The organism is Flammeovirga pacifica, assembly GCF_000807855.2.
GTDB lineage: Bacteria > Bacteroidota > Bacteroidia > Cytophagales > Flammeovirgaceae > Flammeovirga > Flammeovirga pacifica.
Genome location: NZ_JRYR02000001.1, coordinates 4,627,563 through 4,685,233 on the forward strand (window position 1 = coordinate 4,627,563; position 57,671 = coordinate 4,685,233).

At 32.9% G+C, this 57,671-nt stretch carries 44 protein-coding genes (2 of these 44 cut by a window edge); 19 read left to right on the top strand and 25 right to left on the bottom strand.

The genetic code is table 11. The features are described 5' to 3' along the window. From NH26_RS18390 to NH26_RS18405, 4 genes are all read right to left on the bottom strand, one after another. Positions 1 to 466, bottom strand: partial view of a beta-mannosidase gene (locus tag NH26_RS18390; RefSeq protein ID WP_044223381.1) — the 5' portion only. Its footprint begins 2,063 nt before the window's first position; 466 of the gene's 2,529 nt are visible here — the first part of the coding sequence; it begins with the start codon at positions 464 to 466; its stop codon lies off the left edge, out of view. Between the two features lie 255 nt (positions 467 to 721). After that, positions 722 to 1,411, bottom strand: coding sequence for a hypothetical protein (locus NH26_RS18395; RefSeq protein WP_044223382.1), 690 nt, complete (start codon positions 1,409 to 1,411; stop codon positions 722 to 724). 317 nt (positions 1,412 to 1,728) lie between these two features. Beyond that, positions 1,729 to 2,442 carry a phosphoadenylyl-sulfate reductase gene (locus NH26_RS18400; RefSeq protein ID WP_044223384.1) on the bottom strand — a complete coding sequence of 238 codons (714 nt, stop codon included), beginning with the start codon at positions 2,440 to 2,442 and terminating at the stop codon, positions 1,729 to 1,731. 144 nt (positions 2,443 to 2,586) lie between these two features. Beyond that, positions 2,587 to 3,771 carry a hypothetical protein gene (locus tag NH26_RS18405; protein WP_139263163.1) on the bottom strand — a complete coding sequence of 395 codons (1,185 nt, stop codon included), beginning with the start codon at positions 3,769 to 3,771 and terminating at the stop codon, positions 2,587 to 2,589. Positions 3,772 to 4,094: 323 nt separating this feature from the next. Here NH26_RS18405 and NH26_RS18410 point away from each other — a divergent pair, with 323 nt between their 5' ends. The 4 genes from NH26_RS18410 to NH26_RS18425 all read left to right on the top strand — a co-directional run bounded on the left by NH26_RS18410 (position 4,095) and on the right by NH26_RS18425 (position 7,822). Next, complete coding sequence (locus tag NH26_RS18410; protein ID WP_044223387.1) at positions 4,095 to 5,207, top strand: SPOR domain-containing protein; 1,113 nt, start codon at positions 4,095 to 4,097, stop codon at positions 5,205 to 5,207. Positions 5,208 to 5,329: 122 nt separating this feature from the next. After that, complete coding sequence (locus NH26_RS18415) at positions 5,330 to 6,670, top strand: tetratricopeptide repeat protein (RefSeq protein ID WP_084812236.1); 1,341 nt, start codon at positions 5,330 to 5,332, stop codon at positions 6,668 to 6,670. Between the two features lie 132 nt (positions 6,671 to 6,802). Then, on the top strand, positions 6,803 to 7,174 hold the full coding sequence (locus NH26_RS18420; RefSeq protein WP_044223391.1) for a hypothetical protein: 372 nt from the start codon (positions 6,803 to 6,805) through the stop codon (positions 7,172 to 7,174). 177 nt (positions 7,175 to 7,351) lie between these two features. Next, the gene (locus tag NH26_RS18425) at positions 7,352 to 7,822 is read left to right on the top strand and encodes a hypothetical protein (protein ID WP_044223394.1); all 471 of its coding nucleotides are present in this window, start codon (positions 7,352 to 7,354) and stop codon (positions 7,820 to 7,822) included. A 92-nt stretch (positions 7,823 to 7,914) separates the two neighbouring features. On the opposite strand, the gene NH26_RS18430 is transcribed toward NH26_RS18425, so the two are convergent. Further along, positions 7,915 to 11,283 carry a methylmalonyl-CoA mutase family protein gene (locus NH26_RS18430; RefSeq protein ID WP_242427339.1) on the bottom strand — a complete coding sequence of 1,123 codons (3,369 nt, stop codon included), beginning with the start codon at positions 11,281 to 11,283 and terminating at the stop codon, positions 7,915 to 7,917. 102 nt (positions 11,284 to 11,385) lie between these two features. Beyond that, a complete protein-coding gene (locus NH26_RS18435; protein ID WP_052431997.1) occupies positions 11,386 to 12,561 on the bottom strand; it encodes a sensor histidine kinase in 1,176 nt (391 codons plus the stop codon). Between the two features lie 363 nt (positions 12,562 to 12,924). On the opposite strand from NH26_RS18435, the gene NH26_RS18440 reads away from it, so the two are divergent. From NH26_RS18440 to NH26_RS18465, 6 genes are all read left to right on the top strand, one after another. After that, positions 12,925 to 15,144, top strand: coding sequence for an NADP-dependent isocitrate dehydrogenase (locus tag NH26_RS18440; protein WP_044223395.1), 2,220 nt, complete (start codon positions 12,925 to 12,927; stop codon positions 15,142 to 15,144). Between the two features lie 278 nt (positions 15,145 to 15,422). Next, positions 15,423 to 16,064 (top strand): class I SAM-dependent methyltransferase, encoded by a 642-nt coding sequence (locus tag NH26_RS18445; protein WP_044223397.1) that lies wholly within the window; start codon positions 15,423 to 15,425, stop codon positions 16,062 to 16,064. A gap of 39 nt (positions 16,065 to 16,103) precedes the next feature. Continuing rightward, on the top strand, positions 16,104 to 16,637 hold the full coding sequence (locus NH26_RS18450; protein WP_044223399.1) for an OmpH family outer membrane protein: 534 nt from the start codon (positions 16,104 to 16,106) through the stop codon (positions 16,635 to 16,637). 70 nt (positions 16,638 to 16,707) lie between these two features. After that, entirely contained in the window at positions 16,708 to 17,220 is a 513-nt protein-coding gene (locus NH26_RS18455) for an OmpH family outer membrane protein (RefSeq protein ID WP_139263164.1), read from the top strand. Positions 17,221 to 17,258: 38 nt separating this feature from the next. Further along, positions 17,259 to 17,759, top strand: coding sequence for an OmpH family outer membrane protein (locus tag NH26_RS18460; protein WP_044223404.1), 501 nt, complete (start codon positions 17,259 to 17,261; stop codon positions 17,757 to 17,759). Positions 17,760 to 17,963: 204 nt separating this feature from the next. Further along, positions 17,964 to 20,375: a TonB-dependent receptor gene (locus NH26_RS18465; RefSeq protein WP_044223406.1), complete on the top strand. Its 2,412-nt coding sequence runs from the start codon at positions 17,964 to 17,966 to the stop codon at positions 20,373 to 20,375. Between the two features lie 80 nt (positions 20,376 to 20,455). On the opposite strand, the gene rsmH is transcribed toward NH26_RS18465, so the two are convergent. Together rsmH and NH26_RS18475 are read right to left on the bottom strand one after the other, a co-directional pair. Next, positions 20,456 to 21,391, bottom strand: coding sequence for a 16S rRNA (cytosine(1402)-N(4))-methyltransferase RsmH (gene rsmH, locus NH26_RS18470; RefSeq protein ID WP_044223408.1), 936 nt, complete (start codon positions 21,389 to 21,391; stop codon positions 20,456 to 20,458). Between the two features lie 4 nt (positions 21,392 to 21,395). Further along, the gene (locus NH26_RS18475; RefSeq protein ID WP_052431998.1) at positions 21,396 to 23,702 is read right to left on the bottom strand and encodes a sensor histidine kinase; all 2,307 of its coding nucleotides are present in this window, start codon (positions 23,700 to 23,702) and stop codon (positions 21,396 to 21,398) included. Between the two features lie 324 nt (positions 23,703 to 24,026). On the opposite strand from NH26_RS18475, the gene rimO reads away from it, so the two are divergent. After that, positions 24,027 to 25,343 carry a 30S ribosomal protein S12 methylthiotransferase RimO gene (rimO, locus tag NH26_RS18480; protein WP_044223611.1) on the top strand — a complete coding sequence of 439 codons (1,317 nt, stop codon included), beginning with the start codon at positions 24,027 to 24,029 and terminating at the stop codon, positions 25,341 to 25,343. Positions 25,344 to 25,478: 135 nt separating this feature from the next. Next, positions 25,479 to 26,333, top strand: a complete 855-nt coding sequence (locus tag NH26_RS18485) for a tetratricopeptide repeat protein (RefSeq protein ID WP_139263165.1) — start codon at positions 25,479 to 25,481, stop codon at positions 26,331 to 26,333. Between the two features lie 100 nt (positions 26,334 to 26,433). Here NH26_RS18485 and NH26_RS18490 read toward each other — a convergent pair whose 3' ends face one another. Further along, positions 26,434 to 27,696, bottom strand: a complete 1,263-nt coding sequence (locus NH26_RS18490) for a hypothetical protein (RefSeq protein ID WP_044223412.1) — start codon at positions 27,694 to 27,696, stop codon at positions 26,434 to 26,436. 233 nt (positions 27,697 to 27,929) lie between these two features. On the opposite strand from NH26_RS18490, the gene NH26_RS18495 reads away from it, so the two are divergent. Then, positions 27,930 to 29,162 carry an ABC transporter permease gene (locus tag NH26_RS18495; RefSeq protein ID WP_044223414.1) on the top strand — a complete coding sequence of 411 codons (1,233 nt, stop codon included), beginning with the start codon at positions 27,930 to 27,932 and terminating at the stop codon, positions 29,160 to 29,162. Positions 29,163 to 29,625: 463 nt separating this feature from the next. Here the strand turns inward: NH26_RS18495 and ndk are convergent, their stop codons facing one another. The 6 genes from ndk to NH26_RS18525 form a co-directional block, all read right to left on the bottom strand. Next, positions 29,626 to 30,099, bottom strand: a complete 474-nt coding sequence (gene ndk, locus NH26_RS18500; RefSeq protein ID WP_044223416.1) for a nucleoside-diphosphate kinase — start codon at positions 30,097 to 30,099, stop codon at positions 29,626 to 29,628. 264 nt (positions 30,100 to 30,363) lie between these two features. Beyond that, entirely contained in the window at positions 30,364 to 32,145 is a 1,782-nt protein-coding gene (locus NH26_RS18505; protein ID WP_044223418.1) for an ABC transporter ATP-binding protein, read from the bottom strand. 172 nt (positions 32,146 to 32,317) lie between these two features. Beyond that, a complete protein-coding gene (locus NH26_RS18510) occupies positions 32,318 to 33,718 on the bottom strand; it encodes a SpoVR family protein (protein ID WP_044223420.1) in 1,401 nt (466 codons plus the stop codon). Between the two features lie 46 nt (positions 33,719 to 33,764). After that, positions 33,765 to 34,946, bottom strand: coding sequence for a YeaH/YhbH family protein (locus NH26_RS18515; RefSeq protein WP_044223422.1), 1,182 nt, complete (start codon positions 34,944 to 34,946; stop codon positions 33,765 to 33,767). A 69-nt stretch (positions 34,947 to 35,015) separates the two neighbouring features. Beyond that, positions 35,016 to 36,956 (bottom strand): serine protein kinase, encoded by a 1,941-nt coding sequence (locus tag NH26_RS18520; protein ID WP_044223423.1) that lies wholly within the window; start codon positions 36,954 to 36,956, stop codon positions 35,016 to 35,018. A gap of 173 nt (positions 36,957 to 37,129) precedes the next feature. Beyond that, positions 37,130 to 39,022: a WG repeat-containing protein gene (locus NH26_RS18525; protein WP_044223425.1), complete on the bottom strand. Its 1,893-nt coding sequence runs from the start codon at positions 39,020 to 39,022 to the stop codon at positions 37,130 to 37,132. A 373-nt stretch (positions 39,023 to 39,395) separates the two neighbouring features. Here NH26_RS18525 and NH26_RS18530 point away from each other — a divergent pair, with 373 nt between their 5' ends. From NH26_RS18530 to NH26_RS18550, 5 genes are all read left to right on the top strand, one after another. Continuing rightward, a complete protein-coding gene (locus NH26_RS18530; RefSeq protein ID WP_044223426.1) occupies positions 39,396 to 40,097 on the top strand; it encodes a helix-turn-helix transcriptional regulator in 702 nt (233 codons plus the stop codon). Between the two features lies 1 nt (position 40,098). Continuing rightward, on the top strand, positions 40,099 to 40,908 hold the full coding sequence (locus tag NH26_RS18535; protein ID WP_044223428.1) for a response regulator transcription factor: 810 nt from the start codon (positions 40,099 to 40,101) through the stop codon (positions 40,906 to 40,908). Between the two features lie 367 nt (positions 40,909 to 41,275). Further along, on the top strand, positions 41,276 to 42,142 hold the full coding sequence (locus NH26_RS18540; RefSeq protein WP_044223430.1) for a YncE family protein: 867 nt from the start codon (positions 41,276 to 41,278) through the stop codon (positions 42,140 to 42,142). Between the two features lie 190 nt (positions 42,143 to 42,332). Beyond that, positions 42,333 to 42,803, top strand: a complete 471-nt coding sequence (locus NH26_RS18545; RefSeq protein WP_044223431.1) for a hypothetical protein — start codon at positions 42,333 to 42,335, stop codon at positions 42,801 to 42,803. 139 nt (positions 42,804 to 42,942) lie between these two features. Continuing rightward, entirely contained in the window at positions 42,943 to 44,055 is a 1,113-nt protein-coding gene (locus tag NH26_RS18550) for a DEAD/DEAH box helicase (RefSeq protein WP_044223433.1), read from the top strand. An 84-nt stretch (positions 44,056 to 44,139) separates the two neighbouring features. On the opposite strand, the gene NH26_RS18555 is transcribed toward NH26_RS18550, so the two are convergent. From NH26_RS18555 to NH26_RS18585, 7 genes are all read right to left on the bottom strand, one after another. Continuing rightward, entirely contained in the window at positions 44,140 to 44,799 is a 660-nt protein-coding gene (locus NH26_RS18555; protein ID WP_044223435.1) for a hypothetical protein, read from the bottom strand. Between the two features lie 69 nt (positions 44,800 to 44,868). Next, entirely contained in the window at positions 44,869 to 45,276 is a 408-nt protein-coding gene (locus tag NH26_RS18560) for a hypothetical protein (protein WP_044223438.1), read from the bottom strand. A gap of 178 nt (positions 45,277 to 45,454) precedes the next feature. After that, positions 45,455 to 48,415, bottom strand: coding sequence for a protein translocase subunit SecDF (secDF, locus tag NH26_RS18565; protein WP_044223440.1), 2,961 nt, complete (start codon positions 48,413 to 48,415; stop codon positions 45,455 to 45,457). A 135-nt stretch (positions 48,416 to 48,550) separates the two neighbouring features. Then, positions 48,551 to 48,937 (bottom strand): hypothetical protein, encoded by a 387-nt coding sequence (locus NH26_RS18570; protein WP_139263166.1) that lies wholly within the window; start codon positions 48,935 to 48,937, stop codon positions 48,551 to 48,553. A gap of 211 nt (positions 48,938 to 49,148) precedes the next feature. Next, positions 49,149 to 52,067 (bottom strand): protein translocase subunit SecDF, encoded by a 2,919-nt coding sequence (gene secDF / locus NH26_RS18575; protein WP_044223444.1) that lies wholly within the window; start codon positions 52,065 to 52,067, stop codon positions 49,149 to 49,151. Between the two features lie 161 nt (positions 52,068 to 52,228). Continuing rightward, positions 52,229 to 52,609 (bottom strand): hypothetical protein, encoded by a 381-nt coding sequence (locus NH26_RS18580; protein WP_139263167.1) that lies wholly within the window; start codon positions 52,607 to 52,609, stop codon positions 52,229 to 52,231. 105 nt (positions 52,610 to 52,714) lie between these two features. Then, positions 52,715 to 54,199 (bottom strand): caspase family protein, encoded by a 1,485-nt coding sequence (locus NH26_RS18585; RefSeq protein WP_084812239.1) that lies wholly within the window; start codon positions 54,197 to 54,199, stop codon positions 52,715 to 52,717. 208 nt (positions 54,200 to 54,407) lie between these two features. Here NH26_RS18585 and NH26_RS18590 point away from each other — a divergent pair, with 208 nt between their 5' ends. Then, positions 54,408 to 55,154, top strand: coding sequence for an SGNH/GDSL hydrolase family protein (locus tag NH26_RS18590; RefSeq protein ID WP_044223448.1), 747 nt, complete (start codon positions 54,408 to 54,410; stop codon positions 55,152 to 55,154). Here NH26_RS18590 and NH26_RS18595 read toward each other — a convergent pair. The 3 genes in view from NH26_RS18595 to NH26_RS18605 are tightly spaced (at most 20 nt apart) and all read right to left on the bottom strand, a layout consistent with a single transcriptional unit that may run on beyond the window. Then, the gene (locus NH26_RS18595) at positions 55,141 to 56,265 is read right to left on the bottom strand and encodes a glycosyltransferase (RefSeq protein ID WP_044223450.1); all 1,125 of its coding nucleotides are present in this window, start codon (positions 56,263 to 56,265) and stop codon (positions 55,141 to 55,143) included. The two genes, NH26_RS18590 and NH26_RS18595, sit on opposite strands and share 14 nt — an antisense overlap. 2 nt (positions 56,266 to 56,267) lie before the next feature. Continuing rightward, the gene (locus tag NH26_RS18600; RefSeq protein ID WP_084812240.1) at positions 56,268 to 57,083 is read right to left on the bottom strand and encodes a septal ring lytic transglycosylase RlpA family protein; all 816 of its coding nucleotides are present in this window, start codon (positions 57,081 to 57,083) and stop codon (positions 56,268 to 56,270) included. Between the two features lie 20 nt (positions 57,084 to 57,103). Continuing rightward, a protein-coding gene (locus NH26_RS18605) for a DUF4905 domain-containing protein (protein WP_044223454.1) crosses the window boundary here: on the bottom strand, positions 57,104 to 57,671 show its 3' portion. The gene runs 131 nt beyond the window's last position; the window shows 568 of its 699 coding nt (coding positions 132-699); the start codon falls outside the window, past its right edge; the stop codon is at positions 57,104 to 57,106.

A 57,671-nucleotide genomic window follows, 5' to 3' on the forward strand; every position in this document is an offset into this window, starting at 1 on the left:
ACGATGAAAATGCACCTTCATGTTTTCCAAGGTAATGTCCATTAAGCCAAACTTCACAACTGTAGTCTACTCCTTCAAAAACAATATCTACTACTTGATCAGAGATATCTTCAGTAACATTAAATTGATATGCATACCACCACTCATAATGTTGTACCCATTGAGCTTTAACACTATTTCTACCAAAATATGGATCTTCGATGGCTCCTGCTTTCCAAAGGTCGGTGTAAACATCTCCGGGTATTTTAGCATTATTCCATACTAAAGTCTCAATATCTTCAGGCGGAATTTTATGTAATCCTTCTTTTACTCCTTCACCAGGGAGCATCATTTTCATTTTCCATCTGTATCCATTAAAAGATCGGATAGCTTGTTCGTTTTCGTTGTGGGGAGTTGTAGTATTCGGTTGTGCAAAACCGATAATAGAAAAAAGTACTCCAATCAACAACAGTGTTAATTTTTTCATTTCACTTTAATTCTTGTCATGATAATTATAGTCTACCTCAGGGTTCATACTAACAGAAGAAATGTTATAGAATAGAGTATAGACTGTTGTTATTACTGTTGATACAAAAGTGGAGTTTTTAGTACAATAGGGCTATTTTTTGATATAGACAGACTATAGACAGTACTTTTTTGATTATAGATTGGGTATAGACATTCATAAAAAAAGCAGCTAATAGGATCTATTAGCTGCTTAATATATAAGGATACTTATCGATTAATCATTTTCTTGATCAGGTGAAGCATGTCCTTTTGATTTTCCTTTTTTACCATGTTGTCCGTGTCTTTTTTTAGCCATTTTTTCCATGTTTTCAGCGATCTCATCAATAGATTGTGATGGGTCCATCATTACAAACATCACATCCTTGTTAGGTCCCATAGGATTTTGTTTCATTTTATGACCATGTTTTTTCCCTTTTCCTTTCTCAGCATTTTCAGGCTTGTATTTCATCATGATAGCCTTAATGTCTTCTTTCCATTTTTCTTCATTGGCTTTGTTTGATTCTTTTATTGCTTTCAAATCAGCTTCATGATTATCAACAATAGCCCAAGCAGAAGTCATAATTTGTCTCATTTCTTTTTGAAGAGCTGCTCTAGCTTCTTTTTGTTCTTCTGTAGGTGCTTCTCCTTTAGTCTTGCCTTTTTTCGAAGCCTTTTTTTGCTCACCAAGTGCTTTCATTTTTACACGAAGACTCACTAATTCCTTTTTTTCGTCTGAAGAAAGTTTAGTTTCAAATTCTTTTCTGTTTTCAAGAATTACAGGAATGACATTCTCTTTATTATAAGCAGCAAGTTCTTTTTGTGCTTTCTTACGAGTTTCCTTATCCATTCCCTTTTTCGGACCGTCTTGGAAAGAGAATAGAGTGATAGAAAAAATAGCTAATACTAATAATGTGATCTTTTTCATCTTGAGTGTGTGTTTAATAATTAATAATTTTTTTGATACTTCAAATGTGATAAAAGGCGAGTTTAAAATGAATTTCTTTCAACGAACGGAACTGATTATTCAACGAAGGAAGATTTAAGCGGTTTGATTTCAACGAATGAAAGTGAAAGTTCCAATAAGTGAACTGTTTACGAAGTCGTTATTTGATGTGTTGTCATCAGATATTAGTAGAATATAGCAAAATTATTGTAGTTGCTCTGTAATGACAGATTATTGTAAATAAAAAAAGCCATCAACAATAAATGCTGATGGCTTATGTTCTTGGTAGTACCAATGTATTATTTTCCTAATGTAGTATGTAAACCACATTCAGTTTTTCCTTTTCCTGCCCATCTACCTGATCTATCATCAGACCATAATGGTTTAGATGGATCTGCCTTTTGCGTACAAGGTAGACATCCAACACTAAAATATCCTTTAGCAACTAAAGAATGTAAAGGAAGCTTTCTTTCATTGATGTATTTGAATACCATTTTAGAATCCCAATCAAGGATAGGGTGGTAACGAAGAACACCATGCTTACCTTCTTCTTCTTTTTGCATTTGAGCTCTTATGGCAGATTGTCCCTTACGGATGCCATTGATCCACACATCATTTTCTTGTAAAACATCTTCAAGAGGTTCTACCTTATTGATGTGACAGCATCTATCAGACTGGTTTTTATATAGAGGCTCTCCGTTTTCATCCACTTGTTTTTCAACAGGTATGTCCGATTTAACATCGATAACGTTAAGTCCTAGTTTATCTGCAAGTTCATCTCTGAAAGCAATTGTTTCAGGAAAGTGATAATTTGTGTCTAAAAAATAAACAGGGATAGTATTATCTACTCTGCTTATAATGTCTAACAACACGACGCTTTGCGGCTGAAAAGAGGAAGATGCGAAGATCTTTTTCCCTTCCGCTTTATATTTCGCCAAATCAACTGCTATCTCTTCGATCAGCTGATCGAAAGTAGTATCAGTAGCTTGTGATAATATGCTTTGCGATGACATAGTTGTTAACTTTTATTTAATCTACTAATTATATAGGATAAATGCGAAATAAAGGAAAGAATCTCTTTTTTCAAAATTTAAACACAAAAAAAAGGATCATTTTATAAATAAATGATCCTCTTTTAAGTGCTGAAAATAGGGAGATTAGAATCCTCTTTTCAATTCTATTGTTGCTCTAAGTGGTCTAGAAACGTTTCCAGCCTCATCTTTAAAGCGGATGTAAATATGCTTGTAACCGTCTTCTTCACCTTTTAAAGTCCATGAAGTTGAAGATTTAGCCTGAGTCCATTTTCCATCTCTAAAAGAAGAACTATTAGAGATCATCATTAACTTGGCATCATCGTATTCAATATTTAAGGTCACTTTTTTATTGATATCTGAAGTAGTTTTTTCTCCATCATTAATTTTGAAATCAATATTTTTAGGAGCAGAGGTATCAATTGTAATAGAAGCTGAATAAACCTTTGTTTCATTCCCAGCTTTATCTTTATATTTTACATAAACTCTTTTGATACCTTCACCATCTTCTAGGTAAATATTTTTCTTTTCTGAAAAAACTTCCCATTTAGCATCGGTGAATTGTTGATCTTGAGCAATCATCATAGAGTCTACCTGTCTACATTGTAATGATAGTTGAGCTTGATGATCTTGTCTGTTCATCAAAACGCTTTCATCATTAATTTTGATGCCCCCAGCAAATGGAGCAGTTCTATCTACTATAATTTCTGTAGAAACAATAGGAGAAAGGTTACCGGCTTGATCTCTATATCTAGCATATATCTTTCTTATTCCATCGTCTCCAGGAGCTAAATCCCATTCAACATAATCATCTTGGAATATTCTCCATTTATTTCCATGGAATGCAGAAGTATTACCTAATTGATAATATTTAGCACCTTTAGCTTTTAGAATAACTCCTACTTTAAGACTTTTTGTATCTGTCCAATAATTAGAAGGAACATCAATAGAAACGCCTATATCTTGAGGGGCTTCAGTATCGAGGATAATTTTTTTCATGAAGGTTTTTGATTCATTTCCATCAATATCCTTGAATTTGAAATAAATCGACTTCACACCATCACCAGCTGATAAATGATAATTGAAAATTTGTTGAAAACGCACCCATCTTGCAGTATTGAATGAAGCATCTCCGCTAGCCATGACATGAGTAATTCCTGTGCCATGTAATTCTATTTTTATACTTGTAGTGTTGGTATACTTTCCGGACTTGAATATTATACGAGTTCGGTCAAGTGGGTTTTGAGACCAACATACATTACATAAAAGTAGAAACGTTGAGAGTAGTACAATATGTATTTTAGTACTCATTTTAAGTGTTTTTAATCAAATAAATGATAGTATTTTTCTTTTAAACGAATTATTAGCAAAAATAGTACTCAACTAAATTGCATTAACGGAACAAGATTTGTTAGTAATAAAAAATAGATGAAATTTTAGCCCTTATTTATTTGTATTATGAGAGCTGTTTTTCTTCTACTAATTGACTCAATTAATTGAATGCTTGTATTTTATGAAGTATTACATAGCATAAATTAATAAGTTTAAATCAACAATTGTTAATTACATATACTAATATATAGTTATAGAGAAGAACTATTAAGTATTTTTATATGATATCGAGACTTAATTATATGAATACTGTAAAAGGATATTTATTTATTTTATTTATTATTCTTAACACTTATTCACCAAGACTATTTGCTCAAGAAGTAACAGAAGGAGCTTTTTACTCTCCTGCTAAGTTATCTCAAGAACCCGTAAGTGTATTGGCAGATTTATTTCCGACCAATTCAAATGAAGTAGGTGATACCACATTTACAATTTATGGTGACGCATCTGTGCCTTTCAAAATTTATTTTGTTAATGGGCCACAGTATGATAATATTTTTAATCCCAACCCCACTGGGATTATTTTGAATGGTAAAGAGTTTAACTTTTTCTGTTCAATGGAAAAATCAATCCGACAAAACTATTCCAATGTATTGGAAGCGAAAGAGTTTGATTATTTAGGTAAAAAATATTTAATGTTGGTCTCTTTTAGAGAAGACTGTTTAGGAGACAATTGTCGTTACCGTTGTTATAATGTTTTTGATATAACTAATAAAACATCTATTCGTCAAACATCATTCTCAAGTATTTTTCAAGGGACAGACAGTTTTGGCGATTTTAATAATGATGGTAAGTTAGATTTTGTTCGTATTGCTCCAAAAGCACCTAAAGAACATCAAGCTGGCGAGTTAATTACCAATTACTTGGTTACAGCATACACTTTAAGAAGAGGAATGCCAAAACAGCTTACCGATCAAGGAAACACTTACTATTTATATGTAAAAGGCGATGAAGAAGCATATTCTTTTGAGGTACTTCAAGCTTATTGGTTCTTTAATGTAAAAGATGCCAACGGAGAAGATGCCGAGCCAACAACTTATTTTGCCGAGTACATTTCATTCGACCCCATGTATAGATATTTATACAACTCCAATGGAGTTCGAATTGAAAAGAACAGATGGTCTGTATTAATTACTGATGTAGGAGATCTAGAGTCTGCTCAAGAACAATGTCAATTGGTTCGAGAGTACGACATCGAAGATGTTTACATTATGATTGATCAATACAGTGGAGATATCACTTATCAAGTTTTTGCTGGTAATTTTGTGAGTAAGGAAAGTGCAGTAGCCTACATTAAGAAATTATATCAATATGGTGTAAAGGGTAGGTTAACAGATTTCCGTAACTCATATTAATTCGTCCGGATAGAAATTTGTATTGCTTATACTATTTTTTAATTTATTGAGTTGTAATTCAAAAGTCTGAACGTTTCAAACTTTTAATTACAATCAGAAAGAGTTCTTCAAAAAACGGATCTATGAAACTATCTAAATTTCATATCATTTTATCTATTATATGCTCATTTTTGTTTTATGCTCCTGTCTCAGGACAAAACGCAAATGATTATCTAGAGAAGGCTGATTTTTTACTAGCCAACAATCGTTATCAAGAAGCATTGGATATGTTGGATCAAGCGATAAACGCTAGTCCAAAAGATGGTAATATTTATTTCAAAAAAGCAAATACCTACTTAGCGGTCACAAAATTTGGTGACGCAATAAAAACGTTGGAAGACTGTGTTGAAGCAGATCCAAATTATTATAGAGCATATGAAATGTTGGGGGATTTATATTCTCAACGTAAGCAGCCTATAAAGTCTGTAAAATATTATGATTTAGCTTATCAAAAAGACCCTAGTATTGATCAAAAGTATCTATACAAGCTTAAAATCATTGATATCCTTGATCAGGCAAATAGACATCGCTTTTCTAAAAAACATATTGATGATGTTAGGAAATTAAATCTAGTAGAATCATTTGACTTAGATTATTATGAGGCGATGTACTGGAATGAAATGGGACATCCTGAAAAAGCTGAAGAGTTAATGGCTAAAATTATTGGTGATATCGAACCCTTATCAGGGAATGAAAGATATTACTTCCAATATATCTGGGCTTTATTCGAGGGCGGTAAGTATGCTGAAGCTAAAGAGTGGATGGATAAAATTACCACTTCTGAAGCAGAATCAATGTTTATGATCTTCCAAGAGGATTATTACTTTAATTTAGCACAAACTTACTTCACAATCATGGACTATGAGAAGTCTCAAAGTATGATTGATGTAACTCTAGGAATAAACTCATCTTATATTGAGGCTTTTGATTTGCAAAAACAATTGGCAGCAATACGTACAGATAAGTCTAAAGTAATTGCGGCACAAGACAGAGCATTGATGGCAGAAAAAGATATCAAAAAACGTTCTGCAAAATTGTTGGATCTAGCAACATTAAATTATCAATCAATGGATTTTGCAACGTCTTATATCCACTTAGAAGAGTTTCAAAAAGCACTGCCTCAAAACGAACGTAACTTAAATGTTATCTTCATGAAGACAATGTGTGAAAAGAGCTTAGGTGAAATAGGTGTTGCTACAGAGAAATTGAAAAAGGTAATTCATAACCCTACAATTAAGCCTCCTACAAAAGCAAAATATAACTTCGCAATTGCTTTAGTATATAAAGAAATTGGCGATTATAAATCTGCTGAAAACTTCTTGAAAGCTGCCTATGGTGGTTCTTTCAAAAATGCAGTTCGTTATGAATTTGCAGAAATTCAGAGATTAAAAGATATTAAAGAATTGGAAGCATTGAATAAATAATCAATATTCCATTCTTTTAAAAACCGATATAATAAATAATTTATTATATCGGTTTTTTTTATGGTGATATTTTATTGATTATGATATAATTATGTGACTCAACTTTAATTATATCATCTCAATAAAAGTATTATGGAAAATCATTTACAAAAGTATGTTCATTTAATAAAGGTCTCAAGATTAGCTTTAATTGCTTTTATTCTATTAGAAGTTCTATTCATTTATTTTAGTGAAATTCTATTCTCTGAATTACTTATTAAATTAAGTTGGATAGGGGTACTGACTATCAGTTCGTATTTCTTAATGAACAATCCTTTTGGTGTTCTATTCTTATTGATCTTAATGATCATTTCATTAAATCTATTTTTAGTGTTTAATGATCTTGAATTTTTCTTAGATCATTTAATAATAAGCTGTACGGAAGTATTGGGTATGTTGTATTTGATTCGAAAAATAAATAAACAGGAAGTGGTATTAGATGATTCTGAAACTCAGATCGTTTAACTATTTTATGCTATATTCTAAGAAAGGTTGCCATGCGGTAGCCTTTTTTTATTTTACGACTTTTTTAATCTTTTTTTTAAAAAAAAGTTCAATTATAGGTGACATTTTTTACTGCCTGTTATAAGGTGATGTAAACAAAATATCTAACAGATTATTAAAATTAAAAAAAATCAATTTATGAAAAAGTTTATTTACTTATTAGTTACAATTATCTCTTTAACAGCAGCAAGTTCTTTCGCACAAGATAAAAGCGGTGGTGGGTTTATAAATAAAGGAGCAGGTTCTTTAAACATTGGTTTTACTTCAGGATTTTCTAATAATACATTGGGTCTTATGGCTGATTATGAAATCGCACAATTAGGTAAAGATTTTACAGTAGGTGCATTTGTAGATTATCAGTCATGGTCTGGTAGTGGAAGTACATTTGGTGCCGGTGCAAGATTTAGATGGTATGCAGATAGAGTATTAAATATTCAAAACCCAAGATGGGATCTATATGCTGTGGGTGATGTTGGATTTGATTTCGGTCATATGAACCAACTTCACTGGGGTATTGGTGTAGGTGCTAAGTTCCATATCACTGATAGTTTTGGTATTCAGGGAAATATTGGTTCTGGAGCACAAATAGGTATTTGTATTGGTTTATAGTAACAATAGTTAATCGAACTGAGTTTAATAAGAAGGTTAAGTTTTATAATAGTCACCTCAAAGGGTTTCCTTTAGAGGTGACTTTATTGTTTTTACATATTTCGTCTGTATTGACCTCCAACATTAAATAATGCAGAAGTTATCTGGCCAAGTGAACAATATTTAGCAGCTTCCATTAGAGCATCAAAAGTATTTTCTTGCTCTAAAGCAACATTTTTTAGAGAAGTGATACTTTTATCCACCTGTTGAGAAAGCTTCTGTTGTTGCTCTTTTAAAGCCTCGATCTGGCCGTTCTTTTCCTCTTTAGTAGAACGGATGACTTCTTCAGGAATAATTGTAGGAGAACCATTCTTTGATAAGAATGTATTTACTCCAATTATAGGGAAATCACCATTGTGTTTTAATGTTTCGTAATACAGAGATTCTTCTTGAATTTTAGAACGTTGGTACATCGTTTCCATAGCTCCTAAAACACCACCTCTTTCGGTGATTCTATCAAATTCTGCCATTACAGCTTCTTCTACCAAGTCAGTGAGTTCTTCAATAATGAATGCACCCTGAATAGGATTTTCATTTTTTGTAAGTCCCAATTCTTTATTGATGATCAACTGAATAGCAACAGCTCTTCTTACAGACTCTTCTGTTGGCGTTGTGATCGCTTCATCATAAGCATTTGTATGTAGAGAATTACAGTTGTCATAGATAGCATAGAGCGCTTGTAACGTTGTTCTTATGTCGTTAAAAGCAATTTCTTGTGCATGTAATGACCTTCCCGAAGTTTGGATATGATATTTTAGCTTCTGAGAACGATCACTAGCTTTATATTTATATTTTAAGGCTTTTGCCCATATTTTTCTAGCAACTCGACCGATTACCGCATACTCGGGATCTACACCATTAGAAAAGAAGAAAGAGAAGTTTGGAGCGAAATCATCGATTTTCATTCCTCTATTCAAGTAATATTCTATAAAAGTAAATCCATTCGCCAATGTAAAGGCTAATTGCGAAATAGGATTGGCCCCTGCTTCTGCAATATGATAACCTGAAATGGATACAGAATAGAAGTTTTTAATTGCGTTGTCAGTAAAATACTGCTGCATATCACCCATAAGACGTAAAGAAAACTCTGTAGAGAATATACAAGTGTTTTGTGCTTGATCTTCTTTTAGAATATCTGCTTGTACAGTTCCTCTTACTTTACGAATGGTATCCGCTTTAATTTTCTGATAAACTTCCTCTTCTAATACTTGATCTCCAGTAACACCTAAAAGCATTAAACCTAAACCATTATGATGAGGAGGAAGTTCTCCTCTATATTGAGGTTGATCTCCTTTAGGATACAGAGTTTTTATCTTTTTCTTTACCTCTTTTTCAAGACCATTTTCTTTGATATACAATTCACATTGTTGATCAATAGCTGTATTCAAGAAAAATGCTGTCATTGCTGCAGCAGGACCGTTGATGGTCATTGATACAGAAGTAGAAGGAGCACTTAAATCAAAACCAGAGTACAATCTTTTTGCATCATCTAAGCTTGATACATTTACCCCAGAATTACCAATTTTACCATAAATATCAGGTCTATAGGCAGGGTCTTCACCATAAAGAGTAACAGAGTCAAAGGCAGTAGATAATCGAGCGGCAGGCTGACCTTCAGATAAGTAATGAAAACGTTTGTTGGTACGTTCTGGATTACCTTCCCCGGCAAACATTCTGGTAGGATCTTCTCCGGTTCTTTTAAAAGGAAATACACCTGCAGTAAATGGGAATTCTCCAGGCACATTTTCTTGCATCGACCATTTGACAATGTCCCCCCATCCTTTGTATTTAGGAAGAATGACCTTGCGGATTTTAGTTCCAGACAGAGAATTTGAAACAGCTTCTACATTAATATCTTTTCCTCTAACCTGATAGGTGAAAGTATCCTTACTGTATTGCTCTACTTTCCCTTTCCAAGAATCAATAATGTCGATTACTTCATGGTTAGTTTTCTTTTCAATTTCTTGATACGCTTTTTCAAGTGCATCTTTCGTTGTTTTATCACTTTCTAAAATTGATATGGATTGTTTCAAACCATAAAGTTGATCCGCCAATGTTGCTTGTTCTTCTACAAACTCATTGTAATTTCTGATCACTTCTGTAATATCAGAAAGATAGCGTACTCTTGATGGAGGAATAATATGAAAACGTTCCCCCTCATGTGTATTTTCTACTTTCGGTAAATGAAGTTGATTTGATTTTTCGTTGATCAAATCAACTAATTTATTATACAATTGATTGACACCTGTGTCATTAAACTGAGAAGCCATTGTTCCGTAAACGGGGGTGTTCTCATCAGGTAATTCAAATAATTGATGATTTCTTCTGTATTGTTTTGCTACATCTCTTAAGGCATCTTGAGCACCTTTTTTATCAAATTTATTTAGAGCAATAACATCTGCATAATCCAGCATGTCAATTTTCTCTAATTGAGTAGCAGCTCCATATTCAGGGGTCATCACATAGAGAGAAACATCACTGAAATCGATAATTTCAGTACCGGACTGACCGATTCCAGAAGTTTCTAAAATGATAAGGTCAAATTGAGCAGCCTTTAATAAAAGCAGTACTTCTTTAATATTTTTTGATAAAGCGATATGTGCCTGACGGGTAGCCAAAGAGCGCATATACACCCTAGAATCAGCAATAGCATTCATTCGAATTCTATCACCGAGTAATGCTCCACCAGTTTTTCTTTTTGATGGGTCAACAGAAACAATTGCTATTTGCTTGTCTTCTGTAGATGCAAGAAAGCGTCGGATTAATTCATCGACAAGGCTAGATTTACCTGCACCACCAGTACCAGTAATGCCTAAAACAGGGGTATCAGTTTTATCTGCTTTATCTACTATTTTTGTTAGGAAATCACTAATTTCATTAGGATTGTTTTCAATAGCAGAAATGATTCTCCCTAAATTTTTATGAGATTTATTTTCAAGGTTTAAAACCTCTTTAGTGATGTTTTGACCAGTCGGGAAATCACATTTTTGTAAGATGTCATTAATCATACCTTGTAATCCCATCGTACGGCCATCATCAGGAGAATATATTCTATTGATACCGTAGTCATGAAGTTCATCAATCTCAGAAGGGAGAATAGTTCCTCCACCGCCACCATAAAGCCCAATGTGTGCAGCTCCTCTTTCTTTTAAAAGATCATGGATATATTTAAAATATTCCAAATGTCCACCTTGATAAGAGGTAATAGCTATGCCTTGTACATCCTCTTGAATGGCACAATCAACAATTTCTTGAGCAGAGCGGTTATGTCCAAGGTGGATAATTTCAGCCCCTGTAGACTGCATAATTCTACGCATGATGTTAATAGAGGCATCATGCCCATCAAAAAGTGAACCTGCAGTAACCAACCTAATCTTATTGTTGGGTGTATAAGGTTGGTTAGAATTCATTTGTGAAGTCATTTCTTTTGTGTGTGTTTAAAGCAAGAAAAAGTCATCTTAAAGATGTAGTAATAATTCGTCTTGCGTTAAGATAATGAAGGAAATCTATCCTTCAGCATCATCTTAATGGTTATGTGTGTTTATAAGTAACTCAACGTGAAAGGCATCTACTTGCTTTTCTATGTTGAGTGTATGTTGGTGTTTATATTGCAAGTTTAGTCGTTTTTTTACATTCTCCAAACCTATTCCTCCTTGTTTATCTTTAGAAATGGATTTTTTTGGAATAGAATTCCCCAAATTGAAAATGATTTCACCATCTTTTTTTACCCTTAAGATTAATTTTACCCAACCCTCTGTGTGATTTTCAATATGGCTATGTTTAAATGCATTTTCTATAAAAGGAGCAAAAAGTAAAGGGGCTATTTTTACATTCTGATTTTCAATCTGAATATCAATGTCTATGTTATTTTTAAGGCGATCATCTTTTAAAAGGTGTAGACCAATAAAGTTATTTAAGTACTCTACCTCCTTTGTGATAGGGACAGTATCTGTTGTGGTATCATACAACATGTATCGAAGTAAGTCGGATAATTGAAGGACTACTTCCGGTGTTTTGTCAGACTTAACAAAAGACAAAGAGTAGATGTTATTTAAGACATTAAATAAGAAATGAGGGTTCACCTGAGACTTTAAAAAGCTCATTTCTGATTTCACATTTTCTTCTCTCAAAAGTGAAGCTTCATTTTCTTTTTTAAGACTGTAAAGTGTCATTCTATAAGAGGTACTCGCTAAAGCAACAACACCAAAAAGTATTAAATTGTAGAGAGATTCAAAGACTTGAATTCCTCGTTTTTTTCTTTTCAATAAAGCTCGTTCTCTTTTCTTTACTCTATTTTTAGGAGGAACTTTTCTTTGCCTATTTTCTGGTTGTATTTCATGAGGTGGAATTTCAGATTCATCAAAAGGAAAATGTAAAGTAACGTCCTGTTGTTGCTTCCAACTATTGAATACTTCTTTTTCTAATTTTACATAGGTGATAGAGTTGATAAATATCCAACACAAAAGTAAAATGGCATAGAGAGTATGTTTCTTTTTGATTAAGAACTTTGGGATCAAGTAACTTACATTTACCTTCCATAAAAGCACTTGAAAACCAATAAGAAGGATTGCTTTTAAAAAGGCAAACCATAAACCAAATCTTTCGCTAAAGAAATTAAAAGTAAGAGCGAAATAGGCAAGAAGTAAAAGGCCTTGCCACAATTGAGTTTGTGAGAATTGAAAAGCAAATTTTTTGTTCATAAAGTGAATTTAGAAAAAATGATAGTGATAGTTAAGTGAAAGGAAAGGTATTCAACGAAGGGTCGTGTATTTTCAACAAACAACATCACATAATCTATTGTCCTTCATTCATTTCTTGATCATTTAAGCATGGGTTGATTTTCCATTCCACTAAAAAACATCTCTTTATTTTACATTTTCATTAAATAAAACAAAAAAATACGACCTAAGTCATTTTTTTATAACAAAAAACTAAACATTTATTAAATTCGCACATTGGAACAGAAGGATGACATTAGCGATCTTTCTATTTTTTCAATGATATAACAACAAATTTCGGTAGCATTTCAGTGTGTTTCCAGATCATCACATAAGAAAAAAGACATGACAAAAGCGAAAATTATCTACACTAAAACAGACGAAGCACCAGCTTTAGCCACTTACTCATTTCTTCCAATTGTAAAATCATTTACAAGTGCAGCAGGGATAGAGATTGTAACGAAAGATATCTCATTATCTGGACGTATTTTGGCTAATTTCCCAGAGAACTTATCAGAAGATCAAAAAGTGGGAGATGCTTTAGCTGAATTAGGAGCATTAGCAAAAACACCAGAAGCTAACATCATTAAATTACCAAATATTTCAGCTTCTATACCTCAATTACAAGCAGCAATAGATGAGCTTCAGGCAAAAGGATACAATATTCCTGATTACCCAGCTGAACCTCAAAATGCAGAAGAGGAAAATATCAAGGCAAAATATGCTAAAGTATTAGGTAGTGCTGTAAACCCTGTCTTAAGAGAAGGTAACTCAGATCGTAGAGCACCAAAAGCAGTAAAGAATTATGCTAAAAAACATCCACACTCAATGGGTGCTTGGTCGGCTGATTCACAAACGCATGTGGCTTCTATGGAAGCAAACGATTTCTACGGATCTGAAAAATCAACAACTGTAGCTAAAGCAACTGATGTTAAAATCGAATTGCATAAAGCAGACGGTACTGTTGAGGTATTAAAAGAAAAAGTAGCCTTATTAGATGGCGAAATTATAGATGCTTCTGTAATGAACATGAAAGCTTTAAAAGCATTCTTTGCAGAGCAAGTAGCAGACGCTAAAAAATCAGGTGTATTGTTCTCACTACATATGAAAGCAACAATGATGAAAGTGTCTGATCCAATTATTTTTGGAGCAGCAGTTTCTGTTTTCTATAAAGATGTATTTGAGAAATACGGTGAATTATTCGAAGGGTTAGGTATTACACCAAACAATGGTATTGGAGATGTTTATGCTAAAATTAAAGGGCATGACAAAGAAGCTGAAGTAGTAGCTGCTTTAAATGCAGTATACACAGATGCTCCAGATTTAGCCATGGTAAACTCTGATGAAGGTATTACTAACCTTCACGTTCCTTCTGATGTTATTATTGATGCTTCTATGCCTGCAATGATCCGTACAAGTGGTCAGATGTGGAACAAAGAAGGCAAACAACAAGATACTAAAGCGATTATTCCAGATAGATCTTATGCAGGTGTTTATCAATCTACAATTGATTTCTGTAAAAAGAATGGTGCTTTAGATCCAACAACAATGGGTTCTGTTTCCAATGTTGGTTTAATGGCTCAAAAAGCGGAAGAGTACGGTTCTCATGATAAAACTTTCCAATTATCTACAGCAGGTACAGTTAAAGTTGTAGATGCTTCTGGAACGGTATTAATTGAGCAGTCTGTTGAAGCAGGTGATATCTTCAGAATGTGTCAGGTGAAAGATTTACCTATTCAAGATTGGGTTAAACTAGCTGTAAAAAGAGCTAGAGCTACTCAAGATCCAGCTATATTCTGGTTAGACGAAAATAGAGCACATGATGCAGAATTGATCAAGAAAGTAAATACTTATTTGAAAGATCATGATACTGACGGTTTAGAATTATTGATCAAATCACCAGTAGATGCAACTACTTTCTCATTAGAAAGAATTGTAAAAGGATTGGATACAATCTCTGTAACAGGTAATGTATTAAGAGATTACTTAACAGATTTATTCCCGATTCTTGAAGTAGGTACTTCTGCAAAAATGCTTTCTATTGTTCCTTTAATGAACGGAGGAGGATTGTTTGAAACAGGTGCAGGTGGATCAGCTCCTAAGCACGTTCAGCAATTTGTAAAAGAAGGTTACTTAAGATGGGACTCTTTAGGTGAGTTTTTAGCATTAGCTGTATCATTAGAGCACTTAGGAGATACATTTGATAACCCTAAAGCAAATGTTTTAGCGGAGACTTTGGATGTAGCTACTTCTAAATTCTTAGATAATGATAAGTCACCAGCTCGTAGAATTGGTAGTATTGATAATAGAGGTTCACATTTCTATTTAGCTTTATATTGGGCACAAGAATTAGCAGCTCAAGATAAAGATGCAGAATTGAAGGCTCAATTTACTGAGCTTGCTCAGGAGTTGACAAGTAATGAAGCGAAGATCAACGAAGAGTTAATTAATGCTCAAGGTAATCCTCAACAAATAGGAGGTTATTTCTTACCTGAATTCGATCAAGCTGCGAAAGCAATGAGACCAAGCTTTACATTAAATGATGCACTTGCACAGTTAGTGTAATCTAGCTTAAAATATAAATTCTTAGAAACCTCACGTAAGTGGGGTTTCTTTTTATCTAAGTTCCACGAAAAATATTTTCATCGAACTTAGATTTTTTTATTAAAATTGCATTATTCTAATAATTGTTTGCAATAAGAATTATCTCTTAGCGTTAATCAAATGTGAAGAATAGATAAGTATAATTTTTGCCTCAAAAAATCATTGAATTTGGATGGGTATCATAAATTATTAATGAAGGAGATATTTATTCATATAATTAAAATGGATTAATTGAAATGATGGAGGGGAATGTAGCTTTTTATGAAAATATGCCAATTAAGGTATTTAAGCATTTTGCAGATCAAATAGGATTAGCAAAAGGCGAAGATCTAGATCAAATCTATACCACAATAAGTAATGGTAAAGAAATTATGGAATTTGGCTCTGGATATGGTAGGATTGTAAAAAGCTTAAAGAAAAAAGGATTCAAAGGGAATTTATACGCAGTAGAAATTGTAGATGGTTTAGTTGAAAAATTAAAACTAGAAGAGGACGATCAAGTGAAAGTTATTCACTCAGATTTAAGAAGCCTACAATGGGAAGAAAATTCTTTGGATTATATTCTTTGGATGTGGTCTGGTATTTTAGAACTAACCTCAAAAGAACAAGAAGAAGTAATCTGTAAAGCCTATAAATGGTTGAAAAAAGGAGGAGCTTTTATCATAGAATGTCCGATGGATAAGGCAATTTCTAAGGTCGGAATGTTATCAAATGATAAAAAAATTGTCGTAGAACAAGAGTGGGGTGTCTTAAATGCAACGCTTGTAGAAGCGGAAGATGTCGCTTTCTATTCATCTAAGGCAGGTTTTGAGAGTCATTCATTGCATACATACTGTACTACTACTGATCTGACTCGTGCAATCTACACTTTGAAAAAATGAATTAAAAAAACATCTTTAAGGGAAATAAACTGAGGAAAAATGAAGAAATTACTCTTTGTAGGTCTGTGTATTCTCATCAACTTATCAAATGTAAACGCCCAACGCTTTGGTTATATCGATTCTCAGGTGATAATTGAACAATTACCTGAATACCAAGAAGCAGAAGAAAGTTTACAAAAATTGACCAATAAATGGCTTGGTCAGTTAGATAAAATGAAATCTGAAATAGCCGATTTGGAAAGGGCATATGCTCACGAAGAAATTTTGCTAACACCTGAAATGAAACAGGAGAAACTAGATAACATCGCCACTTTGAAAAAAGATATGCGAGAGTTTCAAACCAATCATTTTGGATATGAAGGCTTACTTTATTCGAAGCGTATGGAGTTTATGAAACCTTTACAGGATAAAATATCAAAAGCTTGTCAAACCGTTGCGCGACAAAAAAAGCTTAATTTTATCTTCGATAAGGCTTCAGATTTGACTTTAATCTATTCAGATCCTAAATATAATTATACAGATTTCGTTTTAGATGAACTTGGTGAGGGAGATCCTGAGGATTCTCCAAGATAATTTATATTTTTGCAGTCGAACTTTCCTTTAGGTTAAAGTTTAAATTATAATCGGAGAAATTTTTATAGAAATGAAGAAAATCTTATTTGCGCTTTGGTCGCTGATGATGTTCTCTTCGGTAGCAATGGCACAACAAAAAGTGGCATTTATTAACGAAGATAGCGTGATCACTTCAATGGCAGAGTTTAAGACACAGCAGAAGATTATAGAATCTTATGCTAAGCAGTTTCAGACTCAGATCGAGATGAAACAAAGAACAATGCAGGAGAAGTACCAAGCGCTTATGCAAGGTCAGCAAACAATGTCTCCTCAACAGTTGGAAGAAGGACAGAAGGAATTGCAAGAAATGCAATTAGAAGTTCAAGAACTTCAACAAAGAGCTCAGCAAGGGATCCAAAAAAAGCAACAAGATGCAATGGAACCTTTGATGAAAAAACTTCAAGAGCAAGTGAAAGTTGTTGCTGAAGCTGAGGGTTATGACATTGTAATTGCAAGTGGTGTAGTAAACCGTATTGGTTTCCTTATCAATTCAGGAGGGGATGATATTACTCCTAAAGTAATCGCTAAAGTAAAAGGACAATAGTCTAAGTTTAAGATATTAAAACTTACAAACAAGAAATTATGAAATTAAGAGTTGTTTTCGCATCATTGTTTGCAGTGATGTTAATGGGATTCGGAGCTGAAGCTCAAACTAAAATCTTCGCTTACGCTAATCTTGATTCAGTAGTTCGTTCAATTCCTGAATACGAAACTAAAGTAAAAGAATTAGAAAGCTATCAAAATCAGTTGATGTCTTCTATGCAGCAACAACAACAAGAGTTCCAAACTAAGTATGCTGATTTCCAGCAAAACCAAGCGAACTGGCTGCCAGAAATTATTCAACAAAAAGCACAAGAGTTGGAGTTATTGCAAAAGAACTTACAAGACTTCCAACAAAATGCACAGCAAAATTTACAAAAGCGTCAATATGAAGCATTCACTCCTCTACAAAAGAAGGCTAGTGAAGCAGTTGAAGCTGTTGCTAAAGAAAAAGGATACCAATATGTTATTCCTATCGATATGTTGATCTACAACAACGGTGCTGACGATATCACTAATGATGTTATCGGTAAAGTAAAATAAGTAATAAGACCTTATTTAAAAAGCCACTGAATGTACTTTCAGTGGCTTTTTTTATGTTCTAAATTTTTGAAGTGTTGTATCGTATTCCATAAAAGGTGATCATCATCATTTGTTTATGTTAACCATTGTCAATAAAAAGTGAAAATAGCTTAAATATATTTGTCTTATTAATAATTAGTCTAAATAACTATAATTTAAGTTGCTTTGAAAAACTTACTTTCTTTTATCTCACTATTTGTACTCTTTTGCTCTTATTTAAATGCACATACTATTAAAGTAAAAGGGCATATTACCTCAGGAAAAGATCATGTTCCCTATGCTAATATTTCGATTAATAATGGTCAAAAAGGTGTATTTTCTGATGCTCAAGGTCATTTTGAAATTGAATTAGAAGAAGGTAATACCTATTCTTTTACTGTTACTATGGTGGGGTATAAAGAATTAAATCAAGAATTTACACCTACAAAAAGAGAACACGATATCCATTTTAATTTAATGAAGGACTTATTAGAATTAAATGAAGTGATTGTATCGAGTAGTAGAAGAGCTCAAAGTAGACAAGAGACTTCGTCTGTGGTGAATGTGGTAGGTAGTGAGTTTTTAACTAAAAATGATTTTAAAGTAGTTGGGGAAGGATTAAATTTTATTCCAGGTACTAGAGTAGAGAGTACATGTGGTAATTGCGGATCTTCCCAATTAAGGTTAAATGGATTAGAAGGCCCATACACACAGATTCTTATTGATAGTAGGCCTTTATTTAGTGGATTGGTAGGTGTTTATGGTTTAGAGCAAATACCAGTGGCTATGATTGATCAGGTAGAAGTTGTGAGAGGTGGAGGTTCTGTTCTGTATGGTGCAAATGCGATTGGTGGTACAGTAAATATTATAACTAAATCTCCGGAGTTTAATGCTTACGAAATAGGAAGTAATTTTGGTACAATAGATGGCAAATCGCATGATTATAACATGTATTTTAATACTTCTTTGGTTTCCAAAAATGAAAAGACCTCTGGCTATTTTTATGGTTCATATAGAAAAAGAGATGCTTGGAACGCTAATCCTAATGATGTGTACTATCACTTAGATGATCAAGGAATGCCAGTAGGAAATCCAATTAAAGATGATTTTTCAGAATTGACTTCTTTGAACACTATGTCTTTCGGAACTAAAGTATATCATCAGTTTTCTGATTACAACAAAGTAGCAGTTGATTTAAAATACACTCATGATCAAAGACGAGGTGGTAATAAGTTAGACTTACCTGAAGATGAAGCTGACATTACAGAAGGAATAGACATGCATATTGGTACTGCTATGATAAATCATGATTGGTATAGTAAGGATAAGAAATTTCATTTGAATAATTATTTGAGTGGCCAGTATGTACACAGAGATAGTTATTATGGTGCATATCAGGCAAAAGATGGATTTGGATTAACTACGGGGAGAACGATTGTAGGAGGCTCTCAATTGAATATTAATCTTGGTGATATTGCTAATGGTACTTCTTACTTTGTAGCAGGTGTCGAATACATCAACGATCAAATTAATGATAAAAAACTAGCGTATTTTGATGATGAAAATGGGAAGTATACAGATGATGCTACAGTTTCTAATCAAATATCTTCTACCTATGCCGTTTTTGCTCAAAATGAATGGGTCAGTAATAAATGGTCGGTTTTAATAGGTGCTCGTTGGGATTTCGTGGATATTATTGATAGACAAAACCATGAGAATGATAAAAGAGTGAATTCAATTAATCCTCGAATAAATTTAAAATATAAGCTGAATAAAACAATGCAGTTAAGAGGTGGGTTTGCCACTGGATTTAGAGCCCCTCAGATGTTTTCAGAAGATTTACATATAGAAGTTACAAGTGGTCAGGGAGTGAGGACTCAACTAGATCCTAATTTAAAACCCGAGTCTTCTGTTTCGTACAATTTAGCATGGGATTTTGATAAAACTTTTGGTATTGTACAGACTTACTTTTTAGTGGAAGGTTTTTATACTAAAATCAAAGATAGGTTTGACAATCAATATAATTATCTTGATGATGGTACATTGATTTTATACAAGAGAAACTCTACATCTGATGCAATGGTCCAAGGAATTAATTTAGAAGCTAGAATTGCTCCAAGCGAAAAAATAGCTGTTCAAGCGGCATATACTATTCAATCTTCTAAGTATGAAGAAGAGAACCAATGGGGAGATGAAGATAGTAGTACGTCAAAATATATTCTTAGAACACCAAATCAATACGGTTCTTTAACAATGGATTATAAGCTGACAAATCAATGGACAGCTTCTATGACGGGTGTTTATACAGGAAGTATGCATGTTCCTTATCTTCCAGGAGGATTTATCAATGGTGAATTAACTACACAAGAAGAACTGATCAAAACAGAACAGTTTTTTGATATGGGACTAAAGATTGCTTATCGTACAAAATTGACAAAACAGGCAAATATCCAAATTGGAGCGGGTGTGAAAAATATATTTAATCAGATGCAATCTAATTTTGCAAGTGGAATTGATAAAGACGCAGCCTTTGTGTACGGACCTATATCACCTCGATTATTTTATATCGATGTTAAGATTGGAAACTTATTGAATTAATCTTTTGTGAGAATAATGTATACAAGTAAAAAGCCTTTCTGCGATAAACAGAAAGGCTTTTTTATTTTCCTGGTGAGTGATTAAATATCACTTTTAGGATTATTATTTATAGGTAGCTTTACTGCTACTCTAAGTTTTGCACTTCTTGCTCTTCGGTTAGTAGCAATCTCTTCTGCAGATGCAGTGATTGGCTTACTTTTTAGAGGTTTTAAAGGACGAAGAAGGTTGCCATAAAAATCCTTTTCATGTTTGCCTTCGAAGTTTCCTGACTTAAAGAAGTTTTTTACCAAACGGTCTTCTAATGAGTGATAAGACTCAATCACAAAACGTCCATCTTCTTCTAATACCTCAGCACCTTGCTCGAGCATTTCTCTAAGCGTCTCTAATTCCTCGTTTACTTCGATTCTGATAGCTTGAAATACCTGTGCGAAAAATCTATTCTCTTTTCCTCTTGGAGCCATAGGGCGAAGGGCGTTCATTAAGTCCACCGTTGTTTCTATGGATGCCGAACTTCTTGCATGAACAATTAAACTTGCAGCTTTTCCAGGATGCGTTAATTCTCCATATAATTTAAAGATTTGCTTCAGCTTACCTTCATCAAAGTCATTGATGACCTCTTTTGCGGAAACAGTGCCACTTTGTGCCATACGCATATCTAAAGGTGCTTCGCCTCTAGTAGAGAATCCTCTTGATGTTTCATCAATCTGATGAGATGAAATTCCAAGGTCACCTAAAATACCTGCAACTGTTTGAATTCCGTGTAATCTTAAAAAGCGTTTTAAGTAACGGAAGTTTGCAGCACAAAAAATCAAACGATCGTCGTTGATCGCCTCAGCATTTTTTCTTGCATCGGGATCTTGATCAAAAACAACAAGTTTACCAGTAGTGAGTCGGCTTAAAATTTCTCTAGTATGACCTCCACCTCCAAAAGTAACATCAACATATGTTTTTGTAGGATCTATATTTAAACCGTCTACACATTCGTGTAGCATAACAGGAACATGGTAATCGCTCATGAATTTATTTCTTTTCTAATTCGTTTTTTCCTTTAATCGGAAGTAGGATACTAAACTCTGTAAAAGAATCTTTGTTGTCATCAGTTTCTGGTTTAGAAGAAACCATAATCTGCCCTCCATGTTGTTTGATAATACCATAACTAATTGATAGTCCCAATCCAGTTCCTTCACCAACTTCTTTAGTGGTAAAGAAAGGATCGAAAATTTTATCGATTACAGCTTGTGGCATACCATATCCATTATCTTTAATGGTGATATTAATATTCTGATCTCCCTCAGTATAATGAGTAGCAACATGAATTTGTCCAACATCGTCTTTTACTGCCTGAATAGCATTATTGATGATGTTCATAAACACTTGATTAATTCTACCTGGCAGACATTCAATGTCTGGTAAGTCAGTATCTAATTCAGTGGTTATTTCTACATTTTTCTTTTTTGCCTTATTATTAAGAATGGTAATTGTTGATGCAATTCCTTCGTTTATATTGGCAAATTTGAAAGTATCTTCATCTAATCGAGAGAAAGTTCTTAAACCGAGAACAATTTCTTTAGTTCGTTGTGCTCCCTCTTCAATACCATGAATCAATTGCTTGATTTCATCGGTTAATATATCTACTTCAATTTCCTCTGCAAGTGCATTGACTTCTTTGATTTTATCAGCAATATCTTCTCCTTTTTCATACAAATTGACAATTTCATTGCATGCATTTAGTAAGGTGATAATATCACTAATATCATCTTTCAATGGTAAAACATTGGAAGTTACAAAGTTAATCGGATTATTGATTTCATGAGCGATACCTGCTGTTAATTGACCTAAAGAAGCCATTTTTTCAGAATTGATCAATTGAACTTGGGCTGCTTTCACCTCATTCATTGCCTCTTCTAGCTTTTGGTTCGTCATGATAAGGCTTTCAGACTGTTGTCTTAGTTCTTCCTCCGAAGTTTGAATTTCATGGTAAGCCTCAATAATTTTCCGTTTATCATTTTCTCTTTCATCTAACATCTTATTGGCTAAATCGGCCAATTGATCAAACTCGGCATAAGCCAATCGGTCGCGATTTATTTTCACATGCTCCTTGGATGCAGTATCAAAGAAAGAAGAAAATTCTTGTAAGTTATTCGTAATACCCGTCGCTACTTTTCTTAAACGCCACCATAAAATGGCAATTAATAAAGTGGATATGGATAGAATTCTAAACAATTCAGTGGTTAATTCACGAATTAGGAGAGCTCTTTTTTCATCAATTTTCTCATCTAATTCATCAAGATATACACCAGCACCAATAGTCCAATCCCATTCTTTAAAGTAAAGTAGATAGGAGAATTTTTTGGTAACGTCTTGGCTGTTAGGTTTTCTGTAATTATAGTAATAGAAACCACCAATTTGATTTTTGTTCATTAACTGTAAATGTACATCATTGAAATAAGTGGTATCTCCTTCTTCATCGGTTAATGGTAAGGAGTTTAATTGTTCTGCAGTTAGCTTTTTAGCACTTTCATAATATTTCCATCGTTGTAAAAGTGGATTTCCTCTTTGATTCACAAATAAATATCCTTCTTTACCAAAGTGTACAGATGCCATTCTTTCTAGGGCTTGTACTTGCATATCTTTAGTAACATTGTCCATGTATTCACCTGTGCCGATAATTAAACCCAATTCTTTAAAATATCGTATGTAGGAAACCTTGGGATATTGTGCATTGTCTTTCTGATTAGGTTTTTTCCAATAATATTCAAAGAATCCACTTCCTACAGTTTTTGCAATTTCCAACTCTTGACGAATAAAGTAGTTGCCTTTAGCATCTTGATAATCTAAAATATTTTGTCCCTCTGCAGAAGGGTCTGATGCATTCATTACCGAATAACCATCGATATGATCGATAAAATAATAACCTCTACTACTATTAAAACGAATAGGTTTTAAGGAGTCTTTGATGAGTTCAATGATCTGTTGCTTTGAAAGCTTATACTTATTTCTTTCGTAGATATTGGTTGAAATAAGGTAAGCTTCATTTACTCTATTTTGAAGTGTTTTCTTTAAATGTTTTTCAGTATTTTTTTCTAGGTACTTGATATATTTAAAAGAGTTCTCGACTTCATTTCGAGTTACTTGTTTTTGCTTTTCAGTAAAATTTAGTTCTAATCTTTCAACTTCAGTTTTGTAATCACTAAGTTCTTTTACAGACCAAATACCTACTAAAAAAGTAATAGCAATTACAGACAAAGTCATGACAGGAATAAAAGTAGCTTCCGAGACATGTTCTTTCCTATCCTGTTTTTTATAATTTTGCTCAAAGAGCTTCATAGGGTTCTAAATTACTAAGTTGTAGGTGATTCTAAAAAAGATAGATTTGACCTAATAAAAATGGATTCAGATTAAGATACAAAATTATTGTTTTTTTGGGATTTATAGGAATGTATACCTTTAAATTCAACGTTTTTTAATAATAAATACTAAATGTAATCTATTCAATACCAACAATTAATGTCGGTTAAAGGTCTGTTCTTTTTTCTTAATTGAAGTAAATCATTCGCATCTGTTTGTAATTTAGGTTGTTAACCACAAAATAAACTGATAGTTTTGCATTCTAGATTAGAAAAGAAATATCATAAAAATAAAGGTCATCAATTGAAAGCCAGAACGACAAAAGAAAATAAAGTCAATGTGATCACTTTAGGGTGTTCTAAAAATATAGTGGACTCTGAAGTTATTATGACTCAATTAAGAGGAAACGGCATTGACGTTGAGCACGAGATGGAAGACGATAAATTTAATATCGTTTTAATCAATACGTGCGGATTTATTGGTCATGCTAAACAGGAATCTATTGAAACGATTCTTAAGTATGCAGAGGCTAAGAAAGAAGGATTAGTTGATAAAGTCTATGTTTCTGGATGTTTATCTGAAAGATATAAAGAAGATTTAGTACAAGAAATTCCTGAGGTAGATGCTTTTTTTGGAACAAGAGAAGTACCTAACCTTTTAAAAGCATTAAATGCTGATTATAAAAAGGAATTACTTGGCGAAAGATTACTTACTACTGATAAACATTTTGGTTATTTAAAAATTGCCGAAGGCTGTGATCGTCCTTGTTCTTTCTGTGCAATACCATTAATGCGTGGGAAACATGTTTCTGTTCCTATCGAAGATTTGGTGAAACAAGCAGAAGATATGGTGGCTAAAGGAGTAAAGGAATTACTTCTTATTGCACAAGACCTAACTTATTATGGTCTTGATATCTATAAAGGAAGAAAGTTAGCAGATCTTCTCCGTGCTTTGTCTGACGTAGAAGGAATAGAATGGATCCGTTTACATTATGCTTATCCAACAGGTTTCCCTATGGATGTGATTGATGTAATGGCAGAAAGAGATAATATTGCTAATTATCTTGATATTCCTTTGCAACATGGTTCTACAGAAATGTTGAAACGTATGCGTCGAGGTACTTCTCGTCAGAAACAAGAAGATCTTATTAATTCTATTCGAGAAAGAATTCCTGATATCGCTATTAGAACTACTCTTATTACAGGACACCCTGGAGAAACTGAAGAGGAGTTTGAGGAAATGTTGGATTTTGTAGAGAGAATGAAATTTGAAAGAGTAGGTGTTTTTGCTTATTCTCACGAAGAGGACACTCATGCAGGAGATGACATGGAAGACGATGTTCCTGAAGAAGTAAAAGAAGAAAGAACGGATGCTATTATGGAAATACAAGAGGAAATTTCTATGGAATTGAATCAAGCCAAAATAGGTAAAACGTTTAAAGTATTATTTGATAAAATCGAAGGTGGTTACTTCGTAGGTAGAACTGAGTATGATTCTCCAGAGGTAGATAACGAAGTTCTTGTACCTGTTTCTGAAGAAAACCATGTACGCTTAGGAGATTTTGCAAATGTTAAAATTACTAGTGCAGAACCATTTGATCTGTACGGTGAAATAGTTTAAGATTTGTATATATTCTAAGAAAATAGTACAATAGGATAATAATTTTGAAAGACGTGAAAATGGATGTTTAAATCCCACTTTTACGTCTTTCATTGTATATAATTGTCTGTATAAGGTTTTTTAACAAATCCATTTATGAAAGCGATTCTTTCGATCCTTTTTGTATTAAGTATTATGTCTGGTGATCATGGCGGAATGGACAGAATCACCCAGGTGAATAAGCATAAAAATGCAGGAGCAGAAGCATTTAAGGCACAAGATTATAAGACAGCCATCAATGAATTTACTTTTCTTTTAGATTCACTAAAAGAAAAAGATGATACTGCTATGCTTGATTTAGCGCATGCTTATTTTAAATCAAATGATTTTGATAAAGCTAAAGAACGCTATGCTAATATTCAGAATGCTGCAGATAAGAAAATATCTTCTATTGCTAATCAGCAACTAGGTGTGATCTTATCGCAAGATCCAAAAGAGTTAGAAAAGGCTATCAGTTTTACAAAGACGGCCATAAAACATGATCCTAACAATTTACAAGCACGCTATAACTATGAGTTGTTACTAAAGAAGAAACAACAGCAGGACCAAGAAAATCAGGATAACAAAGACGATCAAAATAAAGATCAGCAAGATCAAGACAAACAGGATCAAGATCAGCAAGATCAGAATAAAGACGAGAATAAGGACGAAAATAAAGAGAACGAAGAGAATAAAGATAACGAAAAAGAAAACGAGAATAAGGAGCAAGAAGGAGACGATCAAGAAAAAGAAGAAGAGGAATCTCAGCCTCAAGAATCTCAGGAAGAAAAAGAGCAAAAAGAAAAGGAAAAAGAACTACAAGAATTCCAAGAGAGAATGCAAGAAATAAAAATGCCTAAAGAACAGGCTCAAATGATCTTGGATGCTTTAAAAAATAATGAAGTTCAATTCTTCCAACAACAAAAGAAACAGTCTAATAAGAAGACTGATTCTGATATGAAAGATTGGTAAGAATACTAAATATATAAATTGATAATCACAGGTTGATTACAAAAAAAAGAGACTAAATCTGTATTCAGATTTAGTCTCTTTTTTTAGGCGAGATTTATAATCAGGTTTTTTGCTTCTTTTTCTTAGCTGCTGGGAATAATATGTTATTCAATATTAAACGATACCCAGGTGAGTTAGGATGAAGATTTAAATCAGTAGGTTCTTCTCCAACAAAATGACGGTAATCTTCAGGGTCGTGACCTCCAAAGAAAGTCCAAGTACCTTTACCGTAAGTACCATGAATATATCTGGCCTCGTTAACAGATTCGCATTCACCTAAGATAATAACATCACTTTTAATTAACTTCTTCTTAAAGGCTGTAGTTTGTCCCATAAAGCCTTTAATTTGTTTTTGATGATTCTGTGTTAGCATGGTAGGTACTGGATCCCACTTTGCAGAAAAAGTGAACAGTTCAAAGAAATCATTTTCTTCTCTTAACCCTCTTTCATATGCCTGATTATCAATTTCTGAATATTCATATTGATAGGGGTCAAGTTTGATTTTAAAATCTTTGAAAGCGAAAGTATTATCATAATTCAATTTTTCATGTACATGTGGGTCAATGCCATCTCCATCATACATATAATCGCATATGTCTACATTATCTGCCGCAAGTGCAATATCGTAGGTATCTGTAGCGGAACACATGGCAAATAGAAAACCTCCACCAAGACAAAAGTCTCTGATTTTTTTTACCACTGCTCCCTTGAGTTCTGATACTTTCTCGAAACCATGTTTTTTAGCCGATTCTTCAAACTGATTTTGTGCTTCAATGTACCAAGATTCGCGTCCATAAGTAGCATAAAACTTTCCGTATTGACCAGTAAAATCTTCATGATGAAGATGTAGCCAATCATATTTAGGCAGAAGGTCAGCCATTACTTCGTCATCAAAAATAACCTCGTAAGGTATTTCTGCATAAGTAAGCACGAGAGTTACTGCATCATCCCAAGGTTGTTTTGAAGGAGGAGAGTAAACTGCAATTTTCGGCACTGCATCTAACCGCATTAAATCCATGTTAGATTCCGGATGTGCAATTTCATCTTTAATTTGAATTGCTTGAGCATCAGAAATAACTTCATAGCTTACACCACGAATAACTAATTCTTCTTCAAATGAGGGGAGATTTTTAAACATAAAACTTCCTCCTCTGTAATTCAATAACCAATCAGCTTCTACTTCTTGACCTAATACCCAAAAAGTTACGCCATAGGCTTTTAAATGATTGGTTTGTTGGTTATCCATTGGAACCAATAAATGTGCACCAAAACATTGAAAAATGGTGGTGACTAACAGAAAGTAGATAGAGATAATGGTCTTCATTTAATTATATAAGTGGGTTATTTTGTTAATTGGGTAGTATAAACGAAAGCATCTTAAAAGAAATACCTCTGTTTTGGTAAAATAAACTATCTTTAAGTTACAATTGTTTTACTACAGTTATTCCATCGAAAACTTATAGAATTCGTCAAATTATTACGATGTAATATTATTTTACATTTTTAATTAAAACTGACTATTATATTGAATTATTTGAGGATATATTTTCATAAACAATGCAATTCTTAACTTACTTCTTCGAAGCCTTCTCTTCTGTAAAAGCAAATAAGCTTAGAACAATATTAACAGCGGCCATGATTACGATTGGTATTACCGCTTTAGTGGGGATTATGACAGCGATTGACGCTGTAAATGAGTCGATTAACTCAGGAATGTCAGATTTAGGTGTTAATAATTTTGATATTACTGATATGACGAGACGACGAGGTGCTTTTGGTAAGAAAATGACTAAAAAGAACGTAATTACTTATCAAGAAATGCGAAAATTCAAGGAATTATTACCTGTAGAAGGGAAGGTAAGTCTTGAAGTAACAGTTGGACAATCTTTAGAAATTAAAAGATTATCTAAAAAAACTACTCCAAATTATAATGTGACAGGTATTGATGATATGTACCTGAAAAACAATGGATATACTCTCAAAGAAGGCAGGCCTTTTACTTCTATTGAACTTGAACAAGGACAAAACGTAGCCATTATTACTAAAGAAGTTTTTGATAACTTATTTGATAAAAATGAAGACCCATTAAATAAAACCATAGGTTTTAAGGGAAAGAAATTTATGGTTATTGGAGTAGTAGAAGAAAAAGGAGGACTAGGGGGTGGTAGTGCCGATAGAATGGTGTTTATCCCACTAATTAATGCTAATAAATTCGCTACAGGACAAACACTTTATTATAAAGCAGTAGTAAATACTACCGATCCAAGGGGTATTGACTATGCCGTTTCAGAAGCAAGAGGAATTCTAAGGGTAATTAGAAAAGATCAATTAGGAAAGCCTGATTCTTTTGAGATTAAAAAAAGAGATTCTTTAAGTGAAGAATTTAATACTATGACTAGTACTTTAAGATTAGGAGGCTTAGTTATAGCAATTGTAACCTTGTTAGGTGCGTCTATTGGGTTAATGAATATCATGATGGTATCTGTGACAGAACGTACAAGAGAAATAGGGATAAGAAAGTCGTTGGGAGCAACAACAAATGCAATACGACAACAGTTTTTAATTGAAGCTGTATTTATCTGTTTATTGGGAGGATTATTTGGCGTTTTTCTCGGAGCTTTAATTGGAAACGTATTGTCGTCATTTATGGGTTCAGAGAACTTTATATTTCCTTGGTTATGGTTAATGGTCTCTATTGTTGTTTGTGTATTTGTAGGAGTTACTTCTGGTTTTTATCCTGCTAATAAAGCCTCAAAATTAGATCCTATCGAATCCTTAAGATTTGAATAAAATAAACCTCATAATCTATAAAATAAATTATGAGGTATGGTAAAGAATCAATGATAGTCATTATCATTTTGCCTTTTGTAATAATACATTCATTTTATAGGAAATTGACCTCCAAAGAACATTAGGAGGACGTTTAAGTAAGAGGGAAAAAGTAATTTATAGTCGGATTGTATGGTACTTTTATTTTTAGAGTTCATGTTAATTCTTGCTTTATCTACTAGTGAAATTAGGCCAATAGAGTCTGTAATCAAATTTATTATTGGTGATGTTTATTAAATTCAATATTATTAACATCATTGATAAACAGGTAATTAGATAGATGCAATTATCTAGTTAAATAGTAATATTTCACTTTTAAGTAGTGTTGTTATATATTGAATGACAAATAAAAAAAGCACTTAGTTAAGTCTACTTAACTAAGTGCTTTTTTTTAGATATAAATACAATTTATATCAATGGTTTATTACTGTCCCCATCCAAAGAAACAGAAACCTTTAGAATTAAATCTTTCTCCCATTGAGAAAAAGAAAGAAGCTTCCTCAGCTGCATTATCATCAGAGTCAGAACCGTGTACTACATTTCTATCAGTAGATTTAGCAAAACGCTTACGGATTGTACCTTCTTCTGCTTCTTCAGGATTTGTTGCGCCAATAAGTTTTCTGTAATCCACTACTGCATTGTCTTTTTCCAATACTGCAGCTACAACAGGCCCAGATGTCATGTACTTAACAACATCGTTAAAGAAAGGCTTATCAGCAAGGTGACGATAGAAGATCTCAGCTTGTTTTGTTCTTAAACGAATCATTTTCATAGATTGGATACGGAATCCCGCTTCTGTGATCATTGTTAAGATTTCACCGATATTTTCTTGATTTTCCTCACCAGGCTTAATCATTGTAAAAGTAAAAGTACCTTTTTTTGGTGCGTAATTGTTCATATTTGCTTGTGTTTATTGTTACTTATTTGGTGTTAGAACCTAGAAAAAGAGAGTTTTCATGGTTCAAAAAAAATATGTCTTTTTTAATTAGACAAAAAATATAGTTTTTAAATCGTAAACAAACATATAGATTACTTGTATGATTAACAAGTAAAAATGATACACTTTAAGATAGTTTCAGGTTTTCGATAACCTTTATATACAAAAAAGGTGAAGAATAGATTAACTACTTTTCACCCTTTCTTAAACGATATTTATAGATGATTAGAATTCTTGCAATTGAATCAGTTTGTTATAAGCACCTGATTCTTTTTGCATTAATTCCTCATGTTTTCCTATTTCTTTGATAGACCCATTTTCTAATACTGCAATTTTATCCGCATTTCTAATGGTCGAGAGACGGTGTGCAATAATTAAACTAGTTCTCCCTTCCATGAGTGTTTCTAAAGCTTCTTGCACTAATTTTTCTGATTCGATATCTAATGCAGACGTCGCTTCATCCAAAATCAAAATGGCAGGGTCTTTTAATATAGCTCTAGCAATCGCAATACGCTGACGTTGACCACCAGATAATTTTACTCCTCTTTCTCCTACAAGTGTGTCAAACCCTTCAGGGAACGATTCAATAAACTCTAAAGCATTTGCTTTTTTTGCAGCCGCAATCACTGCTTCTTGAGAAGCTTCAGGATTACCGTATCGAATATTTTCTTCGATACTTCCTCCAAATAAAAGGACTTCTTGAGGTACCACACCAACGTGTTTACGGTAACCCATCAGATTATAATCTTGAGTAGATTTTCCATCAATTAGAATATCACCCGAATCAATAGCGTAGAAACGTTGTAATAGTTGAGCAATGGTAGATTTACCTCCACCAGATTTGCCAACTAACGCAACTCTTTCACCTTGATTAATAGAAAGGTTAACTCCTTTTAATACCTGAATTTCTTTACGAGTAGGGTATGAGAAAACAACATTTTTGAAAGTGATATCACCTTTTAATCTAGGCACATTTTCTTTATCAATTTGATGTTCAGCTTCTGCGTCTAAAATTTCTTCGATTCTCTCTGTTGCTCCTACAGCCTTTTGAATATTACCATAAATATCTCCTAAGCCACCAATTGAACCACCAATAAACATAGTGTAAAGAACAAATGAAGTAAGGTTACCTACAGTAATTTCTTGAAGTGATACCATATATGTACCGTACCATAGCACTCCAATAATTCCTCCCATTAAGGCAAAGATGATAAAAGAGATGAATGTACCTTTGAAAGTGGCAGCTTTTAAAGCGATTTTTACGATACCAGTAAGTGTATGACTATAACGTGTGACTTCGTAATCTTCATTAGCAAATGTCTTTACAGTGCCAATAGACTGAAGAGTTTCTTCTACCACAATATTGGCTTTTGCCAATGCATCTTGTGTTCCTTTAGAAAGTTTTCTGATGAACTTACCAAAAATGATTGCAGCTACAATGAGCACAGGGAAGGTAAGCACCATGAATAAGGTAAGCTTTGGATTTAGTGTAAATAGAATAGCAATACCAAATAGAAGCGTAGCCAACTGTCTGAATAATTCGGCTAGTGTTGTAGAGAACATATCTTGTAAAACAGAAACATCAGATGTTATTCTACTAAACAATTCTCCAGATCTATTTTTATCATAAAATGACATAGGCAATGACATGAACTTTTGATATAAAGTTCTTCTCAAATCAGCCATTGCATTTTCATTAACGATAGCAAAGAAATAGACTCTAGCAAAAGAAAATATACTTTGTACAAAAAGAACTGCCATTAAGGCTAAACCAACTTGTGTTAAGTCTTCTAACCAAGGGATAGTTCCTTTACCCTGTGCAGTATCTATTAGTTCACCAGTTAATCTTGGTAACGCTAGTAAGATTGTACTAGAAAAAAATAAACTGATGATACCCATACTAAATGTTCCTTTGTAAGGAAGCATGAATCTAAAGATACTTCTCAGTTTTTGTATACCTTTTTTATCTAAACGTGCTTTTTTCTCTCCCGAGTCTTTACGCGACATATTTCTAAAAATCCCCAAAACTTTTTAATTTAATCGAACTGCAAAAGAACGACTTTTTTATGACTTTACTCATATTTTTTTGTAATGAAATCGTTAAAGAATAAAATAAGAGCATATTTGAATGATTTTTATCAAATATGCTCTATAAAACTGAATCTAAAAGCAAACGTATTTAGGCACTTTCTTTCGTTTCTTCATTTCCTTCCACTCTGAAATTCCCTTTTTCAAAGATGCAGGTCACTTCTTTGTTTTCAACTTTAGTCTCTAAATGAACCGGGAAATTTGACCACAGCGTTGAAATATGTTGCATGGTTTTATTGACATACCCTAATTCTAATTCACGTCCATCGTATTCATGTACAAGGTATAAAGCATTTGAAATAGGGGAGACTCCTTTTACTTTAATGATTGGAATGCCACCTGTTCCAACTTGTTTTATGAGAGTATCTCTTACTTCTTTCCACCCTTTGAAATCATTAGAGACATTAGAAACGGAAACTTTACCATTGTTTTTTTCATACTCGAACAATCCTAATTCTTCCATCAGGTCTTGAGTCAGGAATCGTCTTAAAAAAGAGGAATCACGATCAATTGTTCTAATGTCAAAAATTTGAGGATTGATATCTTCTTCAAAAGAATTACTATTTCCTGCAAGATGTTGCATCAAATGGAAACCAATGTGATAAGGATTTAACCCTCCAACATGAGGTCTAATCACTTGATTATGGGAACGGATGAAATCAACATGCATTTCTGGAGGTAAATTCAATTTATGAAGAATAGTATAATGCCAGAAACTAGCCCAACCTTCATTCATGATTTTAGTTTCCATTTGCGGCAAGAAATAAAGAGTTTCTTCTCGGACAATCCGGATAATATCTTTTTCCCACGATTGAAGAAAACGACTATTTTCAAGAATAAATAGTAATAGATCTTCACTTAAAGCAGGAATGAAATCCGTTTCTTGATCTTGACTCTTGAGTTCATCCCAATTGTCTTTCTCTCTATTTATTTGATGGAAATAATCTTCTTTTTGCTGATCTTCTGATAAACGAACAATTCTTTGATTGCGATCTACATGAAAACTTATAGCATGTGCAGCATCTAAAATTCTTTCAACCCCTTCGTAATTGATACTGGGGGTCTCTACAAACGATCGAATTCTATTGGCATTTAACTTAAATGTCTCTAAAGCAAATTCGGCTCTTGTATGTGAGAAGTTGATATTATTTTTGAAGAAATCGTTATGACCATACACATGGGCCATAACCAATATTTGCATGGCCAAAGGGTTGTCTATCATTAAATATGCCAAGCAAGGGTTGGAATTAATTACCATTTCATAGGCTAGACCACCCATACCCAATTTGTACATGGTGTTTTGTTTCTCGAAAGACTTACCAAAACTCCAATGTGGATAACGTGAGGGCATACCCACATAAGATTGATAGCCCAGCATGTCGTGGTAATCACATACTTCAAATTCTTGAGGATAATAATCTAAACCGCACTGTTGTGCAATTTCTTCTATCTTATCATTCCACTTTGCTAAATCTTTTAATACCCAATCCATATTTAATAGGGTTTAGAATTATATCATTGAATACAACTTCAAAGAATTAATCCATGAGCGTATTACTTTTATCTTTATTGAGGAACTTTTTTAAAGCAGGCCAAACAGATTCTTTGGTTCTCATTCTAAGGGAAACAAAGTTCTCTTCTTCTACTTTTTTATATTCATCCAACATAGTAGACCAAGAGAAACCAATATCTGGCTTAATCTCACCGTATCCAAAGAGGTTACAAACCTGACTAAGTTTAATCACGTGTTCTATTGCTTTTTTATTGTCTGATGCAAAGTTATCTCCATCGGAACAATGGAAAGCATAGATGTTCCATAACATTGGGTTATAACGTTCCTCTATTATTTCAAGTGCTTTGATATAAGCAGATGAAATGATGGTACCTCCAGATTCTCCTTTATGAAAGAATTCATCTTCTGTTACCTCTTTAGCTTCTGTGTGGTGAGCTATAAAGAGGATTTCTGTGTTTTCATACCGAGTCTGTAAAAAGGTATAAAGCATAAAATAGAAGCTTCTAGCTAAGTATTTTTTTGTTTGATCCATGGATCCAGAAGTATCCATCAAACATAGTACAACAGCATTAGAATGTTCTTCAGTATCTACTTGTAATCTACGGTAGACTAAATCATCATTATGAAAAGGAAAGGATTCATCATTTTGAGTAAGTGCATTACTATTTATACCCTTAGCTTTCATTCTTTTGATTCGATTCATCATTGTCTTTCTTTTAGATAGACGTGCTCGAATACCTTTTTTCTGATAACCTAGAAGTTTTCGCATCACTTCCGTATCTGTTTGAAAGAACTTTTTCTGATCCATATCAGGTAATTCTAAGTCTTCAAACATTAGCTGAATAGCTTCTTCTAAGGAAATTTCTGTTTCGTAAATATCTTCCCCAGGATCGTTTCCTGCTTCACCTTTGCCTTGTCCTTTTTGAGGTTGACCATTTTGGTCTTGGATCACTTGTCCTTTTTGTTCTTTTCCAGTGCCAGTTGCAGCACCTTTACCGCTATTATTACCGTAGACAAAACGGAACTCTTTGATACCTCGAATAGGGACTTTGATCTTTTTATCTTTGTCTTGTCCAATGATAGATTCATTGGCAATAACATCAGAAATACCTTTCTTGATTTTTTCTTTAACTAATTCTTTATGACGTTGCCGATCGGCAGCAGAACGATCTCTTTTCTGTTTACTAAATTCTTTAAATATAGCCATGTGTATTTTTTTAGTGAGTAGAAAGAGACAAGGCAAAATAGCCCTGTCTCAACAACCTATTTAATGCTGCTAATCTTTCCATAGGTTGTTTGAAGCAAATCCTAAGACTGCTTCAACGCTTTCTTCATTGTAGCCCATTGATATCATTTGAGCTACCATAGCACCATACTTTTTCTTTTGAGAATTATCCCTAGTTTTTTCTTTCAGAATAATACGAGTGATGTCTTTTACAGAGGCCATTAGCTTTTTCTCAATAGCTTCTTTCAATGGTTCGTAACTAGTATATTGTAGTTGTCCATTTCGTCTTAGAATGTGCGTTACGTAACTCATAACATCTTGGCGGAATCCATCGGCAGCAGTACCAGAAATGCCAATTTGTTGTTCTATTGATTCTAAGAACTTAATATCCGGATCCATTTCCTCATTGTTATTCCCGGTTACTTTTCGTTTAAGAACATAAGCTTCTACATGGTCTAAGTAATTTTGGAATAATGATTCTGCCTGTTCATCATACGCATGTACAAAGGCTTTAGTGATATCGCCTTCCAACATTTTAAGGTATTCTTTGTATAAAATGTCTTTCAGAATATGCATATAATGGTCTTTGATGTCCCCTGGCATCGGTTCTTCCTTTAATTTATTTTGAAGGGCATCAAGAACAGCAATAGGATGAATCGTATTAGTCTCAGTATCAGACAGGGCATTATCAAGAGATTTCATGATAAAACGAGTTGAGATCCCACTCATTCCTTCGTCCTCAACCTCATCTTTTAACTCCATGACATTGATACGTTTCGATTGACCATTTTCAGTCACCTCATCACCATTATAGAGTTTTAGTTTAGTGAGTAAATCACATTTATTGGTTGGCTTCAGACGGGTAAGAATGGCAAACATAGAAGCAATTTCTAACGAGTGTGGAGCTATGTGTGCGTTAAAATCAGATTTACCAATTATTTTTTGATAGATCTTAATTTCTTCAGAGATTTCTAATACATAGGGAACTTCAATTTTAACAATTCTATCCAAGATAGCTTCATTAGTATGATCGGCTTTAAATCGATTCCATTCAGCCTCATTAGAGTGGGCAAGTATTACACCGTCAAAATAAATCATACCATGTTTACCTGGGGCAGGAATACGCTTTTCTTGGGTTGCTGTGAGCATGACGTGGAGGTACTCAATCTCATTTTTAAATACCTCAATAAATTCTACCAATCCTCTGTTACCTACATTAAAAGCACCGTTAAGAGTCAATACCCTAGGATCATCCTCGCTAAAGCGATCTAATTTCGAAATATCTTCTGAGCCAATCAATACAGAGGTGTCTTGGTTGTTTGGATCAACAGGAGGGACCATACCAACACCTTGGCGTTTACGGATAGAAAAATGTCGTTTGATGACTTTAAATTTAGTGAAATCACCCTTGTAGTCGTGGTCTAGAATATGTTGGGTTACAGGGTCAAGTTCTCCTTCGATTTCTATACCTAATCTACCTTCCATTTCTTCCCTTAATTCTGGAGGAATGGCACAAAGCGGATTGGTATTCATCGGAGATCCTTCCAAATAATAAAATGGAGTAGATTGTTCTAAGCCACTTTTTAATTTTTCTATTAAAGAGGACTTACCAGCACCAACGGGGCCTACTAGAAATAAAACTTGTCTACTTTCTTCACCTTTTAGGGAAGCAGAATGGAAATAACGTACAAGCTTTTGTAAGACCTTTTCTATACCAAAGAATTCATCTTTAAAGAAGTTGAAACTTTTAAGTTTAGAATGAGGGCCAAAAATACGTCTTAATCTAACGTCTTTTTCGGTGTCTAATAACTTTAAACCATCGTTGGTAATAGCTTTATACATTCTTTTGTGAGCTAAATCAGCGAGGTCTGAGTTTTTTTGTACTTCTTCTAGATAATCTAGGAAAGACAGGGTTTCTTCTTTAGCTTTCTTGGTTTTTCGAAAGTTATCAAAGAGTTTTTTAAATTCGTTTTGATCATTCGCAGCATTCATAGTTGTTTATGGTTTTATTGGGTGTAAATCATTTTAACTAAAAATTAAAATGTACACGTTTTTTTGTTTTACTGATTTCGTCTAGGTAAAGCTTAATGATTTTGGGTTTTCATTTATGCCTATTATAATATACGAACAAAACAAAAAAATATCAACAACTATGATGTTAATGATCAGTCTTTTATTGTAATATTTTTAGTGGATAGGTCGATAAATTGATCTTGATTATCAAAATTAGTAATTGGTAAAATACCATTAGAGATGGCTCCTATCGATTTATATTTACCAAATTCAATAACTGTTTTTCCTTTCATATCTATTAGACCTTCATTAAAATTAAAGTCTGTTACTTTAAGGTAATTCTCTTTGGTTTTGTTAAATGCTATTGTTGCATAATTAGCAGGAATAATCACATTTAATTGGTCATCTAAGAAACCAACTCCAACATTCCCTTCACCGTGTTCTTTGTAATAGATATATTGAAAGTTAGTAGGAGCAAATTCACTTAATTCAAATTGAATACCTGATACCCAACCATTATAATTCTTAGATATTGCTAAACTCCCTTTTGGGGCTCTTTTATCAATTTGATATCCATCAATTGTTCTCCCGGTTAGATTTTTATTTTTAACTGAAAAAAGATCTAAAACTTTCTCAGACTCTCCTTTTCCCCCTTTTCTTTGTAATAATAAATAACCAATATCCACTGCAGTAGTGTCTATCACAGGAGAGTAAATCATTTCAGTAACTTGTTTATTGATTTCTACATCGTAAAAGGCAAATTTATCGGTAGTTTTTCCTAGTAGAAGTAAGTTATATTTCTCTAGGTATGGGGTGTAAATTTGTTCGTAGTCCATTTCTACGATATAAGTTTTTGTATCTAAATCAAAAATGCCTTGTTTGTTATTATCACTAATCATGATTGCCCAATTAAGTTGCTGTTCAGGTAGTGAGTTTTCATAAGAAATCATGGCTTGATACCCTTTTGTTATTTCTTTACCAATGTTCTCATCAAAAGGGTCTGCATTAATTAAGACCTTATCAATTTTCTCTTTTTTCTTGTTATAATTCCAACCTTGTAAGAAATCTTCATTATAAACAAACAGACTATCGTATTCTTTGGATACTTTTTCACCGTCTTTAATAAGGAAATACCTCCCGGTTTCAGACTTTTGAATATTTTCATTTTCAGGGTCAACCTGACTTAGTTTATAATCACTTACATTCTTTTCATGAAAGGTATTATTGCCGGCGTCTATATAAACTTTTTTACCTGAAATGTATTGTGCATTTGAAGGGAAATTATAACCGTTAGTATTGTATGATGTTATATCTAGTTCTTTGATTTTTTTTGTAGTGCTCTTATTTAAAACTAATTGACCGTTTTTTCCTAAAAGATTGAAACCTGAGGAAGTTTGAACAACAGCATGTTGTTTTCCTTGGGTAAATTGAAAAGCGGATACAAAACTCCCTCCTCTTGTTTTGTTCATAACAATTTGAGGTTTACTAACAACTGCATAAGTTTCAGGTTCTAAGAACCCCATTAAATTGTCTTCAATCACTCTAATTTTTTGATTTTCGTCGAATGCTATTTCATAGTATCGAAGTGGTAATTTCCAATAATCAAGATCTGTATTATAAATACCATATTTTTCTCCTTTACATACGATGTAATTGTTTTTATTATCGAACACAAAAATACTATCGTATTCCATAGGTATCAGTTCTTTACCCACTCTATGTAATACTCCTATTTGTTGATGATTATTTTCAACTATAAAAACTTGTTCGTTTAAGGTTTCACTAATATTTGAATATTTGGGTTTTAATTCCCAGAGTCCTTCTGAATTGATTAGTCCACTTTTCCCGTTTTTATCAACGACTATGGCAGTGTTATTTGTAAAAGTAGTTACCTTATGAAATTGAGCTTCAATTATAGTATTCTCTTTGTTGTCCATATATCCCCACTTTCCATCTTCTTGGAAAGGAATCAATATAATATCTTGACCAAATGTGATTGAAAAATTAAATAAGAATATACAAAGGAATAGGTGGTAGCTTTTCATAGGATTTTGTTTTTTGAAAAGGTTAGTTTTGGATTTTATTCATTAAATAATTTAATGATAAAGTTGGTATGATTTATACAAATCTTAATTTAATAACGCTTAAAAACGGAGTAATCGTATACCATTCTCGGAATTATCTAATTTGATCAAACAAACTTGATAAATCCAATTATCAAAAGTGATGTGTATTATGTTAAAGTGTGATAAAAGTTAATCGTTGAAAAGGTTATTATATTTGAAGAAATTTTTGCACTATTTTTATATGGTATTAACTAGAATTTATCAGAATTACATATATATTTGTTTTTATCTTCAATGTATGAATACATAATGATGGTGACTTTACCTTTTTACGCATATTTACTACCATGAAATGAACTACGAATTAGAAAAGAAGAGTGATTATTATAACAAATACTTAGGGTTGGGTGATCAATTTTATTTTGAATTTAGTTGTGAAAAGTTCCAGTTTTTGCACTTTTCAGAAACATTTTTTGAGATCACAGGGCATAATTTTAAGAACCCTACCAATAGAAAGGGATTCTTTATTTCATCAAAGAGTTTTCAAAATCATGAATTACATTTGATTAAAGATATACTGGAAGCTTTTCTTCAAAAAGAATATGATAATATAAACCACTTTAAAGTGTTTTTTACTTATCCATTATTATTTGCTGATGGAAGTGAGCAGGAGTGTCTGGCAAAAGTGGAAATGGAGTTATTTGAAAATAAGAAGATAAAAAATATCAAATTTTACAATACTATCTTTAAAGATGGATTAGATGTGGCACTTAGAAAAGGAATTAGTTTTATTGACCTTAAAACAGCTAATTCTTATTATAATATCATTTCTATTGATGAGTTTATACAATGTAATGCTATTTATTCGTTAAGTAAAAGAGAGATAGAAATACTTCATTTAGTGAGTAACGGATTATCGAATACAGAAACCGCTGAATTGTTAAATGTAAGTATGCATACTATAACTACACACAAGAAAAATATTATAAAGAAGACACAAACAAACAGTATCATGACTACCATAAAACTGTGCCTTCGAATGAACTTGTTTTAAAATGAAAAACAAACAAGACGACAATTTTAAACAAAATCTAGTAGACATAATTAACAGAAAAGGATTATCAAGGAATATAATTTCAAGAGGTATTAAAGATATAGATCGATATGATCATATTAAAGAAGTATCCAAGGCATTTTTATATCCGGGGTCCACTATCAGTTTCATTGCTAATTTTGATGATAAAAAAATTGAATTTATCAAGAAGGATCAAAATAGTCATATGTTCTATACCAATAGTAATCATTTAAACTCTATCATCGAATTATTAGACACAACAGTGGATGACGAAGATAGAGAAATGTATACCTATTCATTAGATAAAATCTTTTCGTTTCATCTTTACCTGTATTCTAAATACAAAGATTTGATTCATAGGTCTTCATTTATTTTCAGAGCTACTAATATGAGGGGAAATAGGCAGACTTATTTTCAACAGAATATTCCTGTAAAAGTTAATAATGAAGAAATTACTTCTTTTTTCATTGCCATTTCAAATGTAACTCATATTACAAAAGAACAGCGTTATGTCATATCATTTTTTAATCAATTAAATAATGATACTCAAATAATTGATGTTAAGGAGTTTACAAAGCCAAACTTGGACACCATGAATTTGGACCTATCTGATAGAGAAAAAACAATTTTAGTACTAATTTCTGATGGTTTATCAGCAAAAGAAATTGGGGAAGAATTACACATCTCTCAGGAAACAGTAAACCGTCACAAGAAAAATATGATTAAAAAGAATGACATGAAAAATGTAATTCAATTAGCGACTGAAGCAATACGAAGAGGATTAATTTGATAGATAATTTATGTTCTTACTTTCATACAAAATGGTATCATGAAAGGGAAAAATGCAGAATACATCAAAGAAAAACTTTTGACTGTATTTTCTCTATTCTCCTAAAAATGAATCAATTTAACGAGAGGGGTGACCTACTTCAATATTGTTTATTTAGATTTAAACTTAAATAAACAAAAAACTCCCTAGAAAATGAGTAATCACTTTCTAATTTATTTACAGAGAAAGTTACTTATTATATATTTGTGTATCATTGATAGAGTAAAATACTATAGTCTGTTTATCCTATCTTAGATAAAAGGGTTTTGAGCATTTTTTGAGGAAATAGATATGATATGCTCGTTATAAATAGAAGAAAATACTAAAAATGTACAAAGTTATTATTAGTTTATTACTTTCTCTTGGATTAGTTTTTTGTGTTTCAGCACAAGAAGTGACACCTAAAAAAAAGAAGAAAAGTAAAAAAACAATCACTGCAGATCCTGATGCTAAACTTCAATCCCCTAAGGATGTTGCTTTTGATGAAAAGTCTGGATTGTTCTATATCAGTTCTCCAGGAAACCACGGTATAATTAAAAGAGGACGTCGTGGAGGAGCTGTATTTGCAGTTAAAGAATTAGAAGATCCCAATGGAGTATTAATTTATGGAGGTATACTTTATGTTGCTGATGTAAATAAAGTCAAAGCATATAATTTAAAAAAGGAAGAGAAAATTTTTGAAATTGTAGTAGAAGGGGCTTCTTCATTAAGATCATTAGCGACTGACGGTACTCATGTTTATGCATCAGATCAAACAGCAAATAAAGTTTTTCTGATAAATTTAAGACAGAAAGAAGCAGAACTGTTAACTGATAAAGTAGAATCACCTACAGGTGTTTTTTACAGTAAAAAACATAAAGACCTACTTATTTTAAGCTCGAAAGAAAGTGGAGGAGGTATTTACGCTTATAGTTTTAAAGACAAGAAGACAACTCTAGCTTTAGAGATCAATGAGTTTCCATACTTAGAAGATATTACATTTAATGGCTCAATGAGTTATTATTTAACTGCTTATGGAGCAGATAAAAAAGAGAATGTGATTATTAAGGTAAATGATGCTTTGTCTAGAGAACCAAGAGTAATTCAATCTACTGCTGATGGTCCAGCTGGTATAAAATATATCAAAAGAACCAATGAATTAGCAATAGCAAATGATTACAGTAATAACCTAAATATTATTAAGTTAGGGTATTAGGACATTGTAAACTAAGTTAAAAGGTAATATGTAGAATAATTATAGTTCTATATATTACCTTTTATTTTTTTTCGAATTATCATTTTTTCAATATTTTTTTTAACTTAAGCAATTATGTTGAGTGTTGTCGATTTATTTTAATAGGCAACTCTTTTTAAAATTTGTACTGAACGATTATTATTTACACTTCATGAAACAAACTATACTACTTCTTTTTTTACTTTTATCTATGATAAGTTGTAAAGAAAAGGAGAAGATTGATACTACTTTACATTTTGAATCTATTAAGGGACTTAACGAAGTTAAGATGATTGATTCATTAGATGAAAAAGTAGTTGAATTTTCCAAAGTAGCCGATATCGGTAAAGCGATTATCAGGAGACCTCAAGGAAGCGTATGGCCAGAAAAAATCATTTTGAGATTGCCATTTACTAGACTTGAAGGATTTAAAGGTTACACAGATTTAGATAAGCAACACATGTTTGAACATTTTCATTCAAGTGGAGCTACTAAAAATCAATATATTTCTACTTATAAAGATATTCTGGTAAAAAAGGTAGCCAAGTTATCTGATTTTATCAACATTGAATTACCTAAAGAAATGTTGGAAGATAATCCTAAAGTTATCTACATTGAATGGGTAAACGTTTACCGAAATTAATTCAAAAAAAAGGACTGCTTCCCCACAGTCCTTTTTTCTTTCTCTCATTTCTTCTAAATGTTTCATTACATAATCTTGTATTTTCTATTTTTACCAATAAATCCTCCTACCTTTGTGATCGTACAAAAGTAGATATACAATGACTTTTAAGGATTTAGGTATACACAGTGCTATAGTAAAGGCACTTTCAGAAAACGGAATTGAAGAACCAACGGCTATTCAATCGAAGTCAATCCCGTTTTTAATGCAAAAAGGAACCGATTTTATCGGGCAGGCACAAACGGGAACAGGTAAGACAGCAGCTTTTGGTTTACCATTACTTCATGCCGTTAACCCAAAAAATCCGCAACCTCAAGCATTAATTTTATCACCAACACGTGAATTAGGACAACAAATACAAAAACAGTTGTTCCGATTTACAAAGTATTATCACAAAGTATTTTGTGAGGCTGTATATGGTGGTTTTCCAATAGATATTCAAGTGAATAACTTGAAAAGACCTACTCAAATTTTAGTAGCAACTCCAGGACGTTTGATCGATCTTGTTAATCGTAATGCTGTAGATTTATCACAAATTAAAACAGTTGTGATGGACGAAGCGGATGAAATGTTAAGTATGGGTTTTAAAGAAGATTTGAATAAAATTCTTCGTTTAACTCCTAATAAAAAAGCTACTTGGTTGTTCTCTGCTACTTTCCCTACGGGAATTAAGGAGATCATTAAGAAGTATATGGATAAAGATGCTTTTAGAATTGAGGTGAACCCATTGAATGTTATCAACAAAAATATCAAATTTGAATATTTGGTTGTTGAGCCTAAGCAGAAAATGGAAACTCTTAATTGGTTTATTCGTCAGCAAGGTGATGATAGAGGGGTGATTTTTACAAGAACAAAAGCTGATGCTCAGCAGGTAGCAAAACAACTTCATGGAAAGCAGTTTAAAGCTGAATCTATTCATGGAGATTTATCTCAAAAAGAAAGAGATAAAGTGATGCGATCTTTTAAATCAAAGAAATTACAAATTTTAGTAGCTACAGACTTGGCCGCTAGAGGAATTGATATTGCAGATTTAGCTTACGTTATTCATTACCAACTTCCTGATAAAATGGAGTATTTTACTCATAGAAGTGGTAGAACGGCTAGAGCGGGTAAAAAAGGAGTGTCTTTATGTTTACTTGGTAAAAGAGAATTATCAAGGTTAGACGAAATTGAGGACGAATTCGGTATTACTATGGAACAGATCTTTGATTAATTATCAAAAGTCTTTTCAGAATTAGAAATAAAAAAATCCCTTAACAAGATATTGTTAAGGGATTTTTTTGTGATGTGTGTTGGATTAAAATCCAGGAATTCCAAAGCTTCCAGAAGAACCTAATGTAGTATAACTACTTGTGTCAATCTTAAAAGCTTTTTCTTTAATATTTTTAATGTAAGCTTTGAAAGTACCTGTTGATTGATTATCGATCAGTTCAACGCCTAAAATAATTTCTTTATCTTTTAATTCTATACCTGCTTTTTTACAAATTTCTTTAGTAAAAGATTCGTATCCTTTTAGATCAGAATTGTATTTACCAACATGTACGATTACTGTCTTATTGTCTTGAGTTCCTTTGAAAGTACGACATTTAATACCAATAATCTCTTTTTTGATTTTCTTATCTTCAGTAACCGGTACATCAGAAATTCCTAAAACATCTAATTGGTCTGTGTTAACATCAGTTTCTAATGCTACTTTTTGACCAAATTGACGCATAAGGACTTTAATCTTTCCTTTTTCAAAGTCAACAACTGAATATTGAGCCCCTGCATCTTCTTCTAAAACAACACGAGCGCCCATTACGTTCTGTGCACCAACTAAAGCTCTTGCTTGAGGATATTCTTGTAATGTTCCATTTTCATAAACTTCAAAATTAATTTGTTTATCAAATTGGAATGTTTGTGCCGTTACTGCTAACTGACATAATAATAAAAAAGCTATTGTCTGTAAAATCTTCATATTATTCTAATTTAGTCGTTTACAAAGATAAGAAACTATTTCCCATCAAGTATGTAAATAACCATCGATCTACTTCGCTTTTTGATTTTCTAACAATTGAAATTCACCATGTTTGAAATGATCATTATCAAATAGCTCTTTTTCTGAGCGTACTTGTAATTCTATATGATGTCTTTTAGGTCTTAGCTGATCCATTTCAATACCTATATTATTCTTTCCTTTTCCGGGTTTTAAATCGATATCAATAATATCATTTGAAACAGAATAATTACCTGGGTATTCATAATATGAACCATCTTTAAAATCTAATACATAGGTTACCGTACCATTATCATCAAAAATGTAAGCAGCAGTACCTGCAGAAGACTCATGGGTATATATTTTTAAACTCTCATCGTTATAATTTATCAATTTATCATTCGCATAGTCGGGTAAGAAAAATAAAATTGATATTAAGAAAATCCAAAGTGTTTTCATGTCTATACATGTTTGTTTCAACTGTTAGACGTTTGAAATGGGCATTCTAGTTATTTTGTAAGGAATCATTTACAAAATCTAAAATAACTTAACATTAGTAGAGGGGTATTTATAAAATATTGACATAAAAAAAGGCCTTACGACGAATCGTAAGGCCTTCATTATATTTTGAAAGAAATTAAGCATTTACTGCTTCTTCTTTTTCAATTTTCTTCTTTGAAGTATCGTATACTAATGGAGCAGCGATAAAGATAGATGAATAAGTACCTACCATAATACCGATGAATAATGAGAATGAGAATCCTCTCAATGCCTCACCACCAAATAATAACAATACTAAGATTACTAATAATGTTGTTAATGAAGTAATGATAGTACGGTTCATAGTACCGTTAATAGCATTGTTCATTACGTCGATCATTTTAGTACCTACAGTTGCATTTTCACGCTCTTCACGAACACGGTCAAATACAACCACTGTATCGTTAATTGAGTAACCAATAACGGTTAGAATTGCAGCAATAAATACTTGATCTAATTCGAAACCAGCACCTAATAAGTTCGCAATACCAAATGCACCAAATACTACTAAAGTATCGTGGAATAAAGCTAAGATTGCACCAGCACCAAAGTTCCACTGACGGAAACGTACCCAGATATAGAAGAAGATACCAAGTAGAGAGTATAAAACTGCCTCTTCAGCACCGTCTGTAATATCGTTAGCAACTGCTGCACCCACTTTCGATGTCGATGGAATAACGAATGTAGTTGCTGTTGGAATTTGTTTCTTAGAGTATTTTAAGCCAGTATAGCTTTCGATACCTTCAACAATTGCATTTTGAACTATTGCATCAGTTTCTGATGATTCTTCATCAATAAGGTAAGCCGTAGTAATCTTTAAAGTATTATCATTACCGTAAGTTTTTACTTCTACTGGCTTATTATCAACATTTTTAACTAATGAACCTTGAATTTTTGAAGGAACAACCGCTTTATCGAAGCTTACGATGTAAGAACGACCACCTGTGAAGTCTACACCTAAGTTTAATCCGTTAGTAGCTAAAGATCCAAGACCAGCAATAATAACAACAGCAGAGAAAATGTAAGCCATCTTACGTTTAGCCATAAAGTCGATACTCATTTTACCAGCAAGCTTCTTAGATAAACCTGTTTCGAAGTTCAATTTAGCGTCTTCACCTTTGTTCTTAATGATTTGTGAAACAATCAAACGAGAGATAAATACAGCTGAGAAGAATGAACAAACGATACCGATCATTAATGTTACCGCGAAACCTTTAATTGGTCCCATACCAAATACGTACAAGAATCCACCTGTCAATAATGTTGTTAAGTTAGCATCAAAGATAGTCCAGAATGCTCTGTCATAACCGTTAGAGATAGCAGTCAATAGTGACTTTCCAGCTCTTTGTTCTTCACGGATACGCTCAAAGATTAGTACGTTGGCATCAATAGACATACCAATTGTTAAAACAATACCTGCAATACCTGGTAATGTAAGAGCAGCTCCTAGTTCGGCAAGGATACCGAAGATAAAGAAGATGTTCAAACCAAGAGCAGCATTGGCAATTAAACCACCTTTAGCGTAGTAAACTACCATAAATACAATTACTAGAGCTAAACCAAGAAGTACCGAGTTGATACCTTGTGATTGTGCTACTTTACCTAATGAAGGACCAACTACTACTTCTTCAATAATTTTAGTAGGAGCAGGAAGCTTACCAGCTTTTAAGATGTTAGCTAAATCTTTTGCTTCAGCAACTTCGAAATTACCAGTGATTTCAGAACGACCACCGTCAATTTCTGATTGTACATTTGGAGCAGTATAAACTTCGTTATCTAAAGCGATAGCGATTTGACGACCTAAGTTTTGGCCAGTCATTTTTTTCCATTTCTTAGCACCTTCTACATTCATTACCATAGAAACAGCAGGTTGGTTTCTTTGGTCATAAGATTGGTTGGCGTCAGCAATTACTTCACCAGTTAATTTTGCTTCACGCTCTTTTTTGATGATATATAATTCATAAACATCAACACCACCTTGAGAAGATCTTGGCTTGTGACCCCATAAGAATTTCATGTCAGAAGGAATGATAGACATTACCTCTTTGTCACGAAGCATTGCGTTTACTTCCGCAGTATCAGTATCAGCATACAATAAACCGAACTGAGTAAAACCTTTCATGATAGGAGCAAATAATTGCTCTTCAGTTGCCGTAGAATCATTTGATGCTACATCTGTAGAATCACTCTCGAAAAGAGAAGTTTCTGATTTAGCTTCAGTTTTAGTTTCAGTCGCAGCAACATCACCTGATAATTTCTTACGAGCTTTCTCTTGTTTAACCCATTCTTGGTTCAATTGGAACAAGTAAGGTTGAGCTTCTTGAAGTGTCCATACTTCTAAGAATTCTAATTTTGCAACACCTTGTAATAGGTTACGAACACGTTGTGGGTTATCTACACCTGGTAATTCGATAGAAATACGGTTAGTACCTTGAAGACGTTGGATGTTTGGTTGAGTTACACCAAACTTGTCAATACGAGTACGGATAATTTCAAATGCTCTTTCTACAGCACCATCTACTTCACCTTCTACTAAATCTTGTACAGCTTTGTCTGGTGAGTTAAATGAAATTTTGTTTTTGTTTGCTGATGAAGCAAAGTAAGTTGCGAAAGGAACATTCTCGTCTAATTCTTTTAAAGAAGTAAAGAAGTTATTTGTGAATGATTCTCTGTTTTCCTTCGTTAATACTTCAGCAGTTGCTAAAGCTTTTTCGAAGTTTTCATCGATGTTTGCACCAGCCATTGCTCTTACAACTTCGATTGGAGATACTTCCAATGTTACTGACATACCACCTTGAAGGTCAAGACCCAAAGCTAATTCTTTGTTCTTTACTTCTTCGTAAGTGTATGCTTTAAAACCTAAGTCATATACTGGTAATTTCCATACCGAATCGATATATGCTTGTTTTTTGAAATAATCTACGTGGCCTTCAGAATCCATGGCATACTCATCAGCGTTAGACTGAACGTTTTGTGATACCCATGAAAATGAAAGGTCGAAAATACTGAAAACTGTTACTAAGACAGCTATGAACAGGATAAAACCTCTGTTTCTCATAATATTAGTAAAAAATTAACTATTGAATAGTCGAAATGATTTATTAGATATATATAACACAAGGACTTATATCAACCTAAAAAAGGGACAAGTCTTGATAAAATTGTGTTCAAATTGAAAAAAAAGGAAGATTCCTTATGGGGCATTGGGTGCAGCGTAATAGGTCATTACGCAAACTTTCTCAGCAGAAAGTTTTAGAATCGAATTTTGTGTAAGGAAACCTACAGGTTGTACTTCTGCGGCCTCAAGCTGAAAATCGTTGTTGCAATGTAAGGTTTTGTGAAGTGAGTTATTCCATTCAATTTTAAAAGTTGAATGAGGAATTGCATCATGCTGATCTTTTAAGATGTTGATAATCGTCTTACCTTGTTCAGCATCATCATTATGCTCTACAGAAACTTCAACTATATTGTTTCCATCATTTTGAATAGCATAAACACTCTCAGCTCCTAAGGTAAATAGGAGGAGTACTGCCATTAAAAATGGAAAAAAGCGAAACGATATGTTATGTTCTTTTTGCATAAAAACCTTAATCAAGGCAAAAATAAAAAAATTAATCACAGAAAACACAATTTAGAATAGGTTTTCTGTGATCAAATATTGAAATATATTCTTAGATATGTACAAATGACGTTTTTTATTAAAAAATTGAGCGATTTTAGTCAATTTTTTTGAAGCAACTCATCAAAAAAATGAGTCATCTAACGTCACTTCATGAAAGAAAAATTTGATTTTATGCCATCGAAAATTTTCTTTTGATTGTTTTCTTTGAAATATCATACACTAAAGGTGCTGCAATAAATATGGAAGAATAGGTACCGGCAACCACTCCAATGCATAATGTAAATGCAAATGATCTTAGGGCATCTCCTCCAAAAATTAACAATACAACAACAACAAGAAGAGTGGTGACTGAGGTAATTACTGTTCTGTTTAATGTATTATTAATAGCGTTATTAATTGAAGTATCTAACGATGTTTTTTTCCATTGATTTGATTGTTCTTCTCTTACTCTGTCAAAAACAACTACAGTATCATTGATGGAATAACCAATAATAGTTAGAACAGCAGCAATAAATACTTGATTCATTTCAAAACCAGCACCCAATAAATTGGCAATCCCAAATGCACCAAAAACAATTAATGTATCATGAATAAGTGCTAGAATAGCTCCTATACCAAAACTAGCTTTTCTAAATCTAAACCAGATATAAATAAAAATGCTACCTAGAGAGAATAAGACCCCCTTTTGAGCTGAAATACTGATATCATCAGCCATACTAGCTCCTACTTTTGATGTTGATGGTATCACAAATGTTGTACTTGTGGCTTTTGCATCCTCAGAAAAATCTAATTGAGTAAAGTCAGCAATGCCCGTTATAATTCGTTGTTTAACATCTGCATCACTTTCGGGAGATTCATTTTCAATTTGATATGAAGTGGTAATCTTTAAAGTTTTATCATTACCAAAGGTTTTTACTTCTACAGATTTTCCATCAACATATTTAATTAATGAAGATTCTAATTTAGAAGGAATTACTTTTTCATTAAAGTTGACTACATATGTTCGTCCACCTGTAAAATCAACCCCTTTATTTAAACCTTTAAAAGCTAAAGCTGATAAGCCTAAAACGATAATACCACTAGAAATAAAGTAGGCTAATTTTCTTTTTTTCAGAAAATCGAAATTCATTTTTCTGAAAAGCCTTTGAGAGAACTTTGTTTCAAAATTGAATTGAAATTGATTCCCTTTTTTCTTGATTAATGCAGTGATGATTAATCTCGTAACAAAAACAGAAGTAAAGAATGAACAAAGGATACCAATTATTAAAGTCACTGCAAACCCTTTAATAGGACCGATGCCAAAAGTGTAAAGGAATATACCGGTAAATAAAGTAGTCATGTTGGCATCTAAAATAGTACTAAAGGCACGGTTATATCCATTTGATATAGAAGTTAATATTGAAATCCCTTTCTTTTGCTCTTCTCTAATCCGTTCAAATATTAAAACATTTGCATCGATAGACATACCTATTGTAAGTACAATTCCAGCTATTCCTGGTAAGGTTAAAACAGCTCCTAATTCTGCTAGAATACCAAAAATTAAAACAATATTTAATCCAAGTGCTGCATTGGCTATCCACCCTCCCTTAGCATAATAAATGGTCATAAAAAGTAATACTAATGATAGGCCAATCACTACAGATTGAATACCATCAGATTGGGCAATATCTCCTAACGAAGGACCAACAACTACTTCCTCGATAATATGAGTAGGGGCTGGAAGTTTACCTGCTTTTAATACATTCCCCAAGTCTTTTGCTTCTTCAATAGTAAAATCTCCTGAAATTTCTGAACGACCTCCATCGATAACAGATTGAACGGTAGGAGCAGTGTACACCTCATTATCCAATACAATGGCGATTCTTGAACCAAGATTTTCGGAAGTCATTTTTTTCCATTTCTTAGTTCCTTCAATATTCATAGACATTGATACTACAGGTTGATTATTTTGTCCATAAGTTTGAGTAGCATCAGCAATATAATCTCCTGTAATTTTTGCTTCTTGTCCTTTTTTAAGGACCATTAATTCGATGCAATTAACACCTTGGCCTGTGGTAAAAGATTTATGACTCCATGCAAATTTCATATTAGAAGGAAGAATAGACATCAAGCTTTCATCATTTAAAACCTGATTTACCTTAGAAGTATCTGATAGCAGGTAGATAAAGCTGTATGGCGAAATACTTTTTTGTAATGGAGATCGTACGTCTTTTTCAGTTTCTTGAATGGCAACATTATCTTCACTTTCACCATGGAAAAGAGAATTGTCGACAGTTTTTTCAACACTACTAGTTTTTGATCCATACTTTTTTGTCCATTCTGTATCTACTTTATACATATGAGTTAAGGCATCTTGATGCGACCAAACTTCTAAGAATTCTAACTTAGCAACTCCTTGTATAAGGTTTCGTACCCTTTGAGGGTTATCAACGCCAGGTAATTCTAAGGTGATACGGTTACTACCTTTTACCCTTTGGATATTGGGTTGAGTCACTCCAAACTTATCAATTCTATTACGTATGATATCATAGGCACTATCCACTGCTCCGTCAATTTCCGAATTGACGTAATTTACCACTGTTGCATTAGAAGATGAAAGAGTGATTTTTTCCTTATTTAGTGCATTAGCAAAATAATATGAAAATGAATTATCGGGATTTATTTCTAAAAGGGAACTAAAGAAATTTTGAGAAAAGGATTTACGATTTTCTCTTGTCAGCTGTTCTGCTTGATGTAAAGCATTTTCAAAACCTGAATCAATATTTTTTGCTAGAGCTTCGATAATCTCTTTTTGAGAGACTTCTAGGGTAACATGCATACCTCCCTGTAAGTCTAGGCCTCTTGATAGTTCTTTATTTTTGACTTCTTCGTAGGTATAGTTTACAATTCCTAAATTGTAAACAGGTTCAGTCCAAATAGAATCTAGATAGACTTGTTTTTTGAAATGATCAATTTCTCCATTTTGATCTGTAGCATATTCTGTAGCCTTTGATTGTATATGACTTGAAACCCATGAAAATGAGATATTGAAAAGACTCGTTATTGTAATTAATGTTGCAATAAACATTATAAAACCTCTGTTTCTCATAAAATAGTGTGTATGCTCCTAGGAGTTTATTGGATAATAACTCTAAGGAAATGATTGATTTGTTATAGGGTAATTGAGAAATGTTTGTGTATAAGAATTTGATGTTCAAATACATTGAACACGGTTAAACAAACATTAAAATGGAAATAAGAAGGTTTTATTTAAGGTGCATTAGGGGCAACATAGTAAAGACCGATACATTTTTTTTCAGTACATAAATGATCGATACAGCCAATTATTCTCTTTTCAGGTTGAGTTTGGAAACTCTTTGATAAAGAATAACGATGGTTAGAGGTAAAGGTGTTTAAAAAGTGATTGTTCCAGTGATACTTTTGCGTATTGTAGGAAATTGTTTTTGGATAATCTTGGGAAAGATCACCATTAAAATCAATAAGATCACTTGATTGATTTAGAGATAATACTGAAGATTCATTCGACGCATTATTTATGGCATATAAAGCTTCTCCTCCTATAGATAACAGGAGAATAGCAGCCATTAAAATATGGAATACTCGTAATGATATTTTCGAGGTATTATTCATCAACCTCGAAACTAGGCAATCAACTTAGAATATACTTGTATTTAAGTTTCTTTAATTGTTAATAACAAATAAGCTGATATACCTTGAAATGAGATAGTTATCTTTTTATTTAATTCTCTTACCAGATTGACCAGTAATTTGTGGAGTTTGCTCTCTATTGTTCAGTCTTCTTGCCATATATTGAACATTTTCTTTGATATAATTACCTAATTCATCAATAGTAATTTGTCCATTCGAATTTTTATCGGCAGCTCCTTGAAGTCCTTTTAAATAAAAATAAGTGAATAATCCATGCTTCTTTTCATTGTACCAAGAAGCCACTTGCTCTGAAGCAGAAGCTGTCATAATCACACTATTGTCTCCAGTTAAAACTTTATTTTTAGTTTTAATAAATACAGGAGAAATACTTTTTAAAAGCATTCCACCATCAGAAGATCCACTAAAACAAGCATCCATTACTACAGTAATCGATTTGAATGGGATGGCCTCTAGGTTTTCATAAAGTGTACTTACAGCATAACCATTAAACTGAATTAATGAAGGATCAGTATCTACAGGAACAAAATATCCCTCTTGTGATTCTACGTTCGGTGCACCATGACCACTATAATAGATAAAGACATCAGAAGCATTCGGTTTTACATAATTATATAACTTACCTTTTGGATTTCCTTTAATACCAAATATGGCATTAAAATCAGCTTGAGTAGCATCTTCTATATAAATGATATTCCCTTCTCTGTAGCCATACGTTTTCATAATGTATTGCTTCATGATAGCGGCATCATTATGTGCGTAACTTACTTCAGGTACATCGCTATTTCTATAATTTTTATTACCGATTATTACGGCAATAGCATCATTATTTATTTTTCTTGTTGTAGGAATATTAATATCAACATCAGATGCTAGTATAGTTTCTTCTATTTCTACTTCAATTTTATCATCACTTTTTATTTCTTGTACAGTCTCTACTTTCACTGTTTTAGGCTTAACTGTCGATGATTGATTGGACGAGTTGTTATAAGTACTCTTATTTGATGCATAAACAGGTTTTGAAGGGGCTGTTTTTTTAGTTTTTGGTTTAGGAAGACCATTTTTTGCGTTGATCATCAATGGGCCACATAAAGCAGAGAATGCTTCTCGTACTTGTTTTTCTTTATCTGCAGTAAATTCTGGAGTAGAGGTTTGAGAGGCAGAAGCTAACAGTCTAAAAGTTGAATTTTGGTAAACATACGCAGTTAAAGATACATAACTTCCTTTATCAGTATCATTAAATTCAACTTCAAATTCAGTAAAATAACGCAAGCCAGCTTGGTTTACTAATGAGGGCTTAAGTTTATCTGTCTTACTATAACATCTACCTTGTTTTGAGAATTTTTTGATGATTTCATAAGAATCAATCACTGTATAACCTTGCTCTTCATAAACTTGATTGATGGCTTTTAGTGCTATTTTCTTATAGTATTCTTCGTAGGCATTGCAAAGGTTAACTCTTCTATTTTCAAGTTTAGGAATAACCATAATACTTTGTTGAGCAAAGCTTTGTAGGCAAAAAAGAAGAAACAGAGGTAGTAATAGTTTTTTCATGATCAGTTTGATGCGTTTTTCCTGTTCGAGAAAAAGATAAAAAAGAAATTATGTGATATTAACTCTTACCAAATTAAAAAATAATTGCTGTATAAAGAAGAGTTGCTTATCTACAATTACATTCAGTTAATTTAGTGTTAATACAAAAATAGACAATTTTTTGAGATTAATTGACAAACAAAATTGAAGATAATAAGTTTCGGTTTGTATGAGACATTATTTTCATTTGATTTATATTATCCTTTTCATTGGCTCTTTTGGTTGTAAAACAGAAGAGAATATTTATAGACCAATCGTAAGTAATAGTGATACTACTGCTGTTGTAATTAATGAGGAGATACCTGAAAAGGAGCTTTCTTTTCTTGCATTGGGAGATTCTTATACAATTGGAGCAAGTGTTATTAAAGCGGATCGTTGGACAGAACAGCTTAAAGTGGCTTTAGAAGAAAGACAATATTCTATTTCAGATATTACTTATGTCGCTCAATCCGGCTGGACCACCACAAATTTAATTAACGCTATAAACAGGGCTGATTTAGAAAAAAAATATGATGTGGTTACCTTATTGATTGGGGTCAATAATCAATTTCAAAGAAAGGATATTCAAACTTTTGAACAAGAATATACGGCTCTACTTAATACCGCTATTAATTTTGCTGGCGGAACTAAAAATGTTATTGTTCTGAGTATCCCAGATTACGGCTATACTTACAGTACACCAAGTACTCAGATTTCTCAAGAAATTGATCAGTACAATACATTAAAACAAAATATAACTATAAATAAAGGGGTGAAATTTTATAACATTACATCCACTTCAAGACAAGTGGTAGAACGTCCTGAATTAATTGCTAGTGATGGTCTTCATCCCTCTGGTATTATGTACCAACTTTGGGTCAATCAGATAATTGATGATGTGAAAGACCAACTAAAAGAGTCGATTACAACTGAATAGTTTCTGAAAATTCAATCAATTTACTTGCAAACCTATCCCAAGACATATCCTCTTTTAACGCCTTAATATTTGAAGGGTAATTTGAGGTGTCTTTTCCAAAATAATCTTTGATGGCTTCCTCAATAAGAACACTATCAGCTTCTTGTATTATTTCACCTGTTTTTCCTGGAATGACCAACTCTTTTAATCCACCAACATTGGTGGCGATGATAGGAATTTCAAAATGAAGGGCTATTGCGGTAACTCCGCTTTGAGTTGCTGATTTATAAGGTAAAACACAAACATCAGCCGCAGAGAAATAGATGGTTACTTCTTGATCTGAAATATACTGATTGAAACAGTGAATTCGATCTTTATTTTTATTCTGATCAATTAACTTTTGATATACAGTAAAATCACCATAGACTTCTCCAGCAATAACTAATTGATAATCATCATCCAGTTGATTGAAAGCTTTTATCAATAAATCTATGCCTTTATATTCTCTTATAAACCCAAAAAAGAGAAGGGTCTTTTTATTTTCGTCTAACCCTAATTGTTGTCGGCTTTTTTTCTGATCAGACTTTTGGCCAAAGTGATTATACAAAGGGTGAGGTCTTTCTAATGATGCTGCTTGAGGAACGAATGATCTCAAATCTTTATCAACAGCACTGCTCATAGTAATAAACCCATGATGCTGCTTTAAAAAGTAAGAAGTAAAAGGCGAATCTATGATTCTACTTTCGTGAGGAATGACATTATGTAGAATACTAATCACTTTACATTGATGTTTGAGAAGTTTAGCCACTGTTCCAATAGAAGGACCAAAAAAGCTCATCCAATATTGAGTGATTACTAGATCTGGAGCAAATTTCTCAATGCTTTTAGCCGTTTGATAATAAGTGATAGGATTAATTGAATCCAGTATTTCTTCAGACTCTAGCGGTTCAGTACCATCACTTTCTGTAACATATTGAGTGGTACCAGGGAATAAAAAGTCAGGGTACTGTCTAGAAAAAGTAAATGCCTTAACAGTATGTCCTTGCTCTTTTAATGCAGAATAAAGCGCGGTGCCGTATTGTGCAATACCACCTCTAAAGGGATAAAAAGTGGACAAAATCGCTATCCTCATTTTTATTGATTGTATTCTATTCTAATTTTAAAATCTGTACCCACAACACCAATTTTTTTAGCAGCTTGTTCGGAAACTCTAATGATGATTCCGTCTTCTAAAGCGGCATCAGGAAGTGCAGCAACTACTCTAACTATGGCTTGACGATCATTATTGGGGTTGATCACCTTGATATAAGAACCTACTGTTTCTTTTCTATGGAGTGCCATCAGTTTACTAGTGTTGTTCGGAAGTTCAACGACTTGACCATTGCCTCTTTCAACTTTTTGCATAGGAATATCATAGTCTTTCGCTTCTTCAATTGTCAAATCAGCATAAGATTTAGAATGTACCTCAATGGCTTTTTGATCAATATTAGTATTGATCTCACCCGTAACACTGACAACAATTTGTTGACCGTCTACTAATCTTTTGTCAGGTAAAATACCATTCCATACAGATAGGCTATCAACCACAACTTGATAGGCAAAAGCAACTTCTCTTAATGTCTCTCCTTCTTTTGCATGATAATACATAGGAGAACTCCCTTCTGCTAAATAAACCGCAGGTTGATCGGTATTTATAGGAGTGACTGTAGTTTCTTCTGTTGTGGATGTTTGATCGGCACTTACAACAGGAATCTGTAAGGTCTGTCCGATCTTAATCACATTATCTTGAATATTGTTTGCTTTAATAATATCCTGTACAGATACGCCATATTCTCTAGAAATAGAATACAGAGTTTCTGTTTGTTTCACCGTATGAGAGGTATTAGACTGAGCGAAAAGTACGGTGATATTACAGCACAGAAAAAATGATATAAATGCTAATAATTTCATAAGGTAGTAACTGTCTGTTGTTATTGAGGATAATTGTTTTTTAAAAGGGGAACCCCACAGAGGGTGATTTTATCCTCAATATAAACAAGCATTTGATCGATCACAAAGAAGCTATCCATAATTTGTTCTTTTACTTCTTTATCCATCACTTGGTCGTATAATATCTCTCCATCCATAGTGCAAACCACTATTTTTCTTTGAAGCTTATCGTCTACATTTTCTAAAAAACAAAAAATGATGTGTTCTTCCGTTTCTAGATAATGAATACTATTATCTTGTGTAGGATGAAGCCCTTTAGATGTTAAGAATTGGATTAAGGACGATATATGTTCAGAATCAGATGGATAGATGATGGGGTTTTGAATACCTTTAGCTGTATCTACTAATTCAGGATCATTTTCATCATCCTGAACAATAACAGCTTCAAGAATATCTAACTTTTCCATCTTCTTTACCTTAGGCATTCTTTGATCGTGTGCAAACTCATTAAAATAGAGAAAACCATCTTTTAATCCAGCCATTGTCACCCACCACTTTTCTTTTAATTGTAGTCCTTCCCACAGCACTTCATTATTTTCTAATCGGAGA

What these genes read in the sequence shown, in the direction of transcription:
- NH26_RS18395 (WP_044223382.1), bottom strand. Translation starts at nt 1,411, where the DNA reads ATGAAAAAGATCACATTATTAGTATTAGCTATTTTTTCTATCACTCTA.
- NH26_RS18400 (WP_044223384.1), bottom strand. Translation starts at nt 2,442, where the DNA reads ATGTCATCGCAAAGCATATTATCACAAGCTACTGATACTACTTTCGAT.
- NH26_RS18405 (WP_139263163.1), bottom strand. Translation starts at nt 3,771, where the DNA reads ATGAGTACTAAAATACATATTGTACTACTCTCAACGTTTCTACTTTTA.
- NH26_RS18410 (WP_044223387.1), top strand. Translation starts at nt 4,095, where the DNA reads ATGAATACTGTAAAAGGATATTTATTTATTTTATTTATTATTCTTAAC.
- NH26_RS18415 (WP_084812236.1), top strand. Translation starts at nt 5,330, where the DNA reads ATGAAACTATCTAAATTTCATATCATTTTATCTATTATATGCTCATTT.
- NH26_RS18420 (WP_044223391.1), top strand. Translation starts at nt 6,803, where the DNA reads ATGGAAAATCATTTACAAAAGTATGTTCATTTAATAAAGGTCTCAAGA.
- NH26_RS18425 (WP_044223394.1), top strand. Translation starts at nt 7,352, where the DNA reads ATGAAAAAGTTTATTTACTTATTAGTTACAATTATCTCTTTAACAGCA.
- NH26_RS18430 (WP_242427339.1), bottom strand. Translation starts at nt 11,283, where the DNA reads ATGACTTCACAAATGAATTCTAACCAACCTTATACACCCAACAATAAG.
- NH26_RS18435 (WP_052431997.1), bottom strand. Translation starts at nt 12,561, where the DNA reads ATGAACAAAAAATTTGCTTTTCAATTCTCACAAACTCAATTGTGGCAA.
- NH26_RS18440 (WP_044223395.1), top strand. Translation starts at nt 12,925, where the DNA reads ATGACAAAAGCGAAAATTATCTACACTAAAACAGACGAAGCACCAGCT.
- NH26_RS18445 (WP_044223397.1), top strand. Translation starts at nt 15,423, where the DNA reads ATGGAGGGGAATGTAGCTTTTTATGAAAATATGCCAATTAAGGTATTT.
- NH26_RS18450 (WP_044223399.1), top strand. Translation starts at nt 16,104, where the DNA reads ATGAAGAAATTACTCTTTGTAGGTCTGTGTATTCTCATCAACTTATCA.
- NH26_RS18455 (WP_139263164.1), top strand. Translation starts at nt 16,708, where the DNA reads ATGAAGAAAATCTTATTTGCGCTTTGGTCGCTGATGATGTTCTCTTCG.
- NH26_RS18460 (WP_044223404.1), top strand. Translation starts at nt 17,259, where the DNA reads ATGAAATTAAGAGTTGTTTTCGCATCATTGTTTGCAGTGATGTTAATG.
- rsmH (WP_044223408.1), bottom strand. Translation starts at nt 21,391, where the DNA reads ATGAGCGATTACCATGTTCCTGTTATGCTACACGAATGTGTAGACGGT.
- NH26_RS18475 (WP_052431998.1), bottom strand. Translation starts at nt 23,702, where the DNA reads ATGAAGCTCTTTGAGCAAAATTATAAAAAACAGGATAGGAAAGAACAT.
- NH26_RS18485 (WP_139263165.1), top strand. Translation starts at nt 25,479, where the DNA reads ATGAAAGCGATTCTTTCGATCCTTTTTGTATTAAGTATTATGTCTGGT.
- NH26_RS18490 (WP_044223412.1), bottom strand. Translation starts at nt 27,696, where the DNA reads ATGAAGACCATTATCTCTATCTACTTTCTGTTAGTCACCACCATTTTT.
- NH26_RS18495 (WP_044223414.1), top strand. Translation starts at nt 27,930, where the DNA reads ATGCAATTCTTAACTTACTTCTTCGAAGCCTTCTCTTCTGTAAAAGCA.
- ndk (WP_044223416.1), bottom strand. Translation starts at nt 30,099, where the DNA reads ATGAACAATTACGCACCAAAAAAAGGTACTTTTACTTTTACAATGATT.
- NH26_RS18505 (WP_044223418.1), bottom strand. Translation starts at nt 32,145, where the DNA reads ATGTCGCGTAAAGACTCGGGAGAGAAAAAAGCACGTTTAGATAAAAAA.
- NH26_RS18510 (WP_044223420.1), bottom strand. Translation starts at nt 33,718, where the DNA reads ATGGATTGGGTATTAAAAGATTTAGCAAAGTGGAATGATAAGATAGAA.
- NH26_RS18515 (WP_044223422.1), bottom strand. Translation starts at nt 34,946, where the DNA reads ATGGCTATATTTAAAGAATTTAGTAAACAGAAAAGAGATCGTTCTGCT.
- NH26_RS18520 (WP_044223423.1), bottom strand. Translation starts at nt 36,956, where the DNA reads ATGAATGCTGCGAATGATCAAAACGAATTTAAAAAACTCTTTGATAAC.
- NH26_RS18525 (WP_044223425.1), bottom strand. Translation starts at nt 39,022, where the DNA reads ATGAAAAGCTACCACCTATTCCTTTGTATATTCTTATTTAATTTTTCA.
- NH26_RS18530 (WP_044223426.1), top strand. Translation starts at nt 39,396, where the DNA reads ATGAACTACGAATTAGAAAAGAAGAGTGATTATTATAACAAATACTTA.
- NH26_RS18535 (WP_044223428.1), top strand. Translation starts at nt 40,099, where the DNA reads ATGAAAAACAAACAAGACGACAATTTTAAACAAAATCTAGTAGACATA.
- NH26_RS18540 (WP_044223430.1), top strand. Translation starts at nt 41,276, where the DNA reads ATGTACAAAGTTATTATTAGTTTATTACTTTCTCTTGGATTAGTTTTT.
- NH26_RS18545 (WP_044223431.1), top strand. Translation starts at nt 42,333, where the DNA reads ATGAAACAAACTATACTACTTCTTTTTTTACTTTTATCTATGATAAGT.
- NH26_RS18550 (WP_044223433.1), top strand. Translation starts at nt 42,943, where the DNA reads ATGACTTTTAAGGATTTAGGTATACACAGTGCTATAGTAAAGGCACTT.
- NH26_RS18555 (WP_044223435.1), bottom strand. Translation starts at nt 44,799, where the DNA reads ATGAAGATTTTACAGACAATAGCTTTTTTATTATTATGTCAGTTAGCA.
- NH26_RS18560 (WP_044223438.1), bottom strand. Translation starts at nt 45,276, where the DNA reads ATGAAAACACTTTGGATTTTCTTAATATCAATTTTATTTTTCTTACCC.
- secDF (WP_044223440.1), bottom strand. Translation starts at nt 48,415, where the DNA reads ATGAGAAACAGAGGTTTTATCCTGTTCATAGCTGTCTTAGTAACAGTT.
- NH26_RS18570 (WP_139263166.1), bottom strand. Translation starts at nt 48,937, where the DNA reads ATGCAAAAAGAACATAACATATCGTTTCGCTTTTTTCCATTTTTAATG.
- secDF (WP_044223444.1), bottom strand. Translation starts at nt 52,067, where the DNA reads ATGAGAAACAGAGGTTTTATAATGTTTATTGCAACATTAATTACAATA.
- NH26_RS18580 (WP_139263167.1), bottom strand. Translation starts at nt 52,609, where the DNA reads ATGAATAATACCTCGAAAATATCATTACGAGTATTCCATATTTTAATG.
- NH26_RS18585 (WP_084812239.1), bottom strand. Translation starts at nt 54,199, where the DNA reads ATGAAAAAACTATTACTACCTCTGTTTCTTCTTTTTTGCCTACAAAGC.
- NH26_RS18590 (WP_044223448.1), top strand. Translation starts at nt 54,408, where the DNA reads ATGAGACATTATTTTCATTTGATTTATATTATCCTTTTCATTGGCTCT.
- NH26_RS18595 (WP_044223450.1), bottom strand. Translation starts at nt 56,265, where the DNA reads ATGAGGATAGCGATTTTGTCCACTTTTTATCCCTTTAGAGGTGGTATT.
- NH26_RS18600 (WP_084812240.1), bottom strand. Translation starts at nt 57,083, where the DNA reads ATGAAATTATTAGCATTTATATCATTTTTTCTGTGCTGTAATATCACC.